Origin of the sequence: Streptomyces sp. NPDC001851 (assembly GCF_040297165.1) — a bacterium.
Taxonomy (GTDB): domain Bacteria; phylum Actinomycetota; class Actinomycetes; order Streptomycetales; family Streptomycetaceae; genus Streptomyces.
Map to the genome: position 1 here is coordinate 89,991 of NZ_JBEOYR010000009.1, position 57,671 is coordinate 147,661.

Genomic DNA, 57,671 nt, shown 5'->3' on the forward strand with positions numbered 1-57,671 from the left:
GGCCGCACGACCGGTCTTGGTCAGGGGCGCGGGGAACTGCGCGACCGGCCACGATGGCGCCGCACTCGGCATACGGCCTGCACCCCTGCGGCGCTCAGCCGGTGGGCCCGAGCACCGCTCAGCCGCTGACCACGGGCGCCGGTGCTTCCTCCACCGCCAGGCCCAGCGCAGCGTCCCGCGCCGCCTCGACCTCCCGCCGCACCAGCCGGAACCACATGAAGACCACGAAGCCGGCGAAGACGAACCACTCCCCGGTGTAGCCCAGGTTCTGGAACGCCTTCAGGTCCAGCCCGGTACCGTCCGGCGCCGTCGCGGGCACGGCCTTCATCCCGGCGTCGGCCTTGTCGAGGGTCACCCAGGCGTCGTACAGCTTGTCCGGCACCAGGTTGACCAGCGACGCCGAGCTGATCGCCGCCGTCTGCCCGGACGGCAGTCCGCCGGCCGCGCTGACCCCGTTGTCCCCGGGCGTCTCGGACGCCTGCAGCGCGCCGGTGACGGTGACCTCACCGCTCGGCGGCGCGGGCGCCTTCGCCGGGTCCGCCCTGCCCGGCAGCCAGCCCCGCACCACCGGCAGCGACGTGCCGGAGCCGGTGCGCAGCAGGGTGAGGACGTAGAAGCCGTTCTTGCCGTCCAGCTGCCGGCCGGGCACCAGCAGCTGCTTGCCGTAGTGCCCGCTCGCGGTGACCCGGCGGCCCGACGTGGCCTTGTCGACGGGCAGCGCCGACTCCAGCGGGCGCGCGGTCTGGTGCCGGTCGGACGCGGCCTGCTCGGTCGCGGCCCGGTGGTCCTGGACGCGCCCCTCGAACCGGCTCAGCTGCCAGGACCCCATGAAGACGCAGAACGGGATGGCGAGCAGCACGAAGACGTTGATGCCCCACCAGCGGGGTGTCAGCAGAAACCGGTACACGCCCTCCACGGTACGGCGCCCGCGCCGCGTTCCCGCCCGCGGGTCAGCCCCTGGTGGCCTTGAGCGAGTAGATCAGCGGGATGCGCGGGTGGCCCGCCGGGAAGCGGTGGTAGCCGTCGCGGACCTCGAAGTTGTCGAAGCGCGGGAAGAGCGACACGTCGTGTTCGTGCAGGAACTCGATGCGCAGCCCGGTCGCGGCGAGCGCGGAGACGACGTCGCCGAGGGTGTGCTGCCACTGCACGCTGCGGTTGCGGACGGTCGCGGCGTCCGGGTCGGCGTAGGTGCCGGGCTCGTCCCACACCTGGGCGTCGCGGAGGAAGTAGTCGCGCACGATCCGCGAGCCGGTCGCGTCGTCCAGGGCCTCGGTGATCGGGTGGAACTCGGCGAGGTACAGGAAGCCGCCGGGCGCGACGAGCGAGGCCGCCGTCTCGGCCCAGCGGCGGATGTCGGGCAGCCAGCACAACGCGCCGAGCCCGGTGTAGACGATGTCGTACGACGCCTCGGGTACGGCGCCGGCCGCGTCGTACACGTCGCCGGTGACGAACGCGGCGCGCTCCGGGCCGTGGCCGAGGTCGGCGGCGAGGGAGCGGGCGGCCTCGACGGCCGGGGCGGAGAAGTCCAGGCCGACGACGCGGGCGGCGCCGCGGTGGGCCCAGGACAGGGTGTCGGTCCCGATGTGGCACTGCAGGTGCAGGAGCGTCTTGCCGGTGACGTCGCCGACCTCGGCCGTCTCGAAGTCCCGCAGGACGTCCGGGCGGGCGCGGAAGCCGTCGAGGTCGTAGTACGCACCGGCGACGTGCACGGGAACTCTCTCGTCCCACATGGCCCGGTTGTCCTCGCGCCAGCCGTCGGGAGCGTGCTGAGGGTCGATCTTCGTGCTCATGGCCGCGAAGTTATCCACAGGCTGCGCACACCCGCCACCCAATTGTCGGCGCGGCCGGGCAGTATGGGCGCATGACTGGGGCGATGAGTGAGAGCAAGGAGCCGGGTGCGCGGGACGCGGCCGGCATGCCGGACTGGGAGAAGCGCTTCCGGGCGCCGCGGGTGTCGCTGCCCGACTGGGCGGAGGACGCGCCGGACCGCTCCCTGTTCGTGTCGAACGCGACGGGCACGTACGAGCTGTACGCCTGGGACCGTGCGACGGGCGAGCAGCGGCAGGCGACGTTCCGGCCGAGCGGCACGACGGACGGCGTGCTCTCCCCGGACGGCGCCTGGATCTGGTGGTTCGACGACAAGGACGGCGACGAGTTCGGCATCTGGCGCCGCCAGCCCTTCGGGGGAGGGGCGGACGAGCCCGCCGTCCCCGGCCTGGAACCCTCCTACCCGGCCGGCCTGGCCCTGGCCCGCGACGGCCGCACCGCGGTCGTCGGCCGCTCCACGGACGAGGACGGTACGACGATCCACCTCGCCCGTGAGGGCGAGGACCCCGTGGAGATCTACCGGCACCGCGAGTCGGCGGGCGTCGGCGACCTCTCGCACGACGGCTCCCTGATCGCCGTCGAGCACACCGAGCACGGCGACGCCATGCACGCGGCCCTGCGCGTCCTCCGCCCGGACGGCACGCCGGTCGCCGAACTGGACGACACCAAGGGCGGCACCGAGGAACTGGGCCTGGAGGTGCTGGGCTTCGCACCGGTCGACGGCGACACCCGCCTGCTCATCGGCCACCAGCGGCGGGGCCGCTGGGAGCCGCTGGTGTGGGACGTGGCGACCGGCGAGGAGACCGACCTCGCCCTGGACCTCCCCGGTGACGTCGGCGCCGAGTGGTACCCGGACGGCTCGGCCCTGCTCATCGCCCACGGCTTCGAGGCCCGCAGCGAACTGTTCCGCTACGACCTGGCGAGCCGCGAGCTGACCCGCATCCCCACCCCGCCCGGCACGGTCTCCGGTGCGACGGCCCGCCCGGACGGCAGCGTGGAGTACCTGTGGTCGTCGGCCGCCGAGCCCCCGGCGGTGCGGTCCACGACCGGCCGCGTCGTCCTGGACCCGCCCGGCATGGCCTGCCCGCCGTCGGTGCCGGTGGAGGACGTGTGGGTGGAGGGCCCCGGCGGCCGTATCCACGCGCTGATCCAGAAGCCGGCGGGTGCGAGCGGCCCCCTGCCGACCGTCTTCGACCTGCACGGCGGCCCGACCTGGCACGACAGCGACTCCTTCGCCGCGGGCCCGGCCGCCTGGGTCGACCAGGGCTATGCCGTGATCCGCATCAACTACCGCGGCTCCACCGGCTACGGCCGTGCCTGGACCGACGCCCTCAAGCACCGGGTCGGCCTGATCGAGCTGGAGGACGTCGCCGCGGTCCGGGACTGGGCGGTGTCCTCGGGTCTCGCCGACCCCGCCCGTCTGATCCTCACCGGCGCCTCCTGGGGCGGCTATCTCACCCTGCTCGGCCTCGGCACCCAGCCCGAGGCGTGGACGCTGGGCATCGCGGTCGTGCCCGTCGCGGACTACGTCACCGCGTACCACGACGAGATGGAGGCCCTGAAGGCCATGGACCGCACGCTGCTGGGCGGCACCCCGGAGGAGGTCCCCGAGCGCTTCGAGGCCTCGTCCCCGCTGACCTACGTCGACGAGGTCAAGGCCCCGGTCTACATCTCGGCGGGCGTCAACGACCCGCGCTGCCCGATCCGCCAGATCGACAACTACGTCAAGCGCCTGGAGGCGAGAGGCGCGGTCCACGAGGTGTACCGGTACGACGCCGGGCACGGCTCACTGGTGGTGGACGAGCGGATCAAGCAGGTGAGACTGGAGATGGACTTCGCGGCCCGGCACCTGGGCGCTTCCTGAGCGGGGGTCAGCGCAGTTCCGCGAGGCCTCTGCGGGTAGCGGCGACGACGACCCGGTCCCCCTTCGACAGCACATGGTCCGGCGCCGTGTCCGTCCGTCCCTCCAGCGCCAGCACCCGCCAGGACCCGGCCCGGAAGGCGTCCCGTACCGTGCGTCCCTCCAGCCGGGGGTGCCCGGCGACATCGACAGCGGCGAACAGCAGCACCCTGCGCTCCACCGCGATGGCGCCGAGCACCTGCCGCCCGAGCATCGCCCCGGCGAACGCGGGCGCGGCCAGATGGGTGACGCTCCGGCTCCGGGTCAGGGCGTGCGGGTACGCGGCCCGCAGCGTGCGGTACACGGCGGTGGCGAAGTCGTCGTCGTACAGCCGCAGCACCACCCGCAGATCGGGTCGTACGGACCGGGCGTACAGCACGGCCTCCAGGTTCGTGGTGTCCGCGCTGGTCACGGCGAGCAGCGCGTACGCCCGGTGGATCTTCGCGGACTCCAGCACCCCTTCCTGGGTGACGTCCCCGAACACCACCGGCACCCGCAGCCGCCGCGCGGTCGCCAGCCCCCGTGCCTCCGGGTCGGACTCCACGCACACCACGGGGATGTTCAGCTCGCGCAGCCGGGTCAGCACCCGGGTGCCGATCTTGCCGAGCCCGAGCAGCACCACATGCCCGCCGAGGCCGCGCGGCGGTTTGCGCAGGGCGGAGGCGGTGCGGAAGGTGCCCAGCGCCTCCAGCACGGCCGCCAGCAGCACCGGAAGCAGCAGCAACCCGACGAGCCCGGAAAGGAGTTGGAGGATCTGCCGGCCCAGCGGCGCGCCGATGGCCGGGTTGTCGATGGCGAACAGGTCGAGGAGCGTGTAGTAGAAGGCACGCAGCGGATGGATCCCCGGCGTGACCACCCACAGCGCCACGGCGAGCGCGACCACGCACGCCGTCGCGCCCGCCAGCGACCACCGCAGCCGCCGGGAGAAGAGGGAGGCGAGCGGCGGTACCCCGCCCCGGCCGGGCGCGGCCGACTCCCCGCCGCCCGCCGACGACACCTGTTCCAGCACCACGGCCGCCCGCCCGGCGGCCTGCCGTACCTCGTCGTCGTCGGGCAGCAGCCGCGGCTCCTGCTCCCCGCCGCCCTCGGGATCCGCGCCCCCGGGATCCGCGCCCGGCGGGGACAGCAGGGCGAGCGTGCACAGCCCGGATCCGGCCGACGGCCGTTCGACGGCGCGCAGCAGCAGCCCCTCGGTCTGTACGACCTTGCTGGTGCCGGCGACGGCGGTGGCGGCCAGCGCGGGTGCGGCGGTGTCGGCGTCGGACAGCACGGTGGTGGACGCGTCCGAGCCGCCCTCGCCGTCACCGGCGGCCAACGCGGCGGCCTGGTCGAGGAGTTCCTCGATGTGCTGGCCCAGCCGGCGGTTGTAGAGCCGGAGGACGAGCCGCAGCCGGGGGTTGAGCCGGCGGGCGGTCAGCGCGGCCCGGATGTTGGTCTCGTCGTCGTCGAAGACGAGGGCGAGCGCGGCGGCCCGTTCCACTCCGGCCTCGGCGAGCACGGCCTCGGTGACCTCGAAGGCCTCCAGCACCCGTCCCCCGTCACCCCCGCCGCCGGTGCCCGTGGCCGGCCCGGGGTGCGCGGGCCCGGTGCCGCCGCGGCCGACCGCGGCGCTCACCACCCGGTCGAACAGCGCGGCCGACGCGGACCGGGCCCGTCCCACCACCGGAGGTCTGGCGGTGCGCTCGTTCGGCGGCACCACGAGGGTGACCTGCTCGCCGTAGACCCCGCGCAACTCGGCGGCCAGCCGGTGCGCGAGCCCGTCGTCACCGCACACCACCATGTGCGGGGCACTGGGCCCACCTTGATACGGAACGCTCGCCACGAGGGGAAAGAGTGCCCCAAGGAGATGGGTGGTTCCAGCAACGGTGTGAACACCCGGGCGACGACTCGCGTACTGAGGGGGAGGGAGCCAGCACAGCCGGAGGTATCCACCCGTGGCCATCACCGAAGAAGCCCCGCCCGGAGCGGAGGTCACCCACACCGGCGTACCGGCCGCCCAGGAGGGCCGCCGGCTCAGCTCCCCGCTGGTGCTGACCCTGACGCTGCTGCTGGCGGTGCTGGCCCAGTCCCCGATCCGCGGGCTCCTCGGCACTCCGGCGATGCAGAGCTGGATGACGGTGTTCGTCGCGGTGACGGTCCAGGCGCTGCCCTTCCTCGTCCTCGGGGTGCTGCTGTCGGCGGCGATCGCGGTGTTCGTGCCGCCGTCGTTCTTCGCCCGCGCCCTCCCGCGCCGCCCCGCCCTCGCCGTCCCCGTCGCCGGGATCGCGGGCGCGGTGCTGCCGGGCTGCGAATGCGCGTCGGTACCGGTGGCGGGCGCCCTCGTCCGCAGGGGAGTCACCCCGGCCGCCGCCCTCGCCTTCCTGCTCTCCGCCCCCGCCATCAACCCGATCGTGCTGACCGCCACCGCCGTCGCCTTCCCGCGCGACCCGGAGATGGTGCTGGGCCGCTTCCTGGCGAGCCTGCTGGTGGCGTGCGGGATGGGCTGGCTGTGGCAGCGGCTGGGCCGCACCGACTGGCTGCGCCCGCCCGCTCACGGCGCGCACGAGGGCGCGACGAAGGGCGAGGCGTTCTGGAACTCGGTGCGGCACGACACCATGCACGCCGGCGGGTTCCTGGTGCTCGGCGCGATGGCCGCGGCCACCCTGAAGGCGGCGGTCCCGGCGGACTGGCTGCGCACGGCGGCCGGAAACCCCGTCTTCTCCGTTCTCGCCCTCGCCGTCCTCGCCGTACTCCTGTCCATCTGCTCGGAGGCGGACGCGTTCGTCGCGGCCTCCCTCACCCAGTTCTCGCCGACGGCCAAGCTGGTGTTCCTGGTCGTGGGCCCGATGATCGACCTCAAGCTCTTCGCGATGCAGGCCGGTACCTTCGGCCGCACCTTCGCGCTCCGCTTCGCCCCCGCCACCTTCGCGCTGGCCGTCGGGGGCGCCGTACTCACCTCGGTGGTGCTGCTGTGAACCGCCAGGCCCAGGCCGCCGTCCTGTTCCTGCTCGGCGCCGCCCTGCTCCACGCGGGCAGCACCGGCCTCTACCTCCGGTATGTCAAGGGCGGCCTGCGCCCGCTGCTGCTGGCCTCGGGCGTGGTGCTGGTGCTGGCCGCGGTGGCGACGGTCTGGTACGAGCGCCGGCGCGCCCGGGCTGCCGCCGAGGAGCAGGGCCACGGTCACGGTCACGAACACCCCGAACCCCGCATCTCCTGGCTGCTGCTGCTCCCCCTCCTCGCCCTCATCCTGGTCGCCCCGCCCGCCCTCGGCTCCTACAGCGCCCTGCGCTCGGGGACGGCGCTGCAGAAGCCGTACGCCTACGGCGCGTTGCCCACCGCCGACCCCGCCCCGCTCTCGGTGATCGACTACGCCTCCCGCGCCGCCTACGGCCACGGCCGTTCCCTGCACGGCCGCACCGTCCGCGTCACCGGCTTCCTCGCCCTGGACCACTCGGGCGCGCCGTACCTGGTCCGCATGGCCCTCAACTGCTGTGCGGCGGACGCCCAGCCGGTGAAGATCGCCCTGACCGGCACCCTGCCGCCGGTCCTGCGGCCGGACGCCTGGCTGGAGGTCACCGGCACCTACTCGCCCCGGCTCGCGCGGGACCCCGTCAACAACGGGCCTGTGCCGTATCTGCGGGTCACCGCGGCGCGACCGGTTCCGGTGCCGCACGATCCGTACGACGAGACCTGGAACAACTGAGCCGATCGTGCGCGGAGGTCGTCAGGGGGCGGCGAACTCGCACCACACGAGCTTGCCGGGCGCGCGTTCCCCGACACCCCACTTGTCCGCCAGCACCGACACCAGCAACAGCCCGCGTCCGCCCTCGTCCGGGGCGTCCGCGATCTCGGGAACACCGGTCCCGCTGTCGTGCACCTCGACCCGGACGACGGAGCCGTCGTAGCGCAGCCGGAGGAGGAAGCCCCGCCCCGGCGGCACCCCGTGCACGAGGGCGTTGGTGGCCAGCTCGCTCACGCAGAGAGATACGTCGCCGCTCCGCTCCCATGCGGCCAGTCCCCAGTAGGTCAGCGACCAGTCCGTGAACCGCCTGGCAGCGGGGACGGAGCGGCGGGCGCGGCCGTAGAACTGGTCGCGTTGGAAGGGGAGTTCAATGTGCGCGTTCACGGGGCGAATGTCGCGCAGGGTGACTAGCCTGAATCAGTGCGTGATCCCGTACAGATGGTTTGTACGGGTTGCTGCGGGGTGGTGTTCGGGCAGGCGTGGGGAGTTCAGCCGCATGACGTCTACACGGAGGAAGAACCAGTCGGCCATGAAGATGCTCGGCCGTCAACTGGCGGCGGCCCGGCGAGCGGCGGGCTTGAGCCAGTCGGGCCTGAGCGCGGAGCTGCACATCGACGAGGAGACGATCGCCAGCATCGAGCAGGGCCGACGGCCGCTGAAGTACAACATCGCCGAGATGTGCGACGAACGCCTGGGGACGAAGGGGACGTTGGCCGCCGGGGTGGAGAACATGCCGGAGGTGGATCAGTTTCCGTTGTGGGCCGAGGAGTACATGGACCAGGAGAAGGTGGCGATCGCCCTGTCGTGGTACGACACCCTGGTCATTCCGGGTCTGCTCCAGCACGAGTCGTATGCACGCGCGGTGCTGCAAAACCGCGTTCCGGCGTACGAGGAGGAGGAACTGGAGCAGACACTACGACTGCGACTCGACCGTCAGGAGATCCTGCGCCGTAAGAGTCCGCCGACGCTGAGTTTTGTGGTGTGGGAGCCAGCACTGCTGGTCAAGGTCGGCGCCGAGGAGGTCCGCAAAAACCAGCTGCGCTTCCTGCGCGAGGCGGCCGAACTCCCTTGCGTCTCACTCCAGGTACTACCGCTCGACAGCCCCTGCCACGCGGGTCTGGACGGCCCCTTCACCCTCCTCGAAACTCCGGACCACCAGAACGTCGCCTACACCGAATCGCAGCGCGGCAGCCAGTGGGTCTCCGACGCAGAAGAGGTGTCTCGCCTGACGCGCAAGTATGCGATGCTGCGGACACAGGCCTTGACCACTCAGGACTCGATGGGCCTGCTCGACCGCCTGCTAGGAGAGCAATGAGCAGCGAAGCGCTTCAGTGGTTCAAGTCGACGTACAGCGGCAGCGAGGGCGGCCAGTGCCTCGAAGTCGCCGTCGGCTGGCGGAAGTCGAGCTATAGCGGCAGCGACGGCGGCCAGTGCGTCGAGGTCGCCGCCTGCCCCCACACCATCCACATCCGCGACTCGAAGCAGCCCCCCTCCCAGGACCTCACCCTGCAAGTCACCCCCGCCACCTGGGCCGCCTTCGCCTCCTCCCTCAAGTAGCCCGACGCCTGCACCAGGCAACGCCGGTCCCTCCTTCGTTGCCGGAACCGGCACAAGAACACCCCGGTCGCCCGGAGGCACAATCGCGGGCGTGAACAGCTCTGACATCCTCTGCCGGTCCCCCTGGAAGCACGGCGTCCGCTGGTCGGTGGTCATCGGGGCGGGCGGGGGACTGCTCACCGGAGGGGGACTGGGGTGTGCGGGCGTGCTGCCGGACACCGTCCCCCTCGTGCTGGCGACCATCGGACTGTGCCTGGTGGGAGCCGCCGTGTGGTCGCTGTACCTGGCGACGGGCTGGGCGCGCGCGGACGCGTACGGGCTGCACACCTGGACGTTGCTGCGCCGCCGCAGCGTGCCGTGGCAGGAGGTCGCGGATCTGCTGGTCCGGGTGCAGACCCTGCCCCGGGGCGGCGAGAACAGGCGGGTCATGGTGGCGCTGCGGGGCGGGCGCAGACTGCTCCTGCCCCAGCCGTCCAGTGCCGCGTACGGCAAACCCGCCTTCGCCGAACGGCTGGCCGCACTGCGCCGGATGCACCGTCGGTACGGCACTCCCGAGTCGACCCGGGTCCGCCATGTCACCGGCAAGAGCGTGGGCAGCGGCTGGGTCGCCCGGCTGTGCGCCTGTCTGCTGCTGCTCGCGGCGGCGGGCACGGCCGCGTGGTTCGTACCGGCCGCCACGGCGTACGAGCGGGCCTGGGAGAAGGCCGCGCCCTGCCCCGCCGGGACGTCCGACGCCAGGGCGTACGACTGCCTGTCCACCCTTCCGGCGGTGGTCTCCCGGACGGATCCACGCGGGCCGAAGCAGACCAGCTGGCTGTATTTCGCCCATGGCACCCCGACCGGCCGGCTGGGGGTGTCCGACGATGCCGCCCGGGCGTTCCGGGCCGGTGACCGGGTCCAACTGACGGTCTGGCACCGCGAGGTGATGGAGGTCGCCGGGAAGCGGTACGACTGGCACGAGCACGTCGTCACGGGCGGCAGCGTGGCCGTCGCGACGGCCGTGCTCAGCCTGGCGGCGGGGTATCCGGCGGCCCAGGTGCTGCTGCGGCTGCGCGGGCGGCGGCACCGGCGGCCCGACGACGAGGTGCTGCCGTCGGTCCTGCCGTTCGCGGGCGCCCTCGCCGGTACGGCCGCCTGGCTGCTGCCGCTGTGCTACCTCCACCCCACGGACATGGCGGGCGCCACGGGGCCAGTCACCAGGCTGGCCCTCGGTTCGCTGTTCTCGGTCGCCCTGTTCGCCCTCGCCTGGCGAGCCACCCGTTTCCCGGCGCCGGAAGACCCCGGACTGCCGCGAACCGCCTAGGACGACTGCTTGCTCTCCTCCTCCAGCAGGCCGAACCGCTCCAGGTCCCGCAGCCAGGCGTGGGCGTTGCCGTCCGACGGGGCGCGCCAGTCGCCGCGCGGGGAGAGGGAGCCGCCCGCCGAGACCTTCGGGCCGTTCGGCATCGCCGAGCGCTTGAACTGGGAGAAGGCGAAGAAGCGGCGGACGAAGACCTCCAGCCAGCGCGCGATCTCCGGCAGCTGGTAGGTGCCGCGGTCGGCCTCCGGGAAGCCGGGGGGCCAGGCGCCGGCCTCCATGTCGTGCCAGGCGTGCCAGGCCAGGAAGGCGATCTTGGAGGGGCGGAAGCCGTAGCGCAGCACGTGGAAGAGGGTGAAGTCGTGCAGCGCGTACGGGCCGATCTTCGACTCGGTGGACTGCATCTCCTCGCCGGGGACGAGTTCGGGGCTGATCTCCGTGTCCAGGATCGCGGCCAGGATCTTGCCGGTCTCCTCGTCGAACTGCTCGCTGCTGATGACCCAGCGGATGAGGTGCTGGATCAGCGTCTTGGGCACACCGGAGTTGACGTTGTAGTGGCTCATCTGGTCGCCGACGCCGTACGTGGACCAGCCGAGCGCCAGCTCGGAGAGGTCGCCGGTGCCGAGCACGATGCCGCCGCGCTGGTTGGCGAGGCGGAACAGGTAGTCGGTGCGCAGGCCCGCCTGGACGTTCTCGAAGGTGACGTCGTACACCGGCTCGCCGGACGCGAAGGGGTGGCCGATCTCCTTCAGCATCAGGCGTGCGGTCGGGGTGATGTCCAGCTCGGATGCGGTCACGCCGAGGGCCCGCATCAGCCGGTGGGCGTTGTCCTTGGTGTGGTCGCTGGTGGCGAAGCCCGGCAGGGTGAAGGCCAGGATGTCGCTGCGCGGGCGGCCGGCGCGGTCCATCGCGCGGGCGGCGACGATCAGCGCGTGGGTGGAGTCCAGTCCGCCGGAGACCCCGATGACGACCTTGGGGCCGCCGATCGACGCCAGGCGCTGCTGGAGGCCCGCGACCTGGATGTTGTACGCCTCGTAGCAGTCCAGGGCGAGGCGGTCGGGGTCGGCGGGCACGAAGGGGAAGCGTTCGAGGCGGCGGCGCAGGCCCAGGTCGGTCACCGGGGGGTCCAGCTCGAACGGCACCGTGCGGAAGCCGGCGGTGCGGGCGGTGTGGGTGCGGCGGTTCTCGCCGAACGTGCCCATCCGCTGCCGCTCCTGCCGCAGCAGGTCGAGGTCGATGTCGGCGACCGCGTACTGCTCGCCGAGCGGGAAGCGCTCGGACTCGGCCAGCAGCGCCCCGTTCTCGTAGATCAGGGTCTGGCCGTCCCAGGACAGGTCGGTGGTCGACTCGCCGAGGCCCGCCGCCGCGTAGACGTACGCGGCGAGGCAGCGCGAGGACGCCGAGCGGCACAGCAGCTTGCGGTCCTCGGCCCGGCCGACCGTGATCGGGCTGCCGGAGAGGTTGACGAGGACGGTCGCCCCGGCGAGGGCCGCCTCCGCGCTCGGCGGCACCGGGACCCACATGTCCTCGCAGATCTCCGCGTGCAGCACGAGCCCGGGCACGTCCTGCGCGGCGAAGAGCAGGTCCACGCCGAAGGGGACCTCCGCGCCGCCGAGGCGGATCGTTCCGCCGCGCTCGTCGTCGCCCCCGGCGATCTGCCGGCGCTCGTAGAACTCCCGGTAGTTCGGCGGGTACGACTTCGGTACGACGCCGAGGACCCGGCCGCGGTGCACGATCACCGCACAGTTGAAGACCCGGTCGCGGTGGCGCAGCGGAGCGCCGACGACCAGCACCGGCAGCAGCTCCGCCGACGCGGCCACGATCGTGTCGAGCGCCTTCCCGACGTCGTCGAGCATGGCGTCCTGCAGCAGCAGGTCGTCGATCGCGTACCCGGACAGGCACATCTCCGGGAACACGGCGACGGCGACGCCCTCCTCGGCGCACCGGCGCGCATGGCGCAGCACTGCCTCGGCGTTGGCGGCGGGGTCGGCGATGACGGTGTGGCCCGTGCACGCGGCGACGCGCGCGAAGCCGTGCTGGTAGATCGACCAGAAGCTCAACGGGACCTCTTTCCGAAGCGACTTTCCCACAACAGGAAGCCTAAAGGGCACCCGTCACCCGCCGCCCACCTGCGGGTTTCAGTGGGCTGAAGCCCTCCTGGGCGGCCTGAAACCCGGCTGAAGCCGTGCTGAACCGCCCGGGCGGCAGTCTCTGCGGCATGACGACGACGGACCACGAACTCGCGATAGCGGCCACCGGGCTGCGCAAGGCCTACGGGGACAAGACCGTCCTCGACGGCATCGACATCCACGTGCCCACCGGGACGATCTTCTCCCTCCTCGGGCCGAACGGCGCGGGCAAGACCACGGCGGTCAGCATCCTGTCCACCCTGATCTCCGCCGACGGCGGCCAGGCGCGGATCGCCGGGCACGACCTGACCCGCGAGGCCCAGGCGGTCCGGGCGGCCATCGGCGTCACCGGCCAGTTCTCGGCCGTGGACGGGCTGATCACCGGCGAGGAGAACATGCTGCTGATGGCCGACCTGCACCACCTGTCCAAGCGGGAGGGCCGGCGGGTCACCGCCGAGCTGCTGGAGCGCTTCGACCTGGTCGAGGCCGCGAAGAAGCCCGCCTCCACCTACTCCGGCGGCATGAAGCGCCGCCTGGACATCGCCATGACCCTGGTGGGCGACCCGCGGATCATCTTCCTCGACGAGCCGACCACCGGCCTCGACCCGCGCTCCCGCCACACCATGTGGCAGATCATCCGCGAGCTGGTCTCCGGCGGTACGACCGTCTTCCTCACCACCCAGTACCTGGAGGAGGCCGACCAGCTCGCCGACCGCATCGCGGTGCTCAACGGCGGCAGGCTGGTCGCCCAGGGCAGCGCCGGGGAGCTCAAGCGGCTCGTGCCCGGCGGCCACGTACGGCTGCGCTTCGACGACCCGGTGGCGTACGAACGCGCCGCCACCGCACTGCGCGAGGTCACCCGGGACGATCAGGCGCTCACCCTGCAGATCCCCAGCGACGGCAGCCAGCGCGAGCTGCGCGCCATCCTCGACTGGCTCGACGCCGCCGGTATCGAGGCCGACGAGCTGTCCGTGCACACCCCGGACCTGGACGACGTGTTCTTCGCCCTGACCGGCAGTTCCGTACCTTCCCAGCCCACCGACAAGGAGACCGTCCGATGAGTGCCGCCGCCCCCCACGCCCTCCGCGACAACCTCACCATGCTGCGGCGCAACCTCCTGCACGCCCGCCGCTACCCCTCCCTCACCCTGAACCTCCTGCTCACCCCGGTCATCCTGCTGCTGCTCTTCGTGTACGTCTTCGGTGACGTGATGAGCGCCGGCATCAACGGCGGCCACGCGAACCGGTCCGACTACGTCGCCTACCTGGTCCCCGGCATCCTCTTCCTGACCGCCGCCATGACCTCGCTCGGCACCGCGGTCTCCGTGTGCACCGACATGACCGAGGGCATCATGGCCCGGTTCCGCACCATGGCGATCTCCCGCGCCTCCGTGCTGATCGGCCATGTGATCGGCAGCGTCATCAAGACGCTGCTGGCTCTGGCGCTGGTCCTGGGCATCGGGCTGGCCATCGGCTTCCGGCCCGACGCGACACCGGTGGAGTGGCTCGCGGTGATCGGGCTGATGGCGCTGACCAGCCTCGGGCTGACCTGGATCGCGGTCGGCATGGGCCTGGCGAGCCCCAACCCCGAGGGGGCCAGCAACATGGGCACCCCGCTGGTCATGCTGCCGTTCCTGTCCAGCGCGTTCGTACCGGTGCACGCCATGCCGAGCTGGTTCCGCTGGTTCGCCGAGTACCAGCCCTTCTCCCCGGCCATCGAGACGCTGCGGGGACTGCTGCGGGGCGGCGGCCTCGACACGAAGAACGCTGTGCTGACTCTGGCGTGGTTCCTGGGGCTGTCGGTGCTGGGGTACCTGTGGTCCAAGGCACAGTTCAATCGCGAGCCGAAGCGGTGACGTTCGCGGCGAGCGGCGGCTGCGGGTTCGTCGTGGCTGGTCGCGCAGTTCCCCGCGCCCCTGGGGAGCTGCAGTGCCGTCGGCTTCGTAGTGCAGCGGCACCCGCCGGCGCGGCCGGCGATCCCAGCCGCGCCCCCGCCGGCCCGCAGATGCCGGTCAGCCCGGCGGAGCCGTCAGCTCGCGGAGCGCCTCCGCTCGCAAGTCCTCCCGGCCCAGGGCGGCGTACCTCGACCTCGCGTCGGCGTACGCCGCCCTGTCGGCGTTCTCCGCCAGCACCCGGGACCGGGACAGGGACAGGGTGGGGAACTCCCGCACCGCCGGCATCCGTTCCGCGAGCGCCACCAGCCGTACGGCTCCCCGCTCGCCCCGGGCCAGGCCCGCGAAACCCAGCGCCAGCAACACCGTGCCGTACACCGGGAGTTCCACCGGAGCGCCGTCGGCCACCGTGCCGTCCGCCGGGGCCCCGGACAGCATGCCGAGCAGCCGTTCCCGCAGTTCCCCGACGAGGTGGGCCACCGGCTCCAGCCGGCCCGCCTGGGCGTGCGCCGCCAGCGCGGCCGACCGCAGCTCCAGCGACCACGGTTCCACGAACGGGTCACCCGCGTGCAGCAGGCCGGCCTCCTGCACCTGCGCGACCGCCCGGCGCCACAGCCCGAGCCCGACCTCGGTCAGGCCCCGGGCCAACGCGATCTCCGCCCGGGCCGGCAGGGCGGAGGAGAAGATCTGGGCGGCCTCCGGTGGCCGGTCCAGCTCCGCGAGCCTCAGCCAGTACTCGGCCTCGTCCAGTTCCCCACGCTGCAGACAGGCCAGTACCAGCCCCGAGTGCACCCCGACCGAGTCCGACCAGTCGCCGTGCCGGCCGAACTCGTCGAGCGCGTCCAGCGCGGCCCGCAGATGGCCGTACGCCTCCGCGCCCCGCTCGGACTGCAGGCACAGCTCGCTGATCCGTCCGTGACTGAGCAGCGCCATGGCCGGATTCCCGAGCGGTTCCAGCGCGTCGAGCATCCTGCGGGCGTACTCCAGCGCGCGTTCCGAGTCGTGCCGCGATTCCCACACATAGCTCGCCACGCAGGCCGCGACGCCCGCCAGCAGGGACTCGTCGGCCTCGCAGAGTTCCAGCAGCCGCCCGTACCGCGGTGGGTGCATGTCCGGTACGGCACACAACACGACCGACAGCGCCCGCACCACGGTGTCCGGTGGCGCGGGCGGCAGCCGGCGCAGGGTCACCAACTGCCGTACGGCGTGCGGGCCCCGGCCCATGAACAGGCTCGCGGTGCACACCACCGCCGCGCTGCGGGTCGTCTCGACGTCGTCCGGGCCGGGGCGGAACCGGGACAGCGGCCCGCCGGACTCGGCGACCAGGGCGGCGAGCCGGAGGTAGTTGGAGTCGGTGGCCCACAGCGAGGCCAGTACGGCGGTGACGGCGGCCGTGCCCGGCCCGTCCTCGCGGGCCAGGGCGTGCCGCAGCGCCAGGACGAGGTTGTCCTGCTCGGCGCGGATCCGCAGCCAGGCGGCCACCGCGTCGGAGCTGAACAGGACGTCGTGGTGGGCGCGGCCGAAGTCCCGCGCCCAGGCGAGGAACCGGCCGGTGACCGCCTCCTCCTCACCGGCTTCGGCCCGCTTGGCGGAGCCGAACTCGCGCAGCGTCTCCAGCATGTGGAAGCGCACCCCGGACGGGCTGTCGCCCACCTTGATCAGGGACTGGCCGGCCAGCTGCTCCAGCAGCTCCAGCGCGTCGCCGGTGTCGCCGAGCACATACTGCGCGGCGTCCTCGGTGAAGCCCCCGGGGAACACGGACAGCGCGCGCAGGGCGGCCCGGCCGTCGGGTTCGAGGAGGTTCCAGCTCCAGTCGACCACCGCCCGCAGGGTGCGGTGCCGCTCGGGCGCGTCGCGGGCACCGCCGCGCAGCAGGGTGAACCGGTCCCTGAGCCGGCGGGAGATGTCGGCCACGGACAGCACCCGGACCCGGGCCGCGGCCAGCTCCACGGCGAGCGGCAGCCCGTCCAGGTGCCGGCAGATCTCGGCCACCGCGTCCTCAGGCAGCTCCACGCCGGGCCGGGCGGCTCGCGCCCGCTGCACGAAGAGCTCCACCGAGGTCGCCGGGGACAGCTCCGGCAGGGCGTACACGGACTCCGAGGTCAGCCCCAGCGCGGCCCGGCTGGTGGCCAGGACCCGCAGCTGCCTGGACCGCGACACCAGCGCCTGGACGAGATCGGCCGCACCCGTGATGACGTGCTCGCAGTTGTCCAGCACCAGCAGGGCCGGCCCGGCCCCCAGCGCGCCCAGGATGCCGCTCACGACGTCCCCGCCCGCGGCGAACTGCCGGCCCTCTCCGGCGCCGACCGCCGAGGCCACCTCGCCGGCCACGTCGGCGTCGGCGGTGACACCGGCCAGCGCGACGAAGTGCACCACGGGCTGCTCGGCCGCCCGGCTCACCGCGTGCGCGAGCCGGGTCTTGCCCAGCCCGCCGGGGCCGACCACGGTGACCACCCGGGCCGCGCGCAGCAGCCCGGCCACGGCGGCGATGTCGGCGTCCCGGCCCAGCAGCGGGTTCGGGTCGTGCGGCACACCGTGGCGGACCGGCGGTGCGTCCGCGCTCAGCAGCTCCTGGTGCACCGCCTTGAGCCGCTGCCCGGGATCGGTGCCCAGATCGTCCCGCAGCCGGCGGCGGTAGGCGTCGTAGCGGGTCAGTGCCGCGGCCCGGCCCGCGGTGGCGGCCTCGCAGCGCAGCAGTTCCGCCAGCACCTCCTCGTCCCGCGGCAGCTCCTGAGCCAGTGCGGCCAGCGGTGCCGCGGCCTGGTCCCGCCGGCCCAGCCGGGCGAGGGCGAGCGCCCGGGAGCGGACCAGCGAGCGGTGCGCCCGGACCCGGTCGGCGCGCAGCGCCACCACCGGGTCGTGCAGGTCCTCTCCCGCCGCGGCGCCCACGCTTCCGTCCCACAGCGCCAGCCCGGCCTCGGCCTCGGCCAGCGCGCCGTCGTGGTCCCCGGCCCGCGCCCGCTCGGCGCTCGCCTCCTCGCGCAGCAGCAGCGCGGACGCGTCGACCTGCGTCTCGTCCAGGGCCAGCCGGTACCCGGCCGGTGTGCTCACGACCAGCTCGGCACCCAGCTGCGCCCTGAGCCGCGACACCAGGATCTGCACCGCCTTGCCCGGCCGCTCGGGCAGCTCGTCCGCCCACAGCCCCTCCACCAGCCGGGCCGTGCTGCAGCCGGTGCGCAGGTCCTCCGCGAGCAGCGCGAGCAGGCCGCGCAGCCGGGGCGCGGTGATCTCCCGCCCACGACAGGCGACTTCGGACAGCAGGGTCAGCTCGGTCGTCACGCCCCGAAGAGTAACCAGGGGCATGGCCGAGGGGTGTCCCGCCGTCGCCGGGTGCGCGGCCCCCGCCCCGCTGCCGTCAGCATGCCGTCAAGGGCGCCCGGAACACCGTAAGCGTCCCGTCAGGGCACCTCCGGCACACCCCGGCACCGGGCATAGCGTCGACACCGCGCCCCGGCACCGCCTCCCCGCGTCCGGGGCACCCCGATCCCCCGCTCCCTGCCGAACCGGGAGGCACCCCATGGCAGAACTCCGCTGCGGCGAAGACCCCGAGCCCTCCGATCCCGTCCCGGCCGGACCCCTGTACGTCCCGGTCCGGCCGGGACCCTCCGGGTGTACGGCCCGGCTCTTCCGTACCCCGCTCGGCGGCCGTACGGCCGTCGGCTTCACCACCGAGCACCGGCTGACCGCCACGTTCGGCCCCGGCCAGCCGTGGATCCGCCTCGCCGAGCCCGCCCTGCGCGCGCTGACCGCGCCGCTCGGTGTCACCGCCCTCACGGTGGACCCGCGGTTCACCGCCCCGGCCGCCGCACCGGCCCGCTCCGGGGTGCCCGCGCTGCGGGCCCGCCTGAGGGAGCGGACACGATGACCACGGTGCACGAACACCCCACCGCCGCCGTCCTGTCGGTGTGGCCCGCCTCCACCACCGAGCTGCCGGACGGCGGCCTCGCCGTCGGCGGCGTACCGCTCGCCGAGACCGCCGACCGCTTCGGCACCCCCGTCTACGTCCTGGACGAGGCCGAGGTCCGCGACCGCTGCCGCGCCTATCTGAGCGCCTTCCCCGACGCCGAAGTCCTGTACGCCGCCAAGGCGTTCCTGTGCCGGGCCATGGCCCACTGGACGGCCGAGGAGGGACTCGGCCTCGACGTCTGCTCGGCCGGCGAGCTCGAACTCGCCGTCACCACCGGCTTCCCGCCCGAGCGGATCGTGCTGCACGGCAACGCCAAGTCCCCGCGCGACCTGGACACCGCGCTGCGTCTCGGCGTCGGCCGGATCGTCATCGACAGTCCCTCGGAGATCGCGCGGCTGTCGGCCGCCGTGGGCCCGGACGGCCACCAGAAGGTCATGGTCCGGGTCGTCCCCGGAATCGCGGCGGGCGGCCACGAGAAGATCCGTACCGGCACGGACGACCAGAAGTTCGGCCTGTCCATCGCCGACGGCCACGCCCAGCACGCCATCACCCGCATCCTCGACCAGCCGCAGCTGGAACTCACCGGCCTGCACTGCCACCTGGGCTCGCAGATCACCACCGTCAAGCCCTACCTGGTCGCCGTACGCCGGCTGGTCGGCCTGATGGCCCGCCTGTACGAGCAGCACGGCCTGGTCCTGCCCGAACTCGACCTCGGCGGCGGCCACGGCATCGCCTACCGCCCCGGCGAACCGGCCCTGGACCTGGCGGCGCTGGCGCGCAGGGTCCGCGCGGAACTCGCCGGCGCCTGCGCCACGGCCGGACTGCCGGTGCCCCGCCTGATCATCGAGCCCGGCCGGGCGATCGCGGGCCCCGCCGGGATCGCCCTGTACCGCGTCCTGTCGGTGAAGCGCACCGGCGACCGGGTCTTCGCCGCCGTCGACGGCGGCATGAGCGACAACCCGCGCCCGGCCCTGTACGGCGTCCGGTACGCACCGCGCCTGATCGGCAGGCCCGGTACGGCGGACCGCGCCCCGGTCACCGTCGTGGGCCGGCACTGCGAGGCGGGAGACGTCCTGGCCGCCGACGTATCCCTGCCCGCCGACCTCCGCCCCGGCGACCTGCTAGCCGTCCCCGTGGCAGGCGCGTACCAGCTGTCCATGTCCTCCGGCTACAACCTGGTCGGCCGCCCGCCCGTGGTGGCCGTACGCGACGGCCACGCCCGCCTCCTGGTCCGCCGCGAGTCCCTGGCGGACCTCCGCAGCCGCGACGTGGGCCTGTAGGACGCGGGGCGCGGCGCGACGCCCGGGACCAGGTGTCCGGATTGGCCTTTACCGCGCACGGCCCGTGCTGGATGCTGTGTCCGGTCGTCGGTCGATCTCGGGGGAAGCGCCGTGCGCATAGTTCTGCTGGGCCCTGTCCAGGTGCACAGACACGGGGAGGGCGCGGACGGTGCGCCGCCGGCCGCCGTCTCGGGGGCCCGGCTGCGGATGCTGTTCGCCCGGCTCGCGCTGGAGGCCGGGCGGCCGGTGCCCGTGGACGCGTTGGTCGACGGCCTGTGGGGCGAGGACCCGCCGGCCGAGGCCGGCAACGCGCTCCAGTCCCTGGTGTCCCGGCTGCGCAGGGCGCTCGGCGGCACGGCCCGCGTGGAGTCCGCCGCCGGGGGGTACCGGCTCACCGCGGACGAGGCGGTGGAGGTCGACGCCGCCCGGTTCGAGGAGCTGGCCGCCGAGGGGCGCGAGCGGTGCGCGCGGGGCCACTACGACGAGGCGGCGGCCGTACTGCGCGAGGCGCTGGGGCTGTGGCAGGGCGAGGCCCTCGCCGACGTACGGGAGGCGCCCTTCGCCGCCGCTGTCGTCACCCGCCTCGACGATCTGCGGGTCGCGGCGGCCCAGGACCTCTTCGAGGCCGAGCTGCGGCTCGGCCGGCACGCGGAGATCCTCGCCGACCTGGGCACGGCGGCAGCCGCCCACCCGCTGAGCGAGCGCCTGGCCGAGCTGCGGATGCGCGCCCTGTGGGCGGCGGGCCGCCAGTCGGACGCGCTCGCGGCGTACGACGAGATCCGCGAGCGGCTCGCCGACGAGCTGGGCGTGGACCCGTCGGCCGGCCTCAGGGAGACCCATCTGGCCCTGCTGCGAGGCGAGTTGGAGCGCCCGGCGGCGGCCCGGCCACAGGCGGTGGCGAACCGACTGCCGGCCCGGCTGACCAGCTTCGTCGGCCGCGAGCGCGAACTCGACCAGCTGGCCGGGCTGATGGCCGCCTCCCGCCTGGTCACCATCGTCGGCCCGGGAGGCGCGGGCAAGACCCGGCTGTCCCTCGAAGCCGTCGGCCGGGACCGGGCCCGGGAGCGCGGCCGCGTCTGGTTCGTGCCGCTCGCGGGGGTCGGGACGCCCGGCCAGCTGGCCGACGCCGTGCTCGGCGCCGTCGGCTCCACGGACGGCGGCCTCTACGACGCCGGGCGCACCCGGGGCGCCGCACCGGTCGACCGGATGGCGGAGCTCCTCGACATCGGCGACGCCGTCCTCGTCCTCGACAACTGTGAGCACATCGTCGATGCCGCCGCCGAACTGGCGGGTCAACTCCTCCAGCGCCTGCCGCGGTTGAGAATCCTCGCCAGCAGCAGGGAACCCCTCGCCATCGACGGCGAGGCGCTGTGCCACCTCGGCCCGCTCGACGTGCCCGCCGGTGAGCCGGAGCCCGGCGAGGCGGCGCGGTCGGCCGCGGTACGGCTGTTCGTCGAGCGCGCCGCGAGCGTCCGGCCGGGCTTCACCCTCGATCACACCACGGTCGGTGCCGTGGTCGAGATCTGCCGGCGGCTCGACGGGCTGCCGCTCGCCCTGGAGCTGGCCGCCGCCAAGCTCCGCTCGATGGGCGTCGACCGGATCGCCCGCCGCCTCGACGACCGGTTCCGGCTGCTGACCTCGGGCAGCCGCACGGCCCTGCCGCGCCAGCGCACCCTGCTCGCGGTCGTCGAGTGGAGCTGGGACCTGCTCGGCGAGCCCGAACGGATCCTCGCCCGCCGCCTGTCCGCGTTCCCCGGCGGGGCGACGCTCGCCGCCCTCGAAGCGGTCTGCGCGGACGCGGACCTCCCCGCCGACGACGTCCTCTACATCCTCGACGCGCTCATCGAGAAGTCCCTGGTGGACGCCTCGGACACCGGCGACGGCGAGCCGCGCTACCGGATGCTGGAGACCGTACGCGCCTATGCCGCCACCCGGCTCGACGCCTCCGGCGACGACCTCACCGACCGGTTCGCGCAGTACTTCCTCGCCCTCGCCCGGGAACACGAACCCCGGCTGCGTACCGGCCGGCAGCTCGACGCGATCGCCGTGTTCGACGCCGAGCACCCCAACCTGGTGCATGCGCTGCGCTCGGCCGTGGACGCCGGGGACGGGGAGCTGGCCGCCCGGTTCGTCGGAGCGCTGTCCTGGTACTGGGGTGTGCGCGGCATGAGCGCCCAACTGGAGTCGGCACTCACCGAGTTGCGGGACCTCGGGACCACACCGCCCCGGTCCCGCCTGCCGATCGCGGACGTGGACTCGGCGGGCGCCCGCGAGTTCCGCCCGGCCGGGCTGTTCCTGCGCATCTCCCAACTCGCCGCCTCCGACGACGAGTCGGAGACCCCCGAGGCCCGCCTCGCGCGTTCGCTGCGGTCACCCGACCCATGGGTGCGGGCCAGCGCCCACCTCGCGTACGACTTCGTCCTCACCGAGCAGGGCGATCTGCGCACCGGCGAGGCATCCCGGCTGGCCGCGCTGCGCGGCTTCGAGAAGGTGGGGGACCGCTGGGGCCTGGTGATGAGCCTGCTCCCCGTCGGCCGCGACCACTCGCTGCGCGGCGCGTACCCGCAGGCCATCGCCACGTTCGAGCGGGTGGTCGCGCTCAGCTCGGAGCTCGGCGCCGACGACTGCCTGGACCTGGGCCGGGTCCGTCTGGCCCGCGAACGGCGGCGCAGCGGCGACCTGGCCGGCGCGCGGCGCGACCTGGAGTGGGCCCAGGCCCAGGCCAGGGAGCGGGGCCGGTGGCGGCTGGAGGCCAACATCGTGGCGGGCATGGCCAATCTGCACCGCAGGGAAGGTGATCTGGCGGGCGCCGACCGGGTCCTGGACGCGCTGGAGTCGTTCGTCCGCAGCCGGTCCCTCCCCGAGGAACTGGCCCGGGACCTGATCGTCAGCACCCGGATGGAGAACCGGCTGGCTGCGGGCGACGCCACCGGGGCGCGGGCGCTGCTGCCCGAGGCGGCCGGCGGGCTGCTGGCCCAGGGTGCGGGGGCGGGCCTCGCCTGGGTCGCGGAGCTGCTCGGCGGGCTGCTCGCGCTGGAGGGCGACCCGGTCGGTGCGGCGCGCTCGCTCGGTATGAGCCAGGTGATGCGGGGGGCGTTCGACGCGGGAGAGCCCGAGCTGCGGGAACTCGCCGAGCGGCTGACGCGGCGGCTCGGCGAGCAGGAGTACCGTACGGCGTTCGACGAGGGCGGCGCCCTGTCGCGGGCGGACGCGCTGCACCGGCTGGCCGGGGAAGTCGGCCGGCCGGTGCCCGCGTAGCGTCGTGCGCGACCCCGGGGGATCAGCCGACGCTCTTGCGGTAGGCGCGCATCGCCAGCGGGAAGAAGACCGCGACCATGCCCGCCATCCAGGCGAGGCTGCCGAGCAGCGGGTGCGCGACCGCGCCGCCGTTGAGCAGCCCGCGCACGGTGTCGGCCATCAGGCTGACCGGGTTGACGTCCGACCAGGCCTGCAGCCAGCCCGGCATGGTCTTGTCCGGGACGAACACGTTGCTGGCGAAGGTCAGCGGCAGCACCACGATGGTCATCAGGCCCTGCACGGAAGCGGGGGTCTTGGCCAGCATGCCGATGTACACCGACAGCCAGGAGAAGCTGAGCGCGAAGCCGATGAGCAGGGCCAGCGCGGCAAGCGTGGACAGGGGGTCCGTCCCGATCCGGTAGCCCATGATCAGGGCGAGGACCAGCAGGGTGCCGAGGCAGACCGCGTAGCGCACGAAATCGGCGAGGACGGCGCCCACCAGCGGGCCCGAGCGGGCGATCGGCATGGACCGGAACCGGTCGAACATCCCGGTGCTCGCGTCCGCGTTGAGGGAGACACCGATGCCGATGCTCGCCTGGAAGACGGTCATCACCATGATCCCCGGCGTGACCGTCCGCAGGTACGCGTCGTCATCGCCGCCGGAGATGGCGCCGCCGAAGATGTAGACGAACATCAGCAGGGAGATGATCGGCGTCAGCACCACATCGGTGAGCTGCATCGGGGACTTCATGAACCTGGTGACGCCGCGTCCGGCGAGGGCGAGGCTGTGCCGCAGGGACCGGACCGCGCCGATGCGCAAGGGGGCGGCGGCCTGCCGGGTGGTGTGGGCGGGGATGGTCTGGGCGCTCATGCCGCGGTCCTCTCGGCGTAGGTGTCGTCGTTCTGCTCGTCGTCGGTGGTGGCGGAGCGGCCGGTCAGGGCCAGGAAGACCTCGTCGAGGCTGGGCAGGCGCAGCCCCATCTCGTCGGTGCCGATGCCGTCCGCGGCCAGGCGGCGGGCCAGCGCGGACACCAGCAGGGGGTCGTCGGCGGGCACGGTCAGCAGCCCGTTCGTACCGTCCTGGACGGGGGCGGTGCCGGTGAGCTCGGTCAGCATCGCGGCCACCCGGGGCACGTCCTGCGGCAGCGACGGACGGGCCTGCAGGATCTGCCCGCCGACCCGGCGCTTGAGTTCACCCGGGCGGCCCTCGGCGACGACCCGACCGCGGTCGAACACCGTGATGCTGTCGGCGAGTTGGTCGGCCTCCTCCAGGTACTGGGTGGTGAGGAGCACCGTGGAACCGTCGTCGACCAGGCGCCGGACCACGTCCCACACCTCGCCGCGGGCGTGCGGGTCGAGCCCGGTGGTCGGTTCGTCCAGGTACAGCACCTGCGGCCGGCCGACCAGACTCGCCGCCAGGTCCAGCCGGCGGCGCATACCGCCGGAGAACGTGCTGAGCGGCCGGTCCGCCGCCTCGGTCAGGGAGAACTGCTCCAGCAGCTGGGCGGCCCGTACCTTCGCGGCCCGCTTCGACATGTCCAGCAGCCGGCCCAGCAGCACCAGGTTCTCCGTCCCGGACAGGCTCTCGTCGACGGACGCGTACTGCCCGGTGAGCCCGATGAGCTGGCGCACCCGCACCGGGTCCCGCACCACGTCGTGCCCGCCGACCATGGCCCGGCCGCCGTCCGGCCGCAGCAGCGTCGACAGGATCCGTACGGTGGTGGTCTTGCCCGCCCCGTTCGGCCCCAGCACACCGATCACCCTGCCGGCCGGCACCTCCAGGTCGACGCCGTCCAGCGCGACCATGTCCCCGTAGCGTTTGACCAGACCCTCGGCCCGGATGGCGTACGACATGTCCGCCCTCCCCATCTCTTCGCTCGTCCGCTCTCGCGGTGCTCGCCGCTCTCGATGAGGAAGACGGTGCCGGACCCCGCTGGCAGGCCGCTGACAGACCGCTGGCAGGGGCCGACGAGGCTGTCAGCGGCCTGGCAGCCGCGGGGGCTGGAGCCTGGCGAGGAAGCGGTGCGCGTCGAGGGACTCCAGGGCCTTCGCCATCGTGCGCACATGGATCTCCGTCTGCTGACGCTCGAACATCAGCGACAGCGCGTCCCGCAGGGCGCGTGTCTCCGCCACGAGCGCCTGAGCGGCACGCAGCGCCGTGTACGTGCCCGTCACCTGTGTCGGGTTGAGCTCGCTCAGTCGTTTGAGGGTCGCCAGGTAGGCATCGATGACCTGGCTCTCGGCCTCGGTGAGGGCCGGGATCTTGGGAGACTCGGGGAACATCAGGACGCGACCGCCTGTCTGTACTCGTCTACCGGGCCCGTCTACCGGGCCCGTCTTCCGGGCTCGTCCTCTGGGCTCAGTGCAGGTCGCGCGGAGTGATCACCTGGTCCACGATCCCGTACTCCAGGGCCTGTTCAGCCGTGAGGATCTTGTCGCGCTCGATGTCCTCGCGGATCTTCTCGATCGGCTGGGCGGAGTGCTCGGCCAGCATCTCCTCCATCTGCTCACGCAGCCGGAGGACTTCACCGGCGGCGATCTCCAGGTCGGTGATCTGGCCGCGGCCGGTCTCGCTGCGGGGCTGCTGGATCAGCACGCGGGCGTGGGGCAGCGCCATGCGCTTGCCGGGTGTGCCGGCGGCCAGCAGGACGGCGGCGGCGGAGGCCGCCTGGCCGATGCACACCGTCTCGATGTCCGGTTTGACGTACCGCATGGTGTCGTGGACCGCGGTCAGCGCGGTGAGCGAACCACCGGGACTGTTGATGTAGAGGGAGATGTCCCGGTCCGGGTCCATCGACTCCAGGCAGATCAGCTGGGACATGAGGTCGTTCGCCGCCGTGTCGTCGATGTCCGTGCCCAGGAAGATGATCCGCTCCTCGAAGAGCTTGGCGTACGGGTCGTACTCGCGGACGCCGTTCGCACTGCGCTCGGCGAAGCGCGGAACCACGTAGCGCGCCTCGGTACGGGGCGGTCGGGCGGACGAGTCGAAGACGTTGCGGAAAGACACAGGCACCCCCGGGAGATGTATAGGACGTACATAATGTACAGAACTACGGTGCAGCATGGCGCACCAGGTTCCGCTGACGCAAGGGCGCGCCGGGCTCGTTGCGTCCGGGAACCAGTCAGGGGCCTGATCCACTCACCGGATCAGGCCGCTGACTCGTACTGCCGCCGGACTCGCTCGCCGGCTCCGGGAGGCTCAGCCCCGCCCGCGGCGACGGAAGCCGAGGAACAGCGCCCCGCCGACGAGAACGGCCACCGCCGAAGCCCCGGCGGCCAGCGGCACCACGGGACCCGCGCCGGTGCCGGCCATGGCGCCGCCCCCGCCCCCGCTGCCGCCCGTCACCGTGCCGGTTCCTGTGCTCCCGCCGCCGCCGGAACCCGCCGTACCACCCGAGTCCTTGCCCCTGCTGTCGCTGCCCCTGCCGCCGGCGCCAGAACTGTGGCCCGGGGCGTGGACGACGATCGCCGCGGTGTTGTTGTCCGCGTCGGGGTCGGTGCTCGGCGACGTCACCTCGACCGTGCCCGGCTTCAGGGCGGCCGGATCGACGACGCGCAGGTCGAAGGTCCAGGTCGTGTACTGGCCGGGGTCGATCCACGCGTCGTGGGTGTCCTGGAAGCAGAGGTAGTAGACGGCGCCGTTCCTGGGTGCGAACCTCACGCAGCCCCTGGGAGTGGTGACCGCCTCCGCCCCGGCCGGGAGGGAGACACGGGTCTCGTACGGCGGGTCCTCGCCCGGCTCGCTGCCGAGCCACGCCGCCATCCCGGCGGGGCCCTTGTTGCGCACGCCGACCGTGGCCCTCACCAGGTCCCCGGCCTTCTTCTGCCGCACGGTGGTCCCCACGGCCTGGATGTCCGCGGCCCCCGAAGCCATGGGCGATGACCCTCGACGCCACGAGAAGGTTGCACGCAATCCACACGAACGAACAGGCTGCCGGGGCGGCGGGATTCGGTGAGTCGGGGCCCTTACGGTGATTGACACCGGTGCCGGGGTGCCGTCCCCCGGGAGGGGCGGGGATACGTCACCGAGCCGTCCTCGTTCACTTGCCCACTTGCCTGCAGCTCCGCTGTCCCACTGTACGCAGCGTTACCACCGTACTTCTCGCGCGTTCACAGGATCTCGGCGACGTACGACGGGACACGGGGAGGGGCCACACATGGCGTGGGACGAATGGGAGCAGCTCAAGGCCGCAGCGGCCGAACGGCACTCCACACGGATGCAGCTCAACCAGCTGCCCGGCGACCAGAACGGCACGAGTTCGACCGGTAGCGGCGCTCCCGGCAGGCTCCGGTCCGACAAGAAGGCATGGTCTACGGCCGGCCAGGGCGTGGGGGACCTGCGGGACGACATCGGCAAGGCGCTGACGAAGCTGGAGCACGGCACGACAGGGCTCGGCAAGGGCTCCGGCTGTTCAACCGCGGCAGCCCAAAAGAGCGTGTACGACTCCTGGGAACGCCGCGTGAAGGACATCGGCGAGCTGTGCAACGGGCTCGCCGGCGTGCTGGAAAAAGTGGGGAACGACCAGCTCAAGAACGATGAGGCCATCAAGTCCGAGATCGCTGGGCTGAAGGTCCATGCCGAGGACACGTCCGCCGCCGGCGGCACGGGCAAGGGCCGGTGATCCGTACGCATGGACCTCAGGAAACTCCAGGCCATCAACCCCTCCGACTACGCCGACGCAGCCGACGGATACCGCGCGATCAGTGACATGGCCGACGCGGCCAAGGGCCGTATCGACCAGCAGATCACCAAGGTCATGCAGAAGGCCAACGAGGGCGAGGCGGCGAACGCGGCGCAGCAGCAACTGGCCAAGCTCTCGCAGAACTTCCACTACACCCAGGTCGAATGCGGCCTGATCAGCGGAGCACTCACCGGATTCTCGTCCGAGATCGCCGCCCCACGTCGCCGCCTGATCGAGGCACTCGATGACGCGAAGGCGCTGTCGTACACCGTCCACGCAAACGGCAGCGTCGCGTACCCCGCCGGTGGCGAGAACGAACTGACCGAAGAGAAGACCGCCGGCGGAACGGTCACCGGGTTCAACGGCATCTACAGCCGCGGCCCGGGCCCGGACATGACCGGCCTGCGCAGCCCCAACCCGAACCGCGCGAAGGCCCAGGACATCGCCGACCGCATCGCCCACGCTCTGCGGGAAGCCACGGAGATCGACGATCGCTACAGCAAGGCGCTGGAACAACTCAAGGCCGCACCTGGTCTGACCGTCGACACCAAGACGTGGGCCGACGTGGCGTCCGACGTCGACGCCGTCAGCTCAGCGGCAACCCAGTACCTTCTGGACCACATCCCGCTGGACAAGTCGCCGGCCGACATCACCAAGTGGTGGAACGGCCTCAGCGATGAGCAGCGGGATGAGTACAAGAGGGGCTTTCCTGAGCTTATCGGGAACCTGGATGGCATACCGGCGGTGGTACGTGACGAGGCGAACCGCGAGAACATCCAGACGCTGATTGCTAAACTGGAAGGCCAGCACGACGACGACTCCCAGACGAAGCTGGATGGCTTGAAAGGCATCCAAGAAAAGCTTCTCGCGGGCAGCGACCCACCCATGTATCTCCTTGGTATCGGCGACGAAGGTAATGGCCGGGCAATTGTTGCCTACGGAAATCCAGACACGGCGCAGAACATCTCTGCCTATGTTCCGGGGCTTACCGCGAGGCTTGACGGAGATTTCCCCGGCGGGACAATGAAGCGCGCCCAGGACACGGCCCTGACGGCCAGGGAAATTTCCCCTCACAGCTCTACTTCGTCAATCGTCTGGCTTAGTTATGACGCGCCCCAGCTCACTGCGCGTGACTTTCTGAGCAGCAGGAGCGTCATGTTCACAGACGATGCTGAGGCGGGAGCACCCGCTTACAACCGGTTCATGGCCGGCATTTCGGCGACACACGAAAACGGCGATCCTCACATCACGGCCATCGGCCATTCGTACGGATCATTCACCGTCGGCCTTGCGGCCCAGAAGAAGGGTGGCATCCCAGGAGCTGGTGACATCATTCTCGTGGGAAGTCCGGGGACCGGGGCAAATTCCGCGGACCAATTGAATGTAGGAAAGGGACACGTGTTCGTGGGCGCGGCCGAACACGACCTCGTCACCGGAGCTCCTTCCAAGGGGCAGGTCGCCGGCGGGGCCGTCGGGGGCATTCTGGGGGCTTTCGCAGGCGCGCCGGAAGTCGGTGCTGCAGCCGGTGCGAGCGCGAGTGATCCGAACGGCGACGATCTCTGGTTCGGCAAGGACCCTGCCAGCAAGGCTTTCGGTGCTACACGGTTCGCGGTGAGTGACGGGCCTACGATTTTCGAGGACCACGGGAAGATGAAAGCCCACTCCAACTACTTCAATCCTGCAAAAGATCAGATGTCGGCGGACAATATCGCAAGGATTGTTGTCGGCAGATCCGGCGAAATCGTTCGGGAGCAGCCGCGGTGAGAACCGTATACCCTGGAATTCTACTTGGCGCTTTGCTGCTGACTGGATGCAGCTCTTCGGACGGAACGTCTGTAGGTGACTCGAAAAAAATGAACATGCAAGAGGCTGCAGAGCATGCCGACAAGATCCTTGATGGCACGTTCGCCGCGATCAAGCCGACAGTTCATTGGACCCACGGCGAGTCAACTGAAGGGAGTTGTGACGTATCGAGGCGGCGGGCGGTAATGACTGTCATTTCGGAGGCGCGAAGGGGAAGCTTCCTGGGCGTGGTGGAGCGCTACTGGAAATCGCAGGGATACAGTCAGATCGGTGTGAACCGGAACACGAAAAGCCCGGCCATGTATTTTCAGACGCCAGATGAATTTAACGTGCGTCTCTTGATCGGCGACAACGGGCAGGCATTCTTCGAAGTGGCAACACCATGTGTGGAAAAGTCGGCGGTGTCACCACCCACCTCGAAGACAGTCGGACCGAATTATGCAGGAAAGCCGATTCCGGACCCGAATGTCCACTCCGACTTCTGGTCCGTTGGAACCCCACGCCGTGGAACCCGCTGACGCCGGTGGTGGGCCGTGCTGCGTGCAAGGTGTGCGGCACGGCCGTGCCCATCCACGCAGGCGGTTCAACCAGGACTCCATTGCCGTTGCGAGAAGCGCTCGACGTCTCAACTCATTGGCATGTCACCCGCGAGTGTGACCGTCGCTGCAGGGAGCGCGGTCAGCCGTCGAGCGGACGCCGGAGTGCACTGCGGGGTTACTTGGAGGTTGGTGCTTTTGGCCAGTCTGTGCCCTTCGCTGCGGCGTCGAGGACGTCACCGAGTCGCAGCCACGCGGTTGGCCCGGAGTGGGAGGCGGGGCTGGTGGCGAAGCGGGTCCAGGCCTCGTCGCTGTCGCCGAGGGCGGCCACTACGACTGATGCCACGGCTCTGTGGGCCGTTCCGTGCTGAGGTCCGCCCACGGTCAGAGCTGTCCAGGCGGGCAAGGCGCGGATGAGCTCCGGCGGGCAGTCGGGTAGCGCCAGGACCCGCCGTGTCCACGTCTCCCTCAGGTTGGGGCCGCCGCCCAGAAGCCTTCGGAGATGCGTGGTGATGCGGATCAACGTCTCCTCTGGGGCGGAATGGCACGCCAGGACATCTGAGAAGGGGAGTTTCGGCCGGTACGCGTTGGAGGCGAAGGAGAGCAGCACCTTTTCCACGAGGGCGTCATCGCGGCCATGCCTGGACAGGTAGTCGCGCAGGACATCGTCCGAGGCTCTGGCCAGATCCGCGACGGTGACCTGCTCGGGGTCTCCGATGGCTGAGCGGCGTGCCGCCGTGGCGGGGTCGCCCAGGATCCGCTCGATGGCGGTGCGAAGCTCGGCCAGCCGCTGGTCGTCCTGCTGCGTCTTGTAGTCGATGCGTTCCCATCGGCTGCGTGAGCGGGGACGAACGTGTCGGACCACCGCACGTGCCTTGTCCTTTACTTCCTCCGTCATGTCCGGCAGGTGCAGCAGCGTGGCGTGCAGCCAACGCAGGTCCCTGGTGCTTGGGCAGACCGGGTCAGGGTCGGGTTCCCACAGCCGCAGGGCCCTGACGGCCGCGGCCGCGAAGCGCTGACCGAGCGTTACAAGGAGCTCCTCCGATGAGAACCAGGTGTGAGGTCTGCCGTAGCGACTCTTCGCTTCCCCCGGATAGAGGAGATGACGCCAGGAGCCCTCCGCTCTGGACGCGACCCAGGAGACCGCGGCTCGAAGTCCGAGCTCGCGGATGTGGGCAGAGTCGTCGAAGTACGCCTCGACTCGCTTGCGGGCCTCGGGTGCCAAGGCGTCGAGAGCTGTAGCGAGGCGCGAGCGGACCTCCTCCTCGCAGACACCGTCCCTCAGCATCCGGCACAGGCGGGTGATCAACTCGAAGTCGGCGAAACCGGCCAGGTCCTCGGCAGCCATCTCTTCCAGCAAAGACGGCTCGACGTCCCAGGGCACCGTGCCGAGGAGGTGATCACGGATGGTCGTCCTGGAGCGTTTGTCCGGCGCCGAGTCGATCAGTTGGCGGTGACGGCTGGTGTGCACGGTCACGATCTGTTCCCACATGTCTTCCCAGGCCTTCCGCGCGGCCCAGAATCTGTCGAGACTGTCTTCCTCTTCGGATTCGTCTTCGGCGGGGAACAGCGGAAACTCGGGCAGGAGGCGGAGAGAGGCCGAGAACACGGTGTCGTGCAGTTGGGATTCGCGCAGGATCAGCTGGGAAGCCGTGGGCTCCTCCAGCAGCTGCGGAGTCATGGGCTGCCGGTGCGGACCGCGGACTTTCAGCTCGACCACGACGGCCGCGGCCAGCGTTTCTCCGCAGTGCTCGCGACCGAGAGCGCCAAGCTGCGACACGGAGCAGCGGTGCAGGGCATCCTCGCGCAGGGAATCCGGGCACGATGGATGTGCGAGCGCCGCGGCAGCCAGGGTCAGAGGGGAGCCCTCGTACGGCTGGACTTCCTTCCGTAGACCGCTGTCGACCGCGGCCCTGAGCGCCCACACCGGCGCCGATTCGCTGAGTGCGCCACGGAGCAGAGCCAGTAGGAGATCGTCGCGATGGGTTCCTTCCGGTAGGTCTCGCACCTTCTCTACCGCCATGCGAATCGGCGGGGAGTCCGGGGCCGCCTCCGCGGCAACGGCCCGTAGAAATCCGATGGGTAGCCCGGCGCGCGGCTCATCAGTGGTCATGCAGTTCCCCCCACGGTTCGTCATGGCTGCGGTGACCATGGTGGCTCACGCCACTGACATTCGGGCTGCATCGTCCAGAATCCGGCACGCTGGGGGTTGAGCGAGCGGCAGCGGGCACTGCTCGGCCGGCTCGCGGCCGCTGCGGCGCTCGATACGCATGGTTCGGGGAGATGCGCTGGAGGACGCGCCGCCAGCCCCTGCTGTCACAGGGCCTGGCCGCTGAAGCCGTACCTGAAGGGTTGGAGTCCGCTGCCCGGAGCAAACGGGTTCGGTGGGGAAGCCCGCTGACACGCTCTTGGCCGACGACAGTCGGGCACAGCAAGGTCAGGCGGGGATCGGGCGTGGGGAGCCCTTGAAGACCTGGCTGGTGTGCCAGGCGCGGTGGGTCGCGGCGACGGGCCGGATGCCGGGCTGGGGGCCGATGAGGGGGCGGCCGGCGAGTGCGGTGACGTGGTCGCGGGCGGCGGGGCTGCGGCCGGCGAAGTGCTGGGAGACCAGGACGCGGTGGCTGTCGCCTATGCCGAGGACGCCTTTGTCGAAGAGCTTGTGGTGCAGGGAGCACAGGCACAGTCCGTTGTCGACGTCGTCCGGGCCGTCGTAGGCCCACCAGCGCACGTGTGCGGCCTCCAGCGCCACGGGCGCAGTGCCGATCATGCCGTCGTAGCCGCAGAAGGCACATTGGTACTCGTAGGCGGTCAGGATCAACTCCCGCATACGGCGGTCGCGTCGGCGTCGCTCGGGGGCGGTGAGGGCGTCGGTCTCCGCCGGCTCCAGTTCCAGGCCGACTGCATCGCACAGGTCCGGGTGGAGCGAGGGTGGGAAATGCAGGTCCAGCAGGACCCTTGCCATGCGGCCCAGGAGGGAGGGCTCGCGGCGCAGTGCCGCGCGCAGACCGGGGGCCAGGCGCCCGGTGGCGCCGCTGGCCCGCAGCTCCGTGACGGCGGTGCCGGGGCTGCCGGGGCCGCGGTCGGTGCGTACCTCCCACACCTCGTCGTTGGCGAGATGGTGGAAGGGGTAGGCGGGGGTGGTCCCGCGCACGGGGCCGTACTCCGCCAGCAGCTGCTTCAGATCGGCCTCCACCGCGCTGTAGCGCAACTCGCCCTCGGCATCGGCCTGGAAACGGCCCAGCGCGTACAGCAGCAGTAACGGCTTGTGCGGTGCCCGTACCCCGTCCCGGCTCCATTGCCTCAGACTCGCGGCGCGCTCCAGCCAATCCATGGCCCGTGATCGTAGCGACGCGTGGCCGCACATGGCGTGGTTCGCGACTCCTCGTCACCACGGCCCAGTCCCCGACTGGTTGTCAGTGCCGTACCTCAGACTTGGGCCAGCCACGGCTTCCCGCCCGGAGTCCGTGGTGTGCCCGAGCGATGAGAGGAGTCGGCCATGAAGTCCGAGGCCGTCCAGCAAGCAGTCGAACACTTCTGGACCAAGCGGGGTGAGCAGAGGGAGAAGCAGGAGGACGGGGGTAGAGCGGGCGGGGAGGCGCGGGGTAACGGGCATCTCGCAGGATTCGAAAGGGCCGTAGCGGATCTGTTCCTTGACCTTGGCATCAAGGAGGGGGATATCCGTATGGGGAGGCCTTATCTGCCTGGGTATTACCGGGTGCGTAAGCAGTGGGACCTTGTGGTGTTGTATAAAAAGGTCCTGGTTGCGGCCTTTGAGTTCAAGTCCCAGGTCGGCAGTGTGGGAAAGAATTTCAACAATCGGTTCGAGGAGGCGCTGGGCAGCGCAACCGATCTTGCCATAGCCCAGAGCAAGAACGGGCCATTCGGTTCCGTACCTCCTTGGCTTGGCTACATTTTCGTGCTGGAGGAAACCCCCGACACTGAAAAGCCGGGCAGGGAGACGCGGGCACTGTTCAAGACGGACTCGGTTTTCGAGGGCCTCTCCTACAATCAGCGGTACCAGGAGATGATGAGGAGGTTCATCAGCGAGAACGTGTACGACACCGGATGGTTCCTCACGACCCAGCGGAACGATGACGGGACCGCGACCTACAAGGAGCCATTGCCGACGGCGACCTCTCATACTTTGCAGGTCGCCATCGAGGGGCGCGTCAAACTCGTGAAGGCCATGCTGGGGGAGTGAATACCGGAGGAATTCTACTCGGCCAGCCTACTCAGCCAGGGAAGCCGAGATCCCTCAAATACGTCAAGCGAGCATTGATCGCCGCAGAAAAGTGCCTCCAGTCGAGGCTCTCCACCGGCTCGATCGGCTTCGGGTTCTCTGCCGATGACGTGACGTAGCAGGCGGCGTCGTAAAGCTGTTCGGCCACCAGCCGCTCGCAGAAGATGCCGAACCGATCCTGATAAGAGGTGTCGCGCCAGACCTCGTCGACAGGCAAGGCCCCACGGGCGGTCTTGACCGGCCTTCGGGACTCGTCCCCGTCCTGCATGATGAAGAAATAGCCGAGCCAGGGCCTTTCCCTCGGGTAGAGCTCGGCAAGGGCAGCCCGGCGCAGGTCCACTGCGCTACCGAGCGCTTCTTCGACTCGGTTGTTGTAGTTGTTGCCGTACGACGGTCCGCCCAGAGCCTTCATCTCGAAGGCTGCGATGAGGACGTTCTCGTGCACGACCACGACATCCCACTGCTTCTGCGGTCGGTAGTAGCCGGGCAGCTCCAGGCCCTGGGACTTACTGACCCGGATGCTCTCGGGCGGGTAGCCGGCTTCGAGGAAGAACTTCGCCAAGAGGATGGCGATGGCGTCGAAGTGCTTGCCCCCTCGCACGGAGCCGGCCGTGCCGGCCCCCACCGCGTTCTTGATCGCGGACTGCTCGTTCTGCAGTTGCTTGGCACCCCAGTACGCCGCTATGGCGTCCTCGAAGTCCTGGCGGGTGACCGTCAAGATCCGTCCCCTCCCTAGTCGGGCAGCTCGACCAGCCCGTAGACACGCAGGGCGGCCTCCGTGGCAGCCTTCACGTCGCGCTTGTCGAACGCTTCCGCCAGGGCGGCTTTGTCGCTCTCGCTGATCGCTTCCGGATCGGGCACACGGATCTTGCGGAGGTACTGCGCCTGGAAGCGGAGCGTTCCCCCTCGCATCTTGACCGCGTACGCCTTCACGAACGCTTCCGCGACCTTGGACAGCAGCAGGCCACCGAGTACGCGCATGTCCCAGACATCCGAGACGATGAAGTACAGGTTGTGGTGAGGGTACAACCCGCCTTCGTCCAGGACCGGATGAATGGTCAGCTTCATGTCCGGAAACAGCAGCTTGGGACGTCGCGTGAGTCGGTGGTCGACCTTGTCGATCGTCTTGTACCAGCGCTGAGGCTGCTTGACCGCGATGTAGCGCTTCCGCAGAGCCGCTCCGTGCTCCTCGAAGTACGCGGCGAGCCGCGGGTAGGCGGAGAGGTCGACCAAGGTGCCGTCGGCCGTCCAGGGGTTGACCAGGTAGGTGCGGTTCCAGTGCAGGGTGCCGCTCGTGGTGTCGCGGACCATGGCCATGGGCAGCAGCCGGTCGCTCTCGACCAGGTTCTCGTCCTTCGTGAGGAAGACCTTGTCGGCGCCGGTGGCGATGCCGATGCCGACACGTGTCCCGGTCTTGTCGTCCTCCAGCAGCCGGAACCGCTCGGTGAGCTCTTCCAGAACCGCCAGCCTGGCCGGCGAGGCGGCAGGCCAGGAGTCCTCGTCCGGGAACCAGTGCGGCATGCGGGCTGCCTGGAACGCCGTGGTGGTGACCGACTCCGATCCGTCCTTCGCGTACCAGTCCGCGAACTCGCGGGCTTGGATCCTGCCGAATGCCCGGGTGGTGTCCGCTGCCACGGCTTCGCCCTGGGGCCGGTTCGAGATGATGGTGATCGCCGGATAGGCCGAAACCTGATCTTCGAAGGCGTCCACGTCGTGCATGACCAGGGCCAGGTCCATGCTGAAGCGGCTGGTCACCAGCTGGCGGAGCCGACGGCCGTACTGGTTCCGCATCCAGCGGTCGGCGCAGATGAAGCCCAGGCGCCCCCCGGCGTTGAGGCTGCGCAGTGCGACCTCGTAGAAGCCGATGTAGATGTCGGCCCTGCCACCCATCGTGGCGCAGGCACTGCGGTAGGCCGCCATCCGGTCATCAGGGACGTCTTCGAGACGGATGTATGGAGGATTTCCGACCACGTAGTCGGCTCGGTGATCCGCATCGGGCTGGAGCAGGTAGTCACCTTGTTCGACCCAGGCGTTTGCCACCTGCCGGGCCTCCTCGGCCGGCCACCCCTCGTCCACCAGTTGCTTCTCGACGACTCCGCGGCTCCGTTCCACGTTGCGGTCGAGCAGATCCAGAGCGCGGACGGCCGCGAGGACATCTGCGAGGGGACGATTGTGCGTGCGGCAGGAGGCACCGATCCGCGATGCGACGGCTGCCAGGAATGCACCTGTGCCGCAGGCCGGCTCGACGAGCTTCACGTCGCAGAGATCCTTGTCGGCCGTGTAGCCGAGGAGGTCGAGGACCAGGTCGACCACCCAGCGTCGTGTGAAGACCTCACCGTGCTCCACGGCCTCCGTGGGGAGGGGGGGCAAGGCGTGCAGGTCGGTGTTGGAGAGCAACGGAGTGGCCACGTCTCGACCCTACTAGGGACGATTCCGGCCACGGGTTCCTTCGCGACCGAGTGGCATCGACGCCGAGCCGCCTTCGTACGATTCCGCCGCTTCCGCATGCAGCGGCCGACGCCGACGGTGCAATGGCGACGCCTGCTCCGGTGCGGACCGTGACCAAGCCGACGAAGAGTCGATCACGGGAAGGGCCGGCTGCTCACCGACACGGTTGGTGAGCAGCCGCTTCGTTTGGCCCCCGGGTACGTCAGAGGCCACCTACCAGTAACTAGCAGGTGGCCTCTGACCAGCGTCGGGGTGGCGGGATTTGAACCCACGACCTCTTCGTCCCGAATGAGGTTCGGTTGGTGATCCTGCCAGCCGCGATGGCGTTCCCGCAGGTCAGATGGGTGGGCTCGGTTGGTGTGGCGTGGCTTGGAAGGGGCTCGGGGAGCGGGTTGGCTCCCAGATGGCTCCCAGGTCGGGCACCTGTTGTGGGGCGACGAGGAGCTGGTTACCGATCGGGAAGCAGGTCGGGGTTATCGATCATGCTGCGGTGCAGGTGGTCCAGGTCGACACCGCAGTGGTTCGCCAGCCGCACGTGACGTTCACGCGCGTGCTGAGGGATCGTCTCGCCGTCCCTGGTGGTGATCACGATGCCGGGACGGGTGGGTGAGTCGATGGCCTCGTTCAGCACGGCCCAGATGAGGTCCTTCAAGACCCCCGCCTTGCCCCAGCAGATGTAACGCTTGACGTTGCCGTCTGTGGCAAGGCAGTGATTGGGCTTGCCCTCCACCGAGTCCGGCACCACTGACCAACCGGGTCCGCAGAAGAAGTGGACAATCTCGTCCGCCCCGCGAAAACGACGGCGGACGTACGGGACGAAGTTGCCGATACCCTCCTGAGCTCGGGCGTACTCCTTCATCGGTACGTCCTTGATCCACACACGGACGTCCTGGTCGCTGGCGAACTTCCGGAGCTCCCCGCCAATTCCCGGGTCATCGAACCAGCGGCGGTACTGAGCGGTCTTCCCGGGATTGCTCAGGAACTCCCAATCCAGCTCGTCGGCGGTGCGGTACATGCTGAGGAGGATGCGACGGCGAAGAGCTTCCGGAAGGTTGAGCTGGGGCAAGGCGGCTACTCCAAGGTGGCGAGGGCGGACGGGAACTGCAGGCGGTGCTCGTCGTACGCGGTTTCGAGACTGGCCGCGTCCTTGATCCACTCTTCCATAAGGGTCGCAACCCGTTGGTCGTTGAACTCAATCTGTGATGGGGCGACTTGGTCCAGGACTTCGAGCTCGCCACCCTCCAGACTCCGCTTGATGTTGAGGGCCGCCGCGATCCGGCGTAGATCGCTGACGAAGTCGAGTACCGTCACGCGCTCCTTGCCCTCCCGGAGTCGGAGCCCCCTCCCCAGCTGCTGGACGAAGATCCGCCGAGAGTGAGTCACTCGGGCGAAGCAGAGGATGTTGACGTCGGGGACGTCCACACCCTCATTGAGGATGTCCACTGAGGTGAGGATGGGGACCTCGCCGCTACGGAAGGCTAGGAGCCGGCTCTGCCTCTCGCGTTTGGCCAGGCCGGCGTGCAGGGCCAAAGCGCCGGACCACAACGGGGTGCGACGCAGTAGTTCGGCCAGTCGCTCGGCGTGCTCGACCGTGCGGCAGAACACGATGGCTCGTGGATTGGCGGTGGCCGCCCATGCGGCAGCCAGCTCGTCTCGGATGGACTCGTCCCGCTGTGGCAGGAAGAGGCGAGCGTTGAGGTCGGCCAGGCCGTACTCGTGCTCGCTCGCCGCTTTGACGACATCCCAGTCGACGTTGTCGACGAACAACCGATAGTCCACTTGGGCCAGGTAACCCCGACGCATTCCCTCCTCGATGCCGAGCGTGAAGCTCGCGGGCCCGAAATGGTGGCTGATGTCATGCGAGTCCCCTCGCCACGGAGTGGCCGTGACCCCGAACTGCCTCGCGGTAGAGAGCACTTCGAGCAGCTCGTCGTACTGCCCGTCCTCGCCGACGTGGTGGGCCTCGTCAACCATGACAAGTGCCGGCCGGTAACCGAAGCGGGCAGCCGGCAGAGCGGAGCCCACTGTGGCGCAGGTCACTCCGGATAGGTCGTCCGGGCGGGTGTCCCCAGTAAGGAGACGGGTGGGGATTTCTTTGGGCAGGTGTCGCCAGAGGGCGCGCTCCAATTGATGGACAAGATCCTTGGCGTGAGCGACAACGAGAACCTGATCCGTGGGGTGGCGGCGGAGGTGCGCCGCGATGACCTCGCCGCCGACCACGGTCTTGCCGAGACCCGTCGCCAGGATGAGCAGGGCGCGTCCGTGTGAGTCCAGGTCCTTGTCCAGGGCCCAAAGCGCTTCGGCCTGGTAGGGGCGAGGCGTCACCTCTCCGAAGCGGGGCGGGATCCCCTTGAAACTGCGGGCGAGGTGACCGCCCTCCCAGAGATGGATGCTGGGACGGATGCGCGATAGAACGTCGACCCGGCGCCGGGCCTCTGAGCTGAAGCGGCTGTTGGTCACGACGACGGCCTGATGCGCACTGTAGTGGTCACGCGCGTTGTCGACCTCGTCCACGGCGTCAGCGCCGACGACCCCTCGTCGCTTCCACTTGCACTGGAAGACCCATAGTTCTCCCCGTCGACGAGCGAGGACATCGCCACCCTCGTCACCGGAGCCATCGATAACGGCTACGTCCGTGAAACCCAGATGCCACAGGAGCCGCTCGACACGCCTAGGGAACTGCAGCGGTCCGGCGTCGAGAAGGGGGGCCGGGTCCAGGAAGCTGTGCATCGCCTCTCCGATCCTCAGCTGTCGTCCGCGAGATCACGGGCGATCAGGCGGCAGCTGACGCGAATGCGCCCCAGCTCCTCAGGAGTGACCTTCGGCCGGTGCTGCGCGAGGAGCGCCAGATCACTCAGGGGGTTCATCAAGCGTTCCACCATCAAGTCGCGCGCGTCCGAAGCCGACAGCGCGGCATAGGAGCGCCGGAAGACCTTCCCGTCCATAAAGGGGGCTGGCGACTCGCTGATGACACGTAGGACGGCGCTGGCGGGGGCGAACCGGATGAAGTCCCCATTGTTGACAGCCTCGTTCCAGTCGAGCCCGGGCTCCGACTCCAAGGCGAAACGCTCCTCAGCGGCTTCCCTCTCGTCCGCTCGTAGTTGCAGCCAGTGAACTGCCGGCGTCTCCGCGATCACCGGGACCATCAGGGTGCGGATCCGCTCCAGCAGCCGCTCGGCCTCGTCGGCCATCGCTGTCGGTGTGAGGCGAGGGCTGGAAGAGCGCTGCTTGAACAGGAGCAGCAACTGCGACAGCGGCGTCGAGTTGTCGTTCTGCCGGACACGCATGTACTCGGCTGCCTCCAGCAGCGCAATGTCACGCATGTCCGCTCCATGCTCACGATAGAGCGGGTGATCGGAGTCGACGAAGACCTCCAACTGCGGGGAGCGCAGCATGATGGCGAAGGCCGGGGTCTCCTGCTCCTTGGCATTGGTGAGTCGATGGTCCCGCACAGCCCAGACTCTCAGCTCGATCCGACCCATCTCGGGAATCAGGTACTCGCCCGCGAGGTCGGGGAACTGGTCCGCGCTGTCGCGATAACGCTGCAGCCGTTGTTCGAAGGTCTCTACTGGTGCCGGATCGTCGGCCGGCAGGACGTCCTCAGTCTTGGGGACTTCCTGGTCATCGTCCTCCTCGCCAGGCGATACGGGCCCGAGGCCGGGCAGGAGTTCGTCGGTGCCGCTGTCCGAGTCGGCCCCGGGGTCGTCCTTGTGCGGGTGATCGTGGCTGTAGGCCGCCTCGTACCAGATCTCGTCGCTCTGGTAGTCGGGGTGGTCATCGCGATACAGCTTCGCCCACTGGACGGTCTTCTCGTGAATGGCTTCCTTGCCGTTTCCGGGTACCAAGTAGTTCAGGCCGGGGTCCTGGCGGCGGAAGCCCGAGTACAGGAGCGCCAGCGGACTCTCGTTCTCCGGGAGCTGGCGTCGCTTGGCGATCTCCGGACGCAGCGGGCTCTCCCCACGAATGGCCCGCAGCACCTGGTGCCACTCGGCGGTCTCGAACTCGAAAGCAGTCTTCTGGTAGTTCGGGGTGACGTGGTCGCAGTGAATCTCACCGACGATGCGCCCTGTCGCCGCTTTGGAGTCGATGGGGTACTCAAGTTCCGGCTCGCCGAGGCCGTCCTCGTCGGTCCAGTAGAAGACCCGCTTGTCCTTGAGGAGAATCTTCCGGCCGTTGCGCAGGAAGTCGATGCCATAGTCCGTGCGGTGCACGTAGCGCTGGATTCCGAGCCAGCCCCAGATGCGGCGGGAACGAACCTCAAGCCGGTCCTGCTCACACTCGCGGCAGCGATCAACGTCGAGCGGGTTCCAGTACCCGCAGGCCATGCATGCCTTCTTGTCCGAGAGGGGGACGTCTATGCGCTGAACGGCGCTGATCTCCACGCCGCGCCGTGTGACGGTGCGCTTCTCGTCCCAGATACAGGGCTTCCTGGGCGGCAGCTTCTTGCCATTGATCGTCAGCCGGAAGCCCCGTGCCGTCAGGAGGTAGCTGTACACGTCACCCAGCTTCTCCCTGATCACCTTGAGGGCGTTGGGACGACGAAGCGCCTCGAACTGCTCACCCTTGAGGTCGCTGATGGTGATGACAGTCCCGTGCTCAGAGGGGTTGGCCTTGGGCACCTGGCGGTACGGAGCTTGGTACGCGGCCGACGCCTCGATCTGCGGAAGATCAAGCGTGACCTCGGTCCAGAAGGAGTCTCCGGAACGCCCCGTGCGGACGACGGTCTTGCGACCGAGGCGGGCGGTCGCGATGTTGAAGCCCATGCCGAACAGGCCGAGCGCGCCGTGCCGACCGTTTCCGCTCCAGCCAGCGCTGATCGCTTTACGCACCTCGTCGAGACTCATGCCTCGGCCGTTGTCCTGGACGGCCACCTCAGCCGCAGACCGGGAGTCCTGCGCGGTCGGCAGAGAGATGCTCACGGTGGGCCTCTCGCCTCCCGTCTCGGGCGAGGACTGGAACACGTCGAAGGCGTTGTCCACGAGTTCGGCCAGGCACTGCCAGGCCGCGAACTCGATGTCGCCCAGGACGCCGAGGATGCGGGGATGCGGCATCACGTTGATGTACTGGCCTTCAGACATGCGTCGTCGCTCCCCGGGTGCCGTGTACCGCGTCGTGCTTGGTGAAGTGCGTTTGACCGGCGGGGTTTGAGTTTCGCGTTGCCCGCGACTCGCCCCCCGAGATACCTCGCGTCAGCATGCGTTTACTCTACTGACGCCCACTGACAATCAGTTCGGGATCCGCAGGATCGGCCCTCACACCAGCGGCGATGCATCGCCGACGATCCTTCCTGACGCATGCCAGACTGGTTCTCATGATCCGAGAGCCCGCCGAGGTAGTCATCGATGAGAACGGTCGGGTCGAGCTGCCCATGGGGCTACTGGCTGAGGCTGGCCTTGGTTGCGGCAGCCGTCTGCTCGCCTATAGCGCGGGCGACGGCCGCATCATGCTGCGTCGCGCTGAGGACGCCATCGCCGACCTCCTGGGAGAGGGAGACCTGTGAGGCGCGCGTCTTGGGAGCCCTGACGCGTCGCCGGGCTCTCACAAGAGCGATGATCTTGTCGGCCGCCTCCGACGGATCCTCGTGTTCCCAGACTCGCACAGGCAGCCACCCCGACTGCTCCAGCAGACGGTTGGTCTCGGAATCCCTCGCGCGGTTCCCCTCGATCTTCTCTCGCCAGAACTCCTCGTTCGTGCCTGGCCACCGGCAATGATCCGGGCATCCGTGCCAGAAGCATCCATCCACAAACACGGCCACCCTCACGCCGGGGAAGGCGACGTCAGCGGTTCGCCGCACGCTAGGCATAGGGCGATGCGACACGCGGTATCGCACTCCCCGCTCGTGCAGGTGTTTGCGTAGGAGCTTCTCCGGAGTCGTGTCACGCGAGCGATTGCCCCGCATGGAGGCGCGAACCGAGCGGCTCGCCGCCCAGGAGGACGCCGGCGTTTCTTCCTGGGGCAGTACGTGACCGCGCTGGATGGCCCTGCGCCAAGCCTCGGCGAGGTTCTCGCGACGGGTCTCGTTCTCGACCTCCCCGAGGTAGATCGGCTTGCGGGTAGACCCCTTGTCGGACCAGCGCAAATAGGCGCGGATGCGTCGGGTCTTGGTCAACACTTTCAGCTCGACGGAGGCGCGCGCCCGGCGCCCGTCACCCAAGTCCACCCAGCGTCGGTCAGGTCCGCCAGCGGCTTTGTCCTGCTCCGCCGTGGCTTGGGCCCTTGTCCTGCCGGGTCGCCCTTTCCATGCCCTCGCGGGTGGTTGCTTGTCTTTCCAACGACCCTGGTGGGGGGGTGCCTTCACGGAGGTCACCTCGTGCTCCGCGCGTTGTCCAGGGCGTTGGCCACCGCCTTCGCGAAGAACTCGCCCAACAGGACGGGAACGGCGTTCCCGAGCTGCCGCATCTGCTCTCCCCGCGGGCCCTCCAGTACCCAACTGTCAGGGAAGGTCATCACGCGAGCCGTCTCTCGTACGGTCATGTACCGATGCTTGTACCTCCATCCGCCCGGAACGGAAGCGTCGCGAACGCGATCATCGGTCAGCATCACCGATTCCCCGCCCGGTACTCCGTGGACACCCGCCTTCACCGTCTTCGCCGGGCGGTCCAGCTCGTTCGGAGTGTGCCCCTTGTAGATACGCGCCCCAGGCCAACCGATGTGGTTCGTCACGCCGCCCAGGCGGTGCTCCTTGCGGTCCAGGTAGCTCCAAAGGTCCTGGGGGAGCGGCGGCTCGCCCTCCAGTCCGGCGAGGGCGTCACGGAAAGTCCGCCACGGGAGGCGGGAAGCCTCCTCCGTGTCGAACGCGACCTGCTTGGGGAGACCGGCCATGACGCGCTCACGCACGTGGTCGGGAACCGCGTGGCCGCGAATCTCACGGTGCCGCTCCCAGTAATCGCCCTTCCGCATGGAGTGGACCAGAGCCGCGTAGGAGTGCGTGGGCCTCACGCTCCGTTTGAACTCCTCGACGTCCACGCCGAGATCTCGACGAAACGCGACGATGATCACCCGGTTCCTGATCTGCGGTACGCCATAGTCGGCCGCGTTGACGGTCGTGGCCACCACGTCGTAGAGCTCGTGGCCCCCGGACGGATCGGAGGAGCGGCCGTCCCTCAAACCAGCGTCGTAGGAGCGCAGGAGAGCGTCGTGCTCCTGCCACGTGCTGTCCGGGTCGCGCTTCAGGTAGGGGTAAGACAACTCCCGCAGGATGTACTGGAAGTAGGGCTCGAAGGACTTACGTCGAAGCCCGACGACGTTCTCGCAGATGACGGCCTTCGGCTGAATCTCGCGGACGGCCCGGAACATCTCCGGGAACATGTTTCGCTTGTCCTCGTCCCCCTTGGCGATGCCCCCCAAGCTGAACGGCTGACATGGCGGCCCGCCGGCCAAGACATCCACCTTGCCGCACAGGTAGTTCATGTCGAGCGTGCGGACGTCGCCCTTGACGAGGGGCACGGGCCCACCTGGATCGGGGATCCACTCATCATCGCCCCGCTCCTTGGCGCCGTTGGCCTCAAGCGTCTCGCAGGCGCGTGTGGCGACCTCGCTGTAGAGGAGCGGCCTAAACCCCGCTCGCCCGACGGCCATGGCCAGGCCGCCACCGCCGGCGAACAGCTCCACCGCCGTACGGTCAGGAGATCGTTCTTCTTGCTGCTCAGACATTGTAAAACCATACCGCGGAGTAGGTCCCTCTGGGAAGCCAAGTGCACTGATTCACCATGCGAGTCAAGAGCGCATGGACGTGTAACGATGGCAACCTGGACGGTGCGTCGGAGCGAGCCTGGCTCAGGCAGTTAGGGCATTGGCGCAGGACGGCTGGCCTTTCACGTTCAGTTTGCGGACAAGAGGCGCTTCCTCCAGGGATGGGCTGGGACGGTCATCGCAATCGAATCCGCCAGCCAGACGCGTTGCGACTCGTCCAGTAGTGGCAATACCGCTTCGAAGTCAGTCTCGTCCTTGGCCCGCGTGGCCTTGGCCTTGTAAAAGAGCTGGACCTCGGGCGCAAGGTACGGGATTCCGGTCGGGCTCCTCCGCCCCACTCGGCCGAGCGGAAGTCGGACCCCTGGGTTGCGCCGCGAGACCCAATGGGCGCCCTCGGCCTCGTCCAGCATGAGTTGCACCGACCAGGGTGCGTTACGTGTACGTCTACACCAGATGTCGTGGAGGGGATGTTCAAGCGTCTCTCCTAGACGCCAGGGACGTAGGTGCCCCGCGCCAGGCGGGTCCGCAACGTACATGTCCCAGTTGCTCAGCACGTCTCGCACGAGCGCTTGATCGCGACGAAGGACAAGGACGTCGAGATCACCGTGCGGGCGTAGCTCGCGACCTACGGCGAGCTCGATCGCGTACCCGCCGGCGATCCACCACGGGAAGTCGGCTTCGGCGAACATCACGGCCAGGTCCTCCGGATGAGCCGGCACCCAGCGCCCCAGTTCATGAACACTCACCCGTCCATGCTTTCAGCGGACGAGGCGCTGGGCGGAACATCGCAGGTCGGCAGAATGCGGCGTTTGGCTACGGGGTGAGCCGGTTCGGCCCGCGGAAGAGGAAGGTGGCCTCGCGGATCGACTCCAGGCCGAGCATGACCATCAGTACGCGCCCGAGGCCCATGCCCAGCCCGCCATGCGGCGGGCACCCGTACCGGAACGCGTTCAGGTAGTCCTGCATCGGCTCCGGGCTCATGCCCTTCTCGGCTGCCTGCTTCAGCAACACGTCGTAGCGGTGCTCACGCTGCGCGCCGGTGGTGATCTCCAGCCCCTTCCAGAGCAGGTCGAAGCTCAGCGTCACGCTCGGGTCGTCGGCCGGCCGCATGTGGTAGAAGGGCCGGATGCCCACCGGGTAGTGCGTGACGAACACGAACTCGTGGCCGGTGACCTGCCGGATGTGGGCGCTGATACTCCGCTCACCCTCCGGGTCCAAGTCCTCCTTGATCCCCTCCGGGTCCCAGCCGCCCTTGCGCAGGATCTCGTGCGCCTCGGCCATAGTGATGCGGGGGAAGGGCGTCGTGGGGACCGTGATCTCCACACCGAACCGCTCGCGGACGGCCTCGCCGTGGGCGTCGGCCACCTTGGCGATCGCGTGGGCGAGCATCCGCTCCTCGAACGCCATGACGTCCTCGACGCCGTCGATCCAGGCCAGCTCTACGTCGACGCCGGTGAACTCGGTGGCGTGCCGGGAGGTGAACGACGGCTCGGCACGGAAGACGGGACCGATCTCAAAGACCTTCTCGATTCCGGCCGAGATCGCCATCTGCTTGTAGAACTGGGGCGACTGGGCCAAGTAGGCGCTGCGGCCGAAGTAGCCGAGCTCGAAGACCTCCGCTCCGGACTCCGAGGCGGTGCCCATGAGCTTGGGGGTGTGCATCTCCGTGGCGCCCTGCGCGTAGGCGTACTCGCGCAGCCCCTGTTCCAGGGTGGTCTGCACGGCGAACATCAGCTGGGCGGCGGGACGCCGGCGCACGTCCAGGAAGCGCCAGTCCAGCCGGTGCTCGATGCCCGTCTGCTCGTCGATCGGCAGCGGGGTGGCGGCCGGGTTCAGGACCTCGACGGCTTCCGGAACGATCTCCAGGCCGCCTAGCTTGACCTGGGCGGCGTCCATGACCCGTCCGGTGATCTTGACGGCGGATTCGGGAGTGAGGGCTTGGAGCCGGGCCGCCAGCGGCCCGTTGTCACGCTTGTGGGTCACCTGCACCATGCCGGTTCCGTCGCGTACGACGACGAATTGCATCTTGCTCTGCAGGCGCAGGGTGTTCACCCAGCCGAAGACGGTGACGGTACGGCCGACGTGTTCTCGCAGGTCGGAGACGTGTACGCGACTTTGGATCATTGCGGTCCTCCGAAGGACATCGTCATGATCCCTTGGGAGTGCGGGCGAGAAGGGCAACTCGCGGTACCACCGCACTTTCACCGCCACCAGGTGGCGGCCTCGTTCTGGCCCGGTGACGGGGGCCGGCCGGCGGGGCATTGGGCCATAAGAGGGGCCGTTCCTCCCCGCGCTCGGGAGGGTCTTCGCCTCGGGGCGCGAGACCGCCTTCCCAGCTGCCGGCGGCTCTCTCTGCTCGCGTGGTCCCTGGCTACTCGTCTCCGTCAACGCGTTGCCCGGAAGAATACGAACGCCGCGATCGCGTCCGCAATCGAGAATGCGAGGGCAGCGTCGCGGGGCTTTGTATCCGGTGCGACGCCGCACATCTATGCGAGCGTGGAGCGTGGAGTGGCTGCGGTCGAGGTCGGCTGGAGCCGTGGCGGGCGGTCAGCCGACGTAGGGGTACGCACCTGCAGGGGAAGGGGACGGGCGAGGGAAGTACGGGGTCGGCCGAAAAACGTCGGTGCGGAGGTAGGGCGAGTGGTCCGGGGCGTAGGTCCGGCGTCGGTACCCTGGAGCGCATGTCTACTGCCCCGGTTCGCGTTCGTTTCGCCCCGTCCCCGACCGGCATGTTCCATGTCGGCGGTGCACGGTCCGCTCTCTACAACTGGGCGGTGGCACGACAGTCCGGCGGCAGGTTCGTCCTACGGATCGAGGACACCGACGCGGCCCGGAACAAGCCGGAGTGGACCGAGGGCATCATCAGTGCGCTCGCGGCGATCGGCATCCATGGCGAGGACCCGGTCTTCGAGGGGCCGTACTTCCAGTCGCACAACGCCGACCGGCACCGGGAAGCGGCTCAGCAGCTCTTCGCGGCCGGCCGGGCGTACTACTGCGACTGCACCCGGGAGCAGCTGAAGGAGCGCACGGGGTCGGAGCACCTCGGGTATGACGGGTTCTGCCGGGACCGGGGGCTGGCCTTCGAGGAGGGGCGGGCGCTGCGGTTCCGGACGCCGGACGAGGGGGAGACCGTCGTGGTCGACCTGGTCCGCGGGGAGCCGGCGTTCCCGAACAGCGCGATCGAGGACTTCGTGATCGCCCGTGGCGACGGGTCCCCGGTCTTTCTGATCGCCAACGTCGTGGATGACCTGGATGAGGGAATCACGCAGGTCATCCGCGGCGAGGAGCACCTGTCGAACACGCCGAAGCAGCAGCTGCTGTGGGAGGCGCTCGGTGCCAAGCCGCCCGTGTGGGCACATCTGCCGGTGATCGTGAACGAGAAGCGGCAGAAGCTGTCCAAGCGCCGGGACAAGGTGGCGCTGGAGGACTACCTCGCCGAGGGTTTCCTGCCCGAGGCGATGGTGAACTACCTCATGCTGCTCGGCTGGGGCCCGGGTGAGGACCGGGAGATCAGGCCGTACGAGGAGCTGGAGCAGCTCTTCCGGATCGAGGACGTGAACACCGCGCCGGCCTTCTTCGACGTGAAGAAGCTGACGGCGTTCAACGGCGAGTACATCCGCGCCCTGTCGCCGGAGCAGTTCGCCGCCGCCTGCGCGCCGTGGCTCGTCGCCCCCTACGCGCCGTGGCGGCCGGAGGCGTTCGACAAGGACGTTTTCGAGGCTGCGGCTTCCCTGGCCCAGACCCGGCTGGCGCTGCTTTCCGAGATCACCAGCTATGTGGACTTCCTGTTCCTCGACGAGCCGGTCGAGGACGAGGCGTCGTGGAACAAGGCGATGAAGGCAGGCGCCGGCGACATCCTGTCGGACGCCCGCGCCGAGCTGGCCGGCGTCGCGGACTGGAAGGCGGACGACCTGAAGGCCGTTCTGCTCGCTGTCGGCGAGAAGCACGGGCTGAAGCTGGGCAAGGCTCAGGCGCCCATCCGGGTCGCGGTCACCGGCCGGACGATCGGACTCCCGCTGTTCGAGTCCATGGAGCTGCTCGGCCGGGACCGCGTGCTGGCCCGTCTGGACGCCGCCAGCAAGAAGCTGGCCGCGCAGGCTTAGCCGCTGCTCAGGCGACCTGCGTCAGCAGGTTGCCCCAGGCGTCGCCGAAGTAGTTCAGGTCGAACCGGGCCAGGGCCTCGTACGCCGCCTTGGCCTCGGTGTGGCGTGCCGCCGCGCGCTGCCGGACCTGTGCCGGGAGGTGGCGGAGGTCCGGGGCCGGCTGGCCGGCCAGCGCGGCGAGGTCGCCCAGGCCGGCCACCGGGCGGATGAGGCAGGGCAGGCCGAGGAGTAAAGCCTCGGCGGCGCAGCGGCTCCAGCCCTCCCGCATGCGGGGGAGGAAGATGCCGACGTCGCAGGCGCGCAGCAGACGCAGGTACCGCTCGCGTTCGACGTCGTAGTGCGCGCTGTCGAGGCCGATGGTGTTGCTGCCGCTGGTGATCACCCTCAGTCCGGGAACGCCGGCGAGGGCTGCGGAGACCTCCTCGGTCCCTTTCCAGTGCACGGCCTTGCCCGCGTAGACGCCGATCACGTCGGGTTGTAGGCCGAACTCGGCGCGACACTCGGCCCGGTCGTAGCCGCGTGCCTGCTCGATCTCGATCATGTCGAAGGCGTTGTAGATCACCCGTACGTTGCGGACGCCTCGGGCGCGGAGCTCGTCGGCCCAGTACGGGGCGACGCACACAACGGCTGCGCACTGCGGCAGAACGCGGAACAGCCGCTCCCAGAGCATGGCCTCGATGGGGGCGGAGTCATGTTGGAGCGGCTCGTAGTGGTGCAGGAGGAACACCGTGCGGGCGCGCATGTCGGGCGTGAACAGCAGCAGGCTGAGGTCGTCCCACACGAAGGTGCCGGTGGCGCCGTGCAGCGCCCGTATGGAAGGGGCCAGGCGGGTGAGGTGGCGGAGCTTGCGCCAGCGGCGGACCCGGTAGGTCCGCTTGTGGTCCGGGACGGTGCGCCATTCCACGTCGTCGGCCGTCACCTCGTGGAGCATCCGCAGGTAGACCCGGCCGCCGGTCCGGCCGACCGGCTCCATCGAGTAGACGACCCGTTTCACGGACGTACCTCCTGTATGTGGTGGACGTACTCGGCGTGCAGGCGCGCGTGCATGGTCTCCAGATGGGGGCCGAGGTCGCGGGAGGCGTCGGCGAGGGGGAGGTGGAAATCGCCCAGGGTCTGGAGGAACCGTCGGCGTCGGTCGAGGTTCGGGGACGCGGCGAGGTCGCGCAGGTTGTGCAGGCGGTCGGCGAGCCGGACGAGGAGGTCCTCGGGCGGGAGCGCGGCTTGCTTGGCGCGCCAGCGGGTCTCGTCGCCGTCGGACTTGCGGCGCTGTTCGAGGCGGTGGCCGGCCGTCATGGCACGCAGGCGGGCGGTGAACGGGCCGCCGAGGTGGTGGACGAGCAGTGCCTCCGACTCAGGAGACACCTCCAAGGCGTCATGGAGGAGAGCGAGGAGGAGGGTCTCGGGGCGCCGGACGCCGATCTCCGTTCGCAAGAGCCTGACGACGGCCAGCGGGTGCTCCAGGTAAGGCGTGCCCTGGTCGCGGGTATGGCCGTCGTAGACCGTGAGAGCGAGGCCGGCGGCCACGCGGGCGCGGGACTGCTCGTCCGGGCTCCACGCCGCGGCACCGAGCACGGTCAGGACGTGGTCGAGATTTATGGGGTCCATCCGCCTCACCTCGTACGAAGGGACGCGGCACGGGGGTCGGGGACGTGGTCGGCGAGCAGCAGGGTGTCCCCGACGGCGAGGGCGTCGAGGCGTAGGTCCACCGCCGCTGCCACGGCTTGCTCAGCGGTTCGCAGGATCGGGGCGCCTTTGCGGTTGAAGGATGTGTTCAGCAGCAGCGGCAGTCCGGTGAGGTCGCGGAACTGCTCAAGGAGATCGCGCAGGCCCTGGTGGTCGGCGGCGACGGACTGGACGCGGGCGGTGCCGTCGCGGTGGGTGACCGCCGCGACGCGGTCGGCTCGGCACCGTCGGACGGTGGCGACACGGTTCATGAAGGGGTCGCCCGCCGACATGAACCATTCCGTGGCGTGCTCGGCGAGGACGGCCGGCGCGAACGGGCGATACGCGGCTCGCTTCTTGAGCGCGTTGAGCCGGTCCCGCGTGGCGGCGTGACCGGGGTGGGCGAGGATCGAGCGATGGCCGAGGGCACGCGGCCCGAATTCGAGCTGTCCCTGCACCCAGCCGACGATGCGGTGATCGGCGAGCAGCGCCGCCACTGCGGCCGGCAGTCCGAGCCCGAGGTGGGGCAAGGCGTGGTAGCCGGGCGGCACCGTTGTCGTTGGCAGCGCGCCCGGGTTCGGGCCCCAGGCCGCGTCGGTCGGCACCGGCAGGCGCTCCTGCCCGAGCTGATAGTGCCAGCCGTAGAGCGCGGCGCCAACGGCTGTGCCGGCGTCGTGCGGGGCCGGTGCGACGAAGAGGGTGTCGAAGCCGCTGTCGGCGGCCAGCTGGCCGTTGAGGTGGGAGTTCAGGGCGCATCCGCCTGAGAACACCAACGTTGAGGCCCGAGTGAGTCGTTGCAGGTGGCGGGCGATGTGGACGACCGATTCGGCGAAGATCTCCTGGACGGCGGCGGCCAGGTCGGCACGCTTGTGTTCCGGCTGTTCCGCGACGTTGTCGGCGGTCCAGGCCCGGCCATCGAGCAGCAGCGGTGTGCTGCGGTCCGCCGAACCCCACGGATGATCGATGCGGACCTCGCCCTCGTCTCCGAGCCGGACCAGTTCGCGGACGTGTGCGCCGTAGCGCTGGGGATCGCCGAAAGCGGCGAGCGCCATCATGCTGCCCTCGGGCTCGTCGCCGGGTGGGATCACCCTCCGGGCGAGGTTCCGGTAGAAGTGCCCGAGGGAGGAGTGGACGCGCCGAGGCCCGACCGGGCCCGGCACGACGGCCGGCATGCCCTGGTGGAGGCGGTCGATGCGATCAGGCCACAGGTCGTACCCCGTGATGCGCTCCCGGCCAGGGCCGAAGTCGGATCCCAGGGAGGAGCCGCCGGCGTCGATGACGAGGCCCGCGGCGTGCTCGTGCCCGGAGAGCAGGTAGCCGGAGAGCACGTGGGCCGTGTGGTGGGAGAGGAGGCGGAGGTTTTCGCCGAGCGGGGCGGGCAGGAGGGCGGCGAGTTCCTCCCGCTCCTCGGCCAGCCACCAGCCGGCCGCGGGGTTGGGACGCATGGAGGCCGCCCAGACGGCGTCCACGTCCTTCGGTTCGATGCCGGCGGCCTCCAGGCACCACTGGAGTGCGCGGGTAGGGGTGGTGAGTGTGCCCTTGCGGGTGGGGTGGTTGTGCTTGACGCCGCTCCAGCGCTCCTCTTCGGCCGCGTAGATGCGGCCGTCGACGACTAACGCGGCGGCCGTGTCGTGGTGGAAGTTCAGTCCGAGGACTGCGGGCATGGTGGTGTACCTCCCGATCAGACGGTGAGGGCGGGGACGAGTGCGGCGCCGGAGTCGGTGTACTCGTGGCAGCGCAGGCAGAACCGGAAGTGGTGCCTCCGGGGTGCGAACACCTTGGCCGCGAAGTCCTCGTCCCAGATGCTGAACTCGCTGTCCTCCTTCGCCATGGCGTTGAAGCAGCGGTAGCAGGACCCGTCCATCTCGATCATCAGGTGCTGGTCGAGGTAGCGGTCGCAGAGGCCGCGCAGCACGTTCGCGGGCTGGCCGACGTCGACGTGGTGCACGTGGTTGGTGACATGGATGGCGCCGTACTTCTCGCACAGCGTCCCGAGCTGCGTGAGCCGCGTGGAACTGATGCCTTCCAGGACGCTGTTGACGACCACGGTCTTGCCGGCTTCGCGGAGGCGGGGCACGACGGCGTGCACCTCGTCGTAGTTCCCGTGTTCGTCGTCGCAGCCGATGAGTATCTGGTCGTAGCAGCGGAGGGTCGCGTCCATGATCGGCTGGTTGCGGGCCAGGGTGATGGCGTTCGTGCCCAGGACCATGACTTTGTCCGGCAGCCACTTGCGCGCGGCGTCGCTGAGCGCCGGGAAGTCCCGGTGCACGGTGGGTTCGCCGCCGTTGATGTGCAGCTGCTGGAAGGGGATGGTCTCCAGCCGGGTCAGGATGGTGGAGAACAGGTCCTGGGACATGTTCTCGCCCTGGGCGCCGTCGGCGAAGATGCAGAAGTCGCAGTGCCGGTTGCACTTCGTGGTGATCTTGACCTTCGCCGTTTTGAGGGTGCGGGGCACTGGCGCACGCGCGGTCATTGCGAGACTCCTTGGGTCAGAGGTGGACGTTGTTGGGGGTGAAGCTGAGGAAGTCCTGGACGGTGGTCTTCTGCTGGTGCCAGCGCGCGAGGGTTGCGCGCAGGGTGTCGGCGGTGGTGGGCCCAGTGGGGATCAGCGCCGCCATCCGAGCGGCCAGTCGCTGGGCGGCGGTCGCCTCGTCTGCCGCGAGCACGGTCAGCGTTTGCGCGGCGGAGCGGAGTTCCTTCGCCTCCCGCCGGATCAGGTACTCGGTCGCTACCCCGGGTGGTGGATCGAGGTAGTACAGCCAGCGGGCGACGCGTACACGGAGCATGCCGGCCGTCATCACCCAGTCGGTACGGGCGTGATCCTGGCCTTGGCCGTCTGGGCGGTCCCCGCCGGGAACGCGGCGCATGGCCGTCTCCAGGGCGACATGGGCCGCGCGGAGCAGGTGGCGCGGACTCCGTGGGCGGGCATCGGCATGGTGCTCCGAGTGCCGGAGGAACAGCTCGGCGTATCCATCCAGTCCCTCCGGCCGCCACTGTGTGAGGGCCGCCGTCTTTCCGGGGCAGCGGGTCCGGGTCGCCAGTGCCGCGGCGGCGAACCAGCACGGGGCGAGGTAGTGCCACGCCACGCAGTGGCGCCGGTACGCGGCGACGTCCTCAACCACGTTGTCCGTGCTGTCCGCAGCCAGCTGGTATCGACCGCCCATCCGGGCCTGGAGGATTCCCCGGTAGAACCGCTCATCGACCTGACACCAGGGCGCCATCTGGGCCCGGGACTTCCAGCGCTGGAAGTCCCGCGCGCTGCCGCTGATCAGTGACCAGGTCGCGAGTTCGGGCGCAGAGACGAGTCGCCCGTCCGCTTCAGTCATGGTGAACGCGAAGCCGGGCGGGTGCTCCAGGAGACGTCGATGGAAGACTTCCCGGTCGACTGCGGCGGCGTGTGCAGCGGCCAGGCGGTGGTTCCACTCCTCCCAGTCGGCGGGGGCCTGGGGAAGGAGGACGCGTACGTCGATGTCGGAGTGCGGAGCCAGCAGGTCGGCCGGCTGCCACTTGTGGGTGAGCATCACGGCCCCGACGTCGTGAGCGTCCAGCTCGCGTTCGTACAGAGCGCCGAGCTCCTGGTAGAGAGGCGGCGCGTCGACCACAACCATCACCGCTCCCCGGTGGAGGCACGGGAGCAGGCGGGGCCAGCCGCTCCCGTGGGGAGGATGGGGAGCAGGGGCAGGACCGGAGTGCCTTCGGGGCGCTCCATCCGGTCCCAGCGCAGGTCGTAGTCGACGTAGTGGAAGCCCTGCCAGGCGTCGTTGGTGTTGCGGTCGAGCATGGCCTGGAAGAGGTGGGCGAAGGCGTCGCCGATGGTGCCGTCGGCGAGGTGGGGCTTCAGGGGGATGTCGCGGTTGTGCAGGATGCAGGGGCGCGCCACTCCGGTGGGCGTGATCTTGATCCGGTTGGCGTCGGAGCAGGTGGCGCAGCTGGAGTTGGAGATGAAGCCGATCGACCCTGCCCAGCCGTCGGGACGGAGGTACTGCCCGGGGCTGCGGACGCCCAGCTGGTCCCGGGGGACTTCGCTGGCGTCCGCGAACCACTCGTGGAGACGGTCACGCACCTCTGCCTCGGCGATGAACTCGGTGTCGAACAGCGCCTGGGCGGGACCGATGTTCTGGAGTTCGATCAGCCGGACGGCGACGGGCAGGTCGCGGGCGAGTTCGGCCACGGCGAAGGCGTCGTCCAGGTAGGTGCGCTGAAGAACGCAGTTGATCTTCACTCGCAGGCCGAGGGAGAGGGCGGCGTCGAGGGTGCTCCGGGTGGTGCGCGGGTCGCCGCCGCCCATGATGGCGGCGGACCGCGCCGGGTCGAGGCTGTGGAGGCTGAGGTTGAGGTAGGTCAGGCCGGCGTGGTGGAGCTGTTCGATGCTCAGCCCACGGCGCAGGTTGCCGTGGCTGGTCATGCCGATCGCGGCGTCGGGCCCGAGGCCGTCGGCGAGGCCCGCGATGACGTCGAGGATGTCGGCTCGGAGGGTCGGTTCACCGCCGGAGCAGTGTGCCTTCCTGATCTTCCAGGCCCCGGCCTCGGTGCCGATGGCCGCGTAGTCGGAGGCGGTCAGGGGCCGGTCCTTGTGCCCATAGTCCGGCATGCACCGGGGCTTGCAGAACACGCAGTCCAGGTTGCATAGCGAGTTCAGGGTGAAGGCCAGGTAGGGGTGGTTGCGGCCTGCGGCGGCGAAGGCGGCGGCCAGGTCGTCGTGGTCTGCGGTGGGCATTGGTCAGCCTCCTACGAGCGGAGAGCGGGTGGCGGGCGCCTCGGCCAGGCCGTTGAGGGGCTGGCCCGAGAGGTAGCGGTGCAGGTTGTCGGCGAAGAACGCCACCGCCTCGTCCATGTAGGCGCGGCAGAACACCGAGCTTTTCGGGGTGAGTACGACCCGGGGGTGGAGCCGTAGCGGATGGCGTGCAGGCAGCGGTTTCGGATCGAACACGTCCAGGGCCGCACCGCGCAGGTGGCCGGTGTCGAGGGAGGCCAGGAGGGCCGACTGGTCGACGGTTGCCGCGCGGCCGAGGTTGAGGAAGAGAGAGCGGGGCTTGCACGCCGAGAAGAGGTCGTGGTCGAAGTAGCGGTGCGTGCCAGGGGTCGCGGGCAGCAGATTGACCACTACGTCGGCGACGGATACCGCCTGGTGCACCGCCGTCGTGTGCACCCACGTGATCCCGCCCTCGGAAGCCGCAGGTGGCGTCCGGCGCACTCCGATGACGTTCATGCCGAAGGCCCGGGCGGCCTGGGCGAGGTGGCGCCCGACGCTGCCGCAGCCGACGATGGTCATCGTCGCCCCCGCCAGGTCGAAGAACTCCTCGGCCAGGTCGTCCTTCCACCAGGCACGGTTCCGCTGGACGCGCTGGCTGATGAAAAGCCCGCGGGAGAAGCCCAGGACCAGCCCCATCGCGTGCTCGGCCATGGGCCTGCCGTGGAAGCCGTACGAGCGGGTCAGGGCCACCCCGACGGAGTGCGCCTCGGCGACGGGCAGATGGTCGGTGCCGGCGGCCGGGGAAGCGATCCACTTCAGATGTGGCGCGGCGAACAGCCACGAGGGCGCGAATCGCCACCCGAAGTAGACGTGTGCGTCGGCCAGCTGGTGCGGCACGGCCTCCTCGGTCGCCCTGCGAAACCCGATGCCGGGGAAGGAGGCGGACAGCGCACGCTCGTGCTCGGAGGACAGCCGCCAGAAGGAGTGCGGGGACTCCAGGCTGATCAGCACCACCGGCTGGTTCATCGCGCGCGGCCCTCCGCGGTGGCTGACTGGGCCAGCGCCCAAGGGGCGATGCGGTCCATGACGGAACCGACGCTGGCCTCGTAGTCGTGGCGGGAGCGCACCAGGGCCGCCCCGGCGCTCCGGAGCCGATCGCGTTCTCGGGGCAGGATGGTCAGGGCCCGGTGCAGGGCGGATGCCAGGGACCTGGGGTCCTGCGGTGCGGCCGTGAAGCCGGTCTCGCCCTCGATGACGGTCTGAGCCAGGCCGCCGGCCGTGGTCGCGACCACCGGGCCCGCACCGGCTGCGAACGCCTCCAGGGGTATCCGGCCGAAGGGCTCCTCGCGAGAGGGAACGATGACCGCGCGCAGGGCCGGGCTGTGCAGCCAGGCACGGATCGCGGGGGTGAAGCGAGTGATCAGAGTCGCGTCCAGATCGTGCGTGCGGATGTGTGCCGCCAGGTCCTGCTGGTACGAGGAGAGGTGCTGGTGTTCCTCCGAGGTCACGGCAGCCAGCAGCAGGTGAGGAACGGGGACACCGCGTTCCTTCAGCAGACGCAACGCCTCCAGGAGGTCTTCGAAGCCCTTCGTCGGGACTGCGCGGCCCATGGCGAGAAGGAATCCGGCGCGGGCCTTGGAAGGCAGCGGCAGAGCCGTGGCCGGCCTGACCATCTCCTCACGGATCAGCCCGTTCGGGATGCTCACGATGCTTGACCGAGGGACGGCGTAGTTGACGACGAGGTGGCCTCGCATGTGGGAGGAGATAGCCCCGACGCGCGCACCTCGGAGTGTCGCCGCTCGCAGGGCGTCCCGCTCCCAGCGGACGCGGGAGACATCCTTGGGCCGCGTCAGCGCGGTCGTGGAGCGGGGCACGAGCAGCAGATCCGTGGTCGGCGACGTGTAGGGCGCGAGCCCGAGGAACGGGATGTCGAGGCCGACGAGGAGGCACCGGCTCGCTCGCGCGGCGATGCGTATGGCCGCCTCGCCCGCCAGGTCGCACAGCTGAACCGAGCCGCGGACCGAGTCCGGTGGCGCGTTGACCTTCGGGATCGTGATGACCTCGGCCGCGGCCTGCCGCAGCATCTGCCGCACCTCGCGGGCCCACCGCTGATTGTGCGCTCCCGCGGTCTCGGGCACGTGCGGGGTGATCACTGAGAGGCGGCCTGTCGGCAGGAGCCGGGCCAGTGCCGTGAGGAAGGCGCGGTTGCTGAAGCCGGTGCCCGACTCCGCGCCGTAGAAGCCCTCATGGAGAGCGACGACGACCCTGGGCTGACGAGCGGCCTCCGGCACAGCCGTGAGTGAGGGTGGGGAAGTCACATGGTCGATGCGCACTGTGTGGTGCCTCCTTGGAGGACGGGTTTCTGCAGGCGTGGACATCAGGCGCCGGCGGACGAGGAGCACGGCCTGTGGGTGAGTCGGCACCAGGCACGAGAGCCGCTGGTGCCAGTCGTCAGCGACCAGGCATCGGCCAAGGCATCGACGATGACCAGTCCCCGTCCTGATTCGGCCTGCTCGTCGGGAGCGGTAGGAGAAGCGGGTGCCGGGCGGGAACAGCCGCCGTCGGTGACGGTGATCTCGATCTCCAGGCCACCGCTGGCCAGACTCCTGCGGTCGACGCACAGAACCAACGGAGGACCGCCCGAGACGAAGGCGTTCGTCGCGAGCTCCGACCCGATCAGGCGGGCATCAGCAAGTACGTCCGTCTCACTGCCACGCAGCGCCAGCGTCACGGCGCCCCGGGCGACCTCGGCCGCTTCCGGTCCGTACGGCAGATCCGTGATCAGGGTGGTCGTGCCGTCGCCAGCGACGAGCCCGCGTCCGGGGGCGGAGGTTGGTCGTCCGGCGTCACGGTCCAGCACATCGCCCGGTCGGCCTGGGGAGGTGCTCGTGTGCTGTCTCAAGGCCCACCTCTTTCTCCGTCGGCTCGGAAGACGGGCGCCTCCGCCGGGATCCAAGAACACAGGAGGGGGACGGTCAGGCAGGACCCGATCAGTGGGTCAACTCGGTCAACTTCCATGCGGCGGTGGTGAATCATCCGTCCAGGGGCATCACCATGGGGCTCGCG

Annotated in this window: 47 protein-coding genes; 16 read left to right on the plus strand and 31 right to left on the minus strand. The window is 70.1% G+C overall.

Going from position 1 to position 57,671, the window contains the following annotated elements:
* Positions 1 to 118: 118 nt before the first annotated feature.
* Positions 119 to 907 carry an SURF1 family protein gene (locus ABT171_RS15360; RefSeq protein ID WP_351243762.1) on the minus strand — a complete coding sequence of 263 codons (789 nt, stop codon included), beginning with the start codon at positions 905 to 907 and terminating at the stop codon, positions 119 to 121.
* A gap of 43 nt (positions 908 to 950) precedes the next feature.
* The gene (locus ABT171_RS15365) at positions 951 to 1,790 is read right to left on the minus strand and encodes a class I SAM-dependent methyltransferase (protein ID WP_351243764.1); all 840 of its coding nucleotides are present in this window, start codon (positions 1,788 to 1,790) and stop codon (positions 951 to 953) included.
* 83 nt (positions 1,791 to 1,873) lie between these two features.
* On the opposite strand from ABT171_RS15365, the gene ABT171_RS15370 reads away from it, so the two are divergent.
* A complete protein-coding gene (locus ABT171_RS15370) occupies positions 1,874 to 3,691 on the plus strand; it encodes a S9 family peptidase (protein WP_351243766.1) in 1,818 nt (605 codons plus the stop codon).
* Positions 3,692 to 3,698: 7 nt separating this feature from the next.
* Here the strand turns inward: ABT171_RS15370 and ABT171_RS15375 are convergent, their stop codons facing one another.
* Positions 3,699 to 5,507: an NAD-binding protein gene (locus ABT171_RS15375; RefSeq protein ID WP_351244130.1), complete on the minus strand. Its 1,809-nt coding sequence runs from the start codon at positions 5,505 to 5,507 to the stop codon at positions 3,699 to 3,701.
* A gap of 154 nt (positions 5,508 to 5,661) precedes the next feature.
* On the opposite strand from ABT171_RS15375, the gene ABT171_RS15380 reads away from it, so the two are divergent.
* Positions 5,662 to 6,681: a permease gene (locus ABT171_RS15380; RefSeq protein ID WP_351243768.1), complete on the plus strand. Its 1,020-nt coding sequence runs from the start codon at positions 5,662 to 5,664 to the stop codon at positions 6,679 to 6,681.
* Positions 6,678 to 7,409, plus strand: coding sequence for a TIGR03943 family putative permease subunit (locus ABT171_RS15385; RefSeq protein WP_351243770.1), 732 nt, complete (start codon positions 6,678 to 6,680; stop codon positions 7,407 to 7,409). Before ABT171_RS15380 ends, ABT171_RS15385 begins: the two co-directional genes overlap by 4 nt.
* 21 nt (positions 7,410 to 7,430) lie before the next feature.
* Here ABT171_RS15385 and ABT171_RS15390 read toward each other — a convergent pair whose 3' ends face one another.
* Entirely contained in the window at positions 7,431 to 7,832 is a 402-nt protein-coding gene (locus tag ABT171_RS15390) for an ATP-binding protein (protein ID WP_351243772.1), read from the minus strand.
* 145 nt (positions 7,833 to 7,977) lie between these two features.
* On the opposite strand from ABT171_RS15390, the gene ABT171_RS15395 reads away from it, so the two are divergent.
* From ABT171_RS15395 to ABT171_RS15405, 3 genes are all read left to right on the plus strand, one after another.
* Complete coding sequence (locus tag ABT171_RS15395) at positions 7,978 to 8,763, plus strand: helix-turn-helix domain-containing protein (RefSeq protein WP_351243774.1); 786 nt, start codon at positions 7,978 to 7,980, stop codon at positions 8,761 to 8,763.
* Positions 8,760 to 9,005, plus strand: a complete 246-nt coding sequence (locus ABT171_RS15400; RefSeq protein WP_351243776.1) for a DUF397 domain-containing protein — start codon at positions 8,760 to 8,762, stop codon at positions 9,003 to 9,005. Before ABT171_RS15395 ends, ABT171_RS15400 begins: the two co-directional genes overlap by 4 nt.
* A 91-nt stretch (positions 9,006 to 9,096) precedes the next feature.
* Positions 9,097 to 10,308 carry a PH domain-containing protein gene (locus ABT171_RS15405; RefSeq protein ID WP_351243778.1) on the plus strand — a complete coding sequence of 404 codons (1,212 nt, stop codon included), beginning with the start codon at positions 9,097 to 9,099 and terminating at the stop codon, positions 10,306 to 10,308.
* Here ABT171_RS15405 and ABT171_RS15410 read toward each other — a convergent pair.
* Positions 10,305 to 12,362 (minus strand): NAD(+) synthase, encoded by a 2,058-nt coding sequence (locus ABT171_RS15410; protein WP_351243780.1) that lies wholly within the window; start codon positions 12,360 to 12,362, stop codon positions 10,305 to 10,307. The two genes, ABT171_RS15405 and ABT171_RS15410, sit on opposite strands and share 4 nt — an antisense overlap.
* A 158-nt stretch (positions 12,363 to 12,520) precedes the next feature.
* On the opposite strand from ABT171_RS15410, the gene ABT171_RS15415 reads away from it, so the two are divergent.
* Complete coding sequence (locus ABT171_RS15415; RefSeq protein WP_351243782.1) at positions 12,521 to 13,492, plus strand: ATP-binding cassette domain-containing protein; 972 nt, start codon at positions 12,521 to 12,523, stop codon at positions 13,490 to 13,492.
* A complete protein-coding gene (locus ABT171_RS15420; RefSeq protein WP_351243784.1) occupies positions 13,489 to 14,286 on the plus strand; it encodes an ABC transporter permease in 798 nt (265 codons plus the stop codon). The genes ABT171_RS15415 and ABT171_RS15420 overlap by 4 nt, the downstream gene beginning before the upstream one ends.
* Before the next feature lie 156 nt (positions 14,287 to 14,442).
* On the opposite strand, the gene ABT171_RS15425 is transcribed toward ABT171_RS15420, so the two are convergent.
* Complete coding sequence (locus ABT171_RS15425) at positions 14,443 to 17,601, minus strand: ATP-binding protein (RefSeq protein ID WP_351243786.1); 3,159 nt, start codon at positions 17,599 to 17,601, stop codon at positions 14,443 to 14,445.
* Between the two features lie 238 nt (positions 17,602 to 17,839).
* Between ABT171_RS15425 and ABT171_RS15430 the strand changes: the two genes are divergently transcribed.
* From ABT171_RS15430 to ABT171_RS15440, 3 genes are all read left to right on the plus strand, one after another.
* Entirely contained in the window at positions 17,840 to 18,187 is a 348-nt protein-coding gene (locus ABT171_RS15430; protein WP_351243788.1) for an SAV_915 family protein, read from the plus strand.
* The gene (lysA, locus tag ABT171_RS15435; RefSeq protein ID WP_351243790.1) at positions 18,184 to 19,509 is read left to right on the plus strand and encodes a diaminopimelate decarboxylase; all 1,326 of its coding nucleotides are present in this window, start codon (positions 18,184 to 18,186) and stop codon (positions 19,507 to 19,509) included. The genes ABT171_RS15430 and lysA overlap by 4 nt, the downstream gene beginning before the upstream one ends.
* A gap of 111 nt (positions 19,510 to 19,620) precedes the next feature.
* On the plus strand, positions 19,621 to 22,767 hold the full coding sequence (locus ABT171_RS15440; protein WP_351243792.1) for an AfsR/SARP family transcriptional regulator: 3,147 nt from the start codon (positions 19,621 to 19,623) through the stop codon (positions 22,765 to 22,767).
* A 22-nt stretch (positions 22,768 to 22,789) separates the two neighbouring features.
* Here the strand turns inward: ABT171_RS15440 and ABT171_RS15445 are convergent, their stop codons facing one another.
* From ABT171_RS15445 to ABT171_RS15465, 5 genes are all read right to left on the minus strand, one after another.
* Positions 22,790 to 23,617 (minus strand): ABC transporter permease, encoded by an 828-nt coding sequence (locus ABT171_RS15445; RefSeq protein WP_351243794.1) that lies wholly within the window; start codon positions 23,615 to 23,617, stop codon positions 22,790 to 22,792.
* Entirely contained in the window at positions 23,614 to 24,600 is a 987-nt protein-coding gene (locus tag ABT171_RS15450; RefSeq protein ID WP_351243796.1) for an ATP-binding cassette domain-containing protein, read from the minus strand. The genes ABT171_RS15445 and ABT171_RS15450 overlap by 4 nt, the downstream gene beginning before the upstream one ends.
* A 123-nt stretch (positions 24,601 to 24,723) precedes the next feature.
* On the minus strand, positions 24,724 to 25,029 hold the full coding sequence (locus ABT171_RS15455; RefSeq protein ID WP_351243798.1) for a hypothetical protein: 306 nt from the start codon (positions 25,027 to 25,029) through the stop codon (positions 24,724 to 24,726).
* A gap of 76 nt (positions 25,030 to 25,105) precedes the next feature.
* Entirely contained in the window at positions 25,106 to 25,759 is a 654-nt protein-coding gene (locus ABT171_RS15460) for an ATP-dependent Clp protease proteolytic subunit (RefSeq protein WP_351243800.1), read from the minus strand.
* A 186-nt stretch (positions 25,760 to 25,945) separates the two neighbouring features.
* Positions 25,946 to 26,620: a hypothetical protein gene (locus ABT171_RS15465; protein WP_351243805.1), complete on the minus strand. Its 675-nt coding sequence runs from the start codon at positions 26,618 to 26,620 to the stop codon at positions 25,946 to 25,948.
* A 283-nt stretch (positions 26,621 to 26,903) separates the two neighbouring features.
* Between ABT171_RS15465 and ABT171_RS15470 the strand changes: the two genes are divergently transcribed.
* The 3 genes from ABT171_RS15470 to ABT171_RS15480 all read left to right on the plus strand — a co-directional run bounded on the left by ABT171_RS15470 (position 26,904) and on the right by ABT171_RS15480 (position 29,749).
* A complete protein-coding gene (locus tag ABT171_RS15470) occupies positions 26,904 to 27,368 on the plus strand; it encodes a hypothetical protein (RefSeq protein ID WP_351243807.1) in 465 nt (154 codons plus the stop codon).
* A 9-nt stretch (positions 27,369 to 27,377) separates the two neighbouring features.
* Positions 27,378 to 29,192 (plus strand): alpha/beta hydrolase, encoded by a 1,815-nt coding sequence (locus ABT171_RS15475; RefSeq protein WP_351243809.1) that lies wholly within the window; start codon positions 27,378 to 27,380, stop codon positions 29,190 to 29,192.
* A gap of 89 nt (positions 29,193 to 29,281) precedes the next feature.
* Positions 29,282 to 29,749 (plus strand): hypothetical protein, encoded by a 468-nt coding sequence (locus ABT171_RS15480; protein WP_351243811.1) that lies wholly within the window; start codon positions 29,282 to 29,284, stop codon positions 29,747 to 29,749.
* A gap of 196 nt (positions 29,750 to 29,945) precedes the next feature.
* Here the strand turns inward: ABT171_RS15480 and ABT171_RS15485 are convergent, their stop codons facing one another.
* Both ABT171_RS15485 and ABT171_RS15490 read right to left on the minus strand, forming a co-directional pair.
* Complete coding sequence (locus tag ABT171_RS15485) at positions 29,946 to 31,880, minus strand: hypothetical protein (protein WP_351243813.1); 1,935 nt, start codon at positions 31,878 to 31,880, stop codon at positions 29,946 to 29,948.
* Positions 31,881 to 32,204: 324 nt separating this feature from the next.
* Complete coding sequence (locus ABT171_RS15490) at positions 32,205 to 33,098, minus strand: phosphorothioated DNA-binding restriction endonuclease (protein ID WP_351243815.1); 894 nt, start codon at positions 33,096 to 33,098, stop codon at positions 32,205 to 32,207.
* Between the two features lie 165 nt (positions 33,099 to 33,263).
* On the opposite strand from ABT171_RS15490, the gene ABT171_RS15495 reads away from it, so the two are divergent.
* Positions 33,264 to 33,968, plus strand: coding sequence for a PaeR7I family type II restriction endonuclease (locus ABT171_RS15495; RefSeq protein WP_351243817.1), 705 nt, complete (start codon positions 33,264 to 33,266; stop codon positions 33,966 to 33,968).
* Positions 33,969 to 33,999: 31 nt separating this feature from the next.
* Here ABT171_RS15495 and ABT171_RS15500 read toward each other — a convergent pair whose 3' ends face one another.
* The 9 genes from ABT171_RS15500 to aspS form a co-directional block, all read right to left on the minus strand.
* Positions 34,000 to 34,725: a PaeR7I family type II restriction endonuclease gene (locus tag ABT171_RS15500; protein WP_351243819.1), complete on the minus strand. Its 726-nt coding sequence runs from the start codon at positions 34,723 to 34,725 to the stop codon at positions 34,000 to 34,002.
* Between the two features lie 14 nt (positions 34,726 to 34,739).
* On the minus strand, positions 34,740 to 36,416 hold the full coding sequence (locus tag ABT171_RS15505; RefSeq protein WP_351243821.1) for an Eco57I restriction-modification methylase domain-containing protein: 1,677 nt from the start codon (positions 36,414 to 36,416) through the stop codon (positions 34,740 to 34,742).
* A gap of 487 nt (positions 36,417 to 36,903) precedes the next feature.
* On the minus strand, positions 36,904 to 37,470 hold the full coding sequence (locus ABT171_RS15510) for a hypothetical protein (protein WP_351243823.1): 567 nt from the start codon (positions 37,468 to 37,470) through the stop codon (positions 36,904 to 36,906).
* 56 nt (positions 37,471 to 37,526) lie between these two features.
* A complete protein-coding gene (locus ABT171_RS15515; RefSeq protein ID WP_351243825.1) occupies positions 37,527 to 39,185 on the minus strand; it encodes a DEAD/DEAH box helicase in 1,659 nt (552 codons plus the stop codon).
* Positions 39,186 to 39,199: 14 nt separating this feature from the next.
* The gene (locus ABT171_RS15520) at positions 39,200 to 41,533 is read right to left on the minus strand and encodes an ATP-binding protein (protein WP_351243827.1); all 2,334 of its coding nucleotides are present in this window, start codon (positions 41,531 to 41,533) and stop codon (positions 39,200 to 39,202) included.
* Between the two features lie 296 nt (positions 41,534 to 41,829).
* A complete protein-coding gene (locus ABT171_RS15525; protein WP_351243829.1) occupies positions 41,830 to 42,615 on the minus strand; it encodes a very short patch repair endonuclease in 786 nt (261 codons plus the stop codon).
* Positions 42,616 to 42,758: 143 nt separating this feature from the next.
* Positions 42,759 to 44,066, minus strand: coding sequence for a DNA cytosine methyltransferase (locus ABT171_RS15530; RefSeq protein ID WP_351243831.1), 1,308 nt, complete (start codon positions 44,064 to 44,066; stop codon positions 42,759 to 42,761).
* 209 nt (positions 44,067 to 44,275) lie between these two features.
* Positions 44,276 to 44,836 (minus strand): nucleotidyltransferase domain-containing protein, encoded by a 561-nt coding sequence (locus tag ABT171_RS15535; RefSeq protein ID WP_351244132.1) that lies wholly within the window; start codon positions 44,834 to 44,836, stop codon positions 44,276 to 44,278.
* Positions 44,837 to 44,960: 124 nt separating this feature from the next.
* On the minus strand, positions 44,961 to 46,271 hold the full coding sequence (gene aspS, locus ABT171_RS15540) for an aspartate--tRNA(Asn) ligase (RefSeq protein WP_351243833.1): 1,311 nt from the start codon (positions 46,269 to 46,271) through the stop codon (positions 44,961 to 44,963).
* A 605-nt stretch (positions 46,272 to 46,876) separates the two neighbouring features.
* Here aspS and gltX point away from each other — a divergent pair.
* A complete protein-coding gene (gene gltX, locus ABT171_RS15545; RefSeq protein WP_503075361.1) occupies positions 46,877 to 48,250 on the plus strand; it encodes a glutamate--tRNA ligase in 1,374 nt (457 codons plus the stop codon).
* Between the two features lie 7 nt (positions 48,251 to 48,257).
* On the opposite strand, the gene ABT171_RS15550 is transcribed toward gltX, so the two are convergent.
* From ABT171_RS15550 to ABT171_RS15590, 9 genes are read right to left on the minus strand one after another with little or no spacing between them, the layout of a single operon-like run.
* A complete protein-coding gene (locus ABT171_RS15550) occupies positions 48,258 to 49,244 on the minus strand; it encodes a glycosyltransferase (RefSeq protein WP_351243837.1) in 987 nt (328 codons plus the stop codon).
* Complete coding sequence (locus tag ABT171_RS15555) at positions 49,241 to 49,855, minus strand: HD domain-containing protein (protein ID WP_351243839.1); 615 nt, start codon at positions 49,853 to 49,855, stop codon at positions 49,241 to 49,243. The genes ABT171_RS15550 and ABT171_RS15555 overlap by 4 nt, the downstream gene beginning before the upstream one ends.
* A gap of 5 nt (positions 49,856 to 49,860) precedes the next feature.
* Positions 49,861 to 51,576 (minus strand): carbamoyltransferase C-terminal domain-containing protein, encoded by a 1,716-nt coding sequence (locus tag ABT171_RS15560; protein WP_351243841.1) that lies wholly within the window; start codon positions 51,574 to 51,576, stop codon positions 49,861 to 49,863.
* Positions 51,577 to 51,593: 17 nt separating this feature from the next.
* Positions 51,594 to 52,385, minus strand: a complete 792-nt coding sequence (locus tag ABT171_RS15565; RefSeq protein WP_351243843.1) for a radical SAM protein — start codon at positions 52,383 to 52,385, stop codon at positions 51,594 to 51,596.
* A 16-nt stretch (positions 52,386 to 52,401) separates the two neighbouring features.
* A complete protein-coding gene (locus ABT171_RS15570; protein WP_351243845.1) occupies positions 52,402 to 53,520 on the minus strand; it encodes a hypothetical protein in 1,119 nt (372 codons plus the stop codon).
* Positions 53,520 to 54,629 (minus strand): radical SAM protein, encoded by a 1,110-nt coding sequence (locus ABT171_RS15575; protein WP_351243847.1) that lies wholly within the window; start codon positions 54,627 to 54,629, stop codon positions 53,520 to 53,522. Before ABT171_RS15575 ends, ABT171_RS15570 begins: the two co-directional genes overlap by 1 nt.
* A 3-nt stretch (positions 54,630 to 54,632) precedes the next feature.
* Positions 54,633 to 55,631 (minus strand): D-2-hydroxyacid dehydrogenase, encoded by a 999-nt coding sequence (locus tag ABT171_RS15580; protein WP_351243849.1) that lies wholly within the window; start codon positions 55,629 to 55,631, stop codon positions 54,633 to 54,635.
* The gene (locus ABT171_RS15585) at positions 55,628 to 56,938 is read right to left on the minus strand and encodes a glycosyltransferase family 4 protein (RefSeq protein WP_351243851.1); all 1,311 of its coding nucleotides are present in this window, start codon (positions 56,936 to 56,938) and stop codon (positions 55,628 to 55,630) included. The genes ABT171_RS15580 and ABT171_RS15585 overlap by 4 nt, the downstream gene beginning before the upstream one ends.
* Before the next feature lie 44 nt (positions 56,939 to 56,982).
* Positions 56,983 to 57,465, minus strand: coding sequence for an ATP-binding protein (locus ABT171_RS15590; protein WP_351243853.1), 483 nt, complete (start codon positions 57,463 to 57,465; stop codon positions 56,983 to 56,985).
* Positions 57,466 to 57,671: the final 206 nt, after the last annotated feature.

Bases quoted from the DNA above. Each gene is read 5' to 3' on its own strand.
- ABT171_RS15365 (WP_351243764.1), bottom strand. From the start codon at position 1,790: ATGAGCACGAAGATCGACCCTCAGCACGCTCCCGACGGCTGGCGCGAG.
- ABT171_RS15480 (WP_351243811.1), top strand. From the start codon at position 29,282: ATGAACATGCAAGAGGCTGCAGAGCATGCCGACAAGATCCTTGATGGC.
- ABT171_RS15430 (WP_351243788.1), top strand. From the start codon at position 17,840: ATGGCAGAACTCCGCTGCGGCGAAGACCCCGAGCCCTCCGATCCCGTC.
- ABT171_RS15415 (WP_351243782.1), top strand. From the start codon at position 12,521: ATGACGACGACGGACCACGAACTCGCGATAGCGGCCACCGGGCTGCGC.
- ABT171_RS15475 (WP_351243809.1), top strand. From the start codon at position 27,378: ATGGACCTCAGGAAACTCCAGGCCATCAACCCCTCCGACTACGCCGAC.
- ABT171_RS15370 (WP_351243766.1), top strand. From the start codon at position 1,874: ATGAGTGAGAGCAAGGAGCCGGGTGCGCGGGACGCGGCCGGCATGCCG.
- ABT171_RS15515 (WP_351243825.1), bottom strand. From the start codon at position 39,185: ATGCACAGCTTCCTGGACCCGGCCCCCCTTCTCGACGCCGGACCGCTG.
- ABT171_RS15455 (WP_351243798.1), bottom strand. From the start codon at position 25,029: ATGTTCCCCGAGTCTCCCAAGATCCCGGCCCTCACCGAGGCCGAGAGC.
- ABT171_RS15400 (WP_351243776.1), top strand. From the start codon at position 8,760: ATGAGCAGCGAAGCGCTTCAGTGGTTCAAGTCGACGTACAGCGGCAGC.
- ABT171_RS15535 (WP_351244132.1), bottom strand. From the start codon at position 44,836: ATGTTCGCCGAAGCCGACTTCCCGTGGTGGATCGCCGGCGGGTACGCG.
- ABT171_RS15580 (WP_351243849.1), bottom strand. From the start codon at position 55,631: ATGAACCAGCCGGTGGTGCTGATCAGCCTGGAGTCCCCGCACTCCTTC.
- ABT171_RS15555 (WP_351243839.1), bottom strand. From the start codon at position 49,855: ATGGACCCCATAAATCTCGACCACGTCCTGACCGTGCTCGGTGCCGCG.
- ABT171_RS15375 (WP_351244130.1), bottom strand. From the start codon at position 5,507: ATGGTGGTGTGCGGTGACGACGGGCTCGCGCACCGGCTGGCCGCCGAG.
- ABT171_RS15465 (WP_351243805.1), bottom strand. From the start codon at position 26,620: ATGGCTTCGGGGGCCGCGGACATCCAGGCCGTGGGGACCACCGTGCGG.
- ABT171_RS15420 (WP_351243784.1), top strand. From the start codon at position 13,489: ATGAGTGCCGCCGCCCCCCACGCCCTCCGCGACAACCTCACCATGCTG.
- ABT171_RS15570 (WP_351243845.1), bottom strand. From the start codon at position 53,520: ATGGTTGTGGTCGACGCGCCGCCTCTCTACCAGGAGCTCGGCGCTCTG.
- lysA (WP_351243790.1), top strand. From the start codon at position 18,184: ATGACCACGGTGCACGAACACCCCACCGCCGCCGTCCTGTCGGTGTGG.
- ABT171_RS15450 (WP_351243796.1), bottom strand. From the start codon at position 24,600: ATGTCGTACGCCATCCGGGCCGAGGGTCTGGTCAAACGCTACGGGGAC.
- ABT171_RS15565 (WP_351243843.1), bottom strand. From the start codon at position 52,385: ATGACCGCGCGTGCGCCAGTGCCCCGCACCCTCAAAACGGCGAAGGTC.
- ABT171_RS15490 (WP_351243815.1), bottom strand. From the start codon at position 33,098: ATGGATTGGCTGGAGCGCGCCGCGAGTCTGAGGCAATGGAGCCGGGAC.
- ABT171_RS15495 (WP_351243817.1), top strand. From the start codon at position 33,264: ATGAAGTCCGAGGCCGTCCAGCAAGCAGTCGAACACTTCTGGACCAAG.
- ABT171_RS15560 (WP_351243841.1), bottom strand. From the start codon at position 51,576: ATGCCCGCAGTCCTCGGACTGAACTTCCACCACGACACGGCCGCCGCG.
- ABT171_RS15395 (WP_351243774.1), top strand. From the start codon at position 7,978: ATGAAGATGCTCGGCCGTCAACTGGCGGCGGCCCGGCGAGCGGCGGGC.
- ABT171_RS15485 (WP_351243813.1), bottom strand. From the start codon at position 31,880: ATGACCACTGATGAGCCGCGCGCCGGGCTACCCATCGGATTTCTACGG.
- ABT171_RS15510 (WP_351243823.1), bottom strand. From the start codon at position 37,470: ATGTACCGCACCGCCGACGAGCTGGATTGGGAGTTCCTGAGCAATCCC.
- ABT171_RS15575 (WP_351243847.1), bottom strand. From the start codon at position 54,629: ATGCCCACCGCAGACCACGACGACCTGGCCGCCGCCTTCGCCGCCGCA.
- ABT171_RS15470 (WP_351243807.1), top strand. From the start codon at position 26,904: ATGGCGTGGGACGAATGGGAGCAGCTCAAGGCCGCAGCGGCCGAACGG.
- gltX (WP_503075361.1), top strand. From the start codon at position 46,877: ATGTTCCATGTCGGCGGTGCACGGTCCGCTCTCTACAACTGGGCGGTG.
- ABT171_RS15445 (WP_351243794.1), bottom strand. From the start codon at position 23,617: ATGAGCGCCCAGACCATCCCCGCCCACACCACCCGGCAGGCCGCCGCC.
- ABT171_RS15520 (WP_351243827.1), bottom strand. From the start codon at position 41,533: ATGTCTGAAGGCCAGTACATCAACGTGATGCCGCATCCCCGCATCCTC.
- aspS (WP_351243833.1), bottom strand. From the start codon at position 46,271: ATGATCCAAAGTCGCGTACACGTCTCCGACCTGCGAGAACACGTCGGC.